Annotated in this window: 56 protein-coding genes, 2 pseudogenes, 1 riboswitch and 3 other annotated features (2 of these 62 running past the window's edge); of the genes and pseudogenes, 15 read left to right on the top strand and 43 right to left on the bottom strand. The window is 35.0% G+C overall.

Annotated elements, in window-relative coordinates; genetic code table 11:
* Together LCF45_RS09345 and LCF45_RS09340 are read left to right on the top strand one after the other, a co-directional pair.
* A protein-coding gene (locus tag LCF45_RS09345; RefSeq protein WP_078204143.1) for an alpha/beta fold hydrolase crosses the window boundary here: on the top strand, positions 1 to 9 show its final stretch. It extends 699 nt beyond the left edge of the window; the window shows 9 of its 708 coding nt (coding positions 700-708); the start codon falls outside the window, past its left edge; it ends in the stop codon at positions 7 to 9.
* Between the two features lie 146 nt (positions 10 to 155).
* A complete protein-coding gene (locus tag LCF45_RS09340; protein ID WP_002168639.1) occupies positions 156 to 386 on the top strand; it encodes a DUF896 domain-containing protein in 231 nt (76 codons plus the stop codon).
* 50 nt (positions 387 to 436) lie between these two features.
* Here LCF45_RS09340 and LCF45_RS09335 read toward each other — a convergent pair whose 3' ends face one another.
* From LCF45_RS09335 to deoC, 6 genes are all read right to left on the bottom strand, one after another.
* The gene (locus LCF45_RS09335) at positions 437 to 919 is read right to left on the bottom strand and encodes a CcdC family protein (RefSeq protein WP_002012104.1); all 483 of its coding nucleotides are present in this window, start codon (positions 917 to 919) and stop codon (positions 437 to 439) included.
* A 15-nt stretch (positions 920 to 934) separates the two neighbouring features.
* A complete protein-coding gene (locus LCF45_RS09330; RefSeq protein ID WP_000737878.1) occupies positions 935 to 1330 on the bottom strand; it encodes a DUF2871 domain-containing protein in 396 nt (131 codons plus the stop codon).
* Positions 1331 to 1496: 166 nt separating this feature from the next.
* Complete coding sequence (locus LCF45_RS09325; RefSeq protein ID WP_000358532.1) at positions 1497 to 1892, bottom strand: cytidine deaminase; 396 nt, start codon at positions 1890 to 1892, stop codon at positions 1497 to 1499.
* Positions 1893 to 1925: 33 nt separating this feature from the next.
* Positions 1926 to 3227 carry a pyrimidine-nucleoside phosphorylase gene (locus tag LCF45_RS09320; RefSeq protein WP_002126836.1) on the bottom strand — a complete coding sequence of 434 codons (1302 nt, stop codon included), beginning with the start codon at positions 3225 to 3227 and terminating at the stop codon, positions 1926 to 1928.
* 36 nt (positions 3228 to 3263) lie between these two features.
* Positions 3264 to 4445: a NupC/NupG family nucleoside CNT transporter gene (locus LCF45_RS09315; protein WP_002035026.1), complete on the bottom strand. Its 1182-nt coding sequence runs from the start codon at positions 4443 to 4445 to the stop codon at positions 3264 to 3266.
* A gap of 105 nt (positions 4446 to 4550) precedes the next feature.
* Positions 4551 to 5222: a deoxyribose-phosphate aldolase gene (gene deoC, locus LCF45_RS09310; RefSeq protein ID WP_263894758.1), complete on the bottom strand. Its 672-nt coding sequence runs from the start codon at positions 5220 to 5222 to the stop codon at positions 4551 to 4553.
* Positions 5223 to 5378: 156 nt separating this feature from the next.
* On the opposite strand from deoC, the gene LCF45_RS09305 reads away from it, so the two are divergent.
* Positions 5379 to 5741 (top strand): hypothetical protein, encoded by a 363-nt coding sequence (locus LCF45_RS09305; protein WP_078204140.1) that lies wholly within the window; start codon positions 5379 to 5381, stop codon positions 5739 to 5741.
* 48 nt (positions 5742 to 5789) lie between these two features.
* Here the strand turns inward: LCF45_RS09305 and LCF45_RS09300 are convergent, their stop codons facing one another.
* From LCF45_RS09300 to LCF45_RS09275, 6 genes are all read right to left on the bottom strand, one after another.
* Complete coding sequence (locus LCF45_RS09300) at positions 5790 to 6737, bottom strand: DNA-binding transcriptional repressor DeoR (RefSeq protein WP_000356572.1); 948 nt, start codon at positions 6735 to 6737, stop codon at positions 5790 to 5792.
* A 654-nt stretch (positions 6738 to 7391) separates the two neighbouring features.
* Positions 7392 to 8282, bottom strand: coding sequence for a Vgb family protein (locus LCF45_RS09295; RefSeq protein ID WP_001223216.1), 891 nt, complete (start codon positions 8280 to 8282; stop codon positions 7392 to 7394).
* A 115-nt stretch (positions 8283 to 8397) separates the two neighbouring features.
* The gene (locus LCF45_RS09290) at positions 8398 to 8583 is read right to left on the bottom strand and encodes a DUF3224 domain-containing protein (RefSeq protein ID WP_263894757.1); all 186 of its coding nucleotides are present in this window, start codon (positions 8581 to 8583) and stop codon (positions 8398 to 8400) included.
* 551 nt (positions 8584 to 9134) lie between these two features.
* The gene (locus LCF45_RS09285) at positions 9135 to 9665 is read right to left on the bottom strand and encodes a GNAT family N-acetyltransferase (RefSeq protein ID WP_002126830.1); all 531 of its coding nucleotides are present in this window, start codon (positions 9663 to 9665) and stop codon (positions 9135 to 9137) included.
* Positions 9666 to 9906: 241 nt separating this feature from the next.
* Positions 9907 to 10350 (bottom strand): carboxymuconolactone decarboxylase family protein, encoded by a 444-nt coding sequence (locus LCF45_RS09280; protein ID WP_000083030.1) that lies wholly within the window; start codon positions 10348 to 10350, stop codon positions 9907 to 9909.
* A gap of 686 nt (positions 10351 to 11036) precedes the next feature.
* On the bottom strand, positions 11037 to 11987 hold the full coding sequence (locus tag LCF45_RS09275; RefSeq protein ID WP_002126827.1) for a nucleoside hydrolase: 951 nt from the start codon (positions 11985 to 11987) through the stop codon (positions 11037 to 11039).
* A 342-nt stretch (positions 11988 to 12329) separates the two neighbouring features.
* Here LCF45_RS09275 and LCF45_RS09270 point away from each other — a divergent pair.
* A pseudogene (locus LCF45_RS09270) lies at positions 12330 to 12598 on the top strand (hypothetical protein).
* Between the two features lie 243 nt (positions 12599 to 12841).
* Here LCF45_RS09270 and LCF45_RS09265 read toward each other — a convergent pair.
* From LCF45_RS09265 to LCF45_RS09245, 5 genes are all read right to left on the bottom strand, one after another.
* Positions 12842 to 13468 (bottom strand): LysE family translocator, encoded by a 627-nt coding sequence (locus tag LCF45_RS09265; protein WP_000432973.1) that lies wholly within the window; start codon positions 13466 to 13468, stop codon positions 12842 to 12844.
* 234 nt (positions 13469 to 13702) lie between these two features.
* Positions 13703 to 14782, bottom strand: a complete 1080-nt coding sequence (locus LCF45_RS09260; protein ID WP_033708128.1) for a non-hemolytic enterotoxin subunit C — start codon at positions 14780 to 14782, stop codon at positions 13703 to 13705.
* A 108-nt stretch (positions 14783 to 14890) separates the two neighbouring features.
* Positions 14891 to 16099 (bottom strand): non-hemolytic enterotoxin NHE subunit B, encoded by a 1209-nt coding sequence (gene nheB, locus LCF45_RS09255; RefSeq protein ID WP_002126822.1) that lies wholly within the window; start codon positions 16097 to 16099, stop codon positions 14891 to 14893.
* Between the two features lie 37 nt (positions 16100 to 16136).
* Complete coding sequence (gene nheA, locus LCF45_RS09250) at positions 16137 to 17297, bottom strand: non-hemolytic enterotoxin NHE subunit A (protein ID WP_002126819.1); 1161 nt, start codon at positions 17295 to 17297, stop codon at positions 16137 to 16139.
* A 604-nt stretch (positions 17298 to 17901) separates the two neighbouring features.
* Entirely contained in the window at positions 17902 to 19728 is a 1827-nt protein-coding gene (locus LCF45_RS09245; RefSeq protein ID WP_002126816.1) for an APC family permease, read from the bottom strand.
* Between the two features lie 142 nt (positions 19729 to 19870).
* Positions 19871 to 20017, bottom strand: a riboswitch (cyclic di-AMP (ydaO/yuaA leader).
* 139 nt (positions 20018 to 20156) lie between these two features.
* On the opposite strand from LCF45_RS09245, the gene LCF45_RS09240 reads away from it, so the two are divergent.
* On the top strand, positions 20157 to 20285 hold the full coding sequence (locus tag LCF45_RS09240; RefSeq protein ID WP_002086273.1) for a hypothetical protein: 129 nt from the start codon (positions 20157 to 20159) through the stop codon (positions 20283 to 20285).
* A 62-nt stretch (positions 20286 to 20347) separates the two neighbouring features.
* On the opposite strand, the gene panE is transcribed toward LCF45_RS09240, so the two are convergent.
* Positions 20348 to 21280: a 2-dehydropantoate 2-reductase gene (gene panE / locus LCF45_RS09235; protein ID WP_078203084.1), complete on the bottom strand. Its 933-nt coding sequence runs from the start codon at positions 21278 to 21280 to the stop codon at positions 20348 to 20350.
* A gap of 175 nt (positions 21281 to 21455) precedes the next feature.
* Here panE and LCF45_RS09230 point away from each other — a divergent pair, with 175 nt between their 5' ends.
* A complete protein-coding gene (locus LCF45_RS09230; protein ID WP_078203083.1) occupies positions 21456 to 22931 on the top strand; it encodes a hypothetical protein in 1476 nt (491 codons plus the stop codon).
* A 48-nt stretch (positions 22932 to 22979) separates the two neighbouring features.
* Here LCF45_RS09230 and LCF45_RS09225 read toward each other — a convergent pair whose 3' ends face one another.
* Positions 22980 to 23939, bottom strand: a complete 960-nt coding sequence (locus LCF45_RS09225; RefSeq protein WP_002086277.1) for an oxygen-dependent tRNA uridine(34) hydroxylase TrhO — start codon at positions 23937 to 23939, stop codon at positions 22980 to 22982.
* A 493-nt stretch (positions 23940 to 24432) separates the two neighbouring features.
* Here LCF45_RS09225 and LCF45_RS09220 point away from each other — a divergent pair, with 493 nt between their 5' ends.
* Positions 24433 to 25728 (top strand): Nramp family divalent metal transporter, encoded by a 1296-nt coding sequence (locus LCF45_RS09220; RefSeq protein WP_001030684.1) that lies wholly within the window; start codon positions 24433 to 24435, stop codon positions 25726 to 25728.
* Between the two features lie 59 nt (positions 25729 to 25787).
* Here LCF45_RS09220 and LCF45_RS09215 read toward each other — a convergent pair.
* Positions 25788 to 26060, bottom strand: a pseudogene (locus tag LCF45_RS09215) (M23 family peptidase); the annotation flags it as partial.
* Between the two features lie 53 nt (positions 26061 to 26113).
* Between LCF45_RS09215 and LCF45_RS09210 the strand changes: the two are divergent.
* Positions 26114 to 26644 carry a GNAT family N-acetyltransferase gene (locus LCF45_RS09210; RefSeq protein WP_002126807.1) on the top strand — a complete coding sequence of 177 codons (531 nt, stop codon included), beginning with the start codon at positions 26114 to 26116 and terminating at the stop codon, positions 26642 to 26644.
* A gap of 65 nt (positions 26645 to 26709) precedes the next feature.
* Here the strand turns inward: LCF45_RS09210 and LCF45_RS09205 are convergent, their stop codons facing one another.
* The 5 genes from LCF45_RS09205 to LCF45_RS09185 all read right to left on the bottom strand — a co-directional run bounded on the left by LCF45_RS09205 (position 26710) and on the right by LCF45_RS09185 (position 31940).
* Positions 26710 to 28338 (bottom strand): peptide ABC transporter substrate-binding protein, encoded by a 1629-nt coding sequence (locus tag LCF45_RS09205; protein ID WP_002141280.1) that lies wholly within the window; start codon positions 28336 to 28338, stop codon positions 26710 to 26712.
* A 155-nt stretch (positions 28339 to 28493) separates the two neighbouring features.
* Positions 28494 to 29819 (bottom strand): bifunctional S-methyl-5'-thioadenosine deaminase/S-adenosylhomocysteine deaminase, encoded by a 1326-nt coding sequence (locus tag LCF45_RS09200; protein ID WP_263894756.1) that lies wholly within the window; start codon positions 29817 to 29819, stop codon positions 28494 to 28496.
* Between the two features lie 53 nt (positions 29820 to 29872).
* Entirely contained in the window at positions 29873 to 30232 is a 360-nt protein-coding gene (locus LCF45_RS09195; RefSeq protein WP_002086281.1) for a YunG family protein, read from the bottom strand.
* 122 nt (positions 30233 to 30354) lie between these two features.
* On the bottom strand, positions 30355 to 30960 hold the full coding sequence (locus tag LCF45_RS09190; protein ID WP_002126800.1) for a pentapeptide repeat-containing protein: 606 nt from the start codon (positions 30958 to 30960) through the stop codon (positions 30355 to 30357).
* A 56-nt stretch (positions 30961 to 31016) separates the two neighbouring features.
* Positions 31017 to 31940 carry an alpha/beta fold hydrolase gene (locus tag LCF45_RS09185; RefSeq protein ID WP_016120006.1) on the bottom strand — a complete coding sequence of 308 codons (924 nt, stop codon included), beginning with the start codon at positions 31938 to 31940 and terminating at the stop codon, positions 31017 to 31019.
* Between the two features lie 209 nt (positions 31941 to 32149).
* On the opposite strand from LCF45_RS09185, the gene LCF45_RS09180 reads away from it, so the two are divergent.
* Positions 32150 to 32911, top strand: coding sequence for a DODA-type extradiol aromatic ring-opening family dioxygenase (locus LCF45_RS09180; protein WP_263894755.1), 762 nt, complete (start codon positions 32150 to 32152; stop codon positions 32909 to 32911).
* A gap of 55 nt (positions 32912 to 32966) precedes the next feature.
* On the opposite strand, the gene LCF45_RS09175 is transcribed toward LCF45_RS09180, so the two are convergent.
* The 3 genes from LCF45_RS09175 to LCF45_RS09165 all read right to left on the bottom strand — a co-directional run bounded on the left by LCF45_RS09175 (position 32967) and on the right by LCF45_RS09165 (position 35898).
* The gene (locus tag LCF45_RS09175) at positions 32967 to 34181 is read right to left on the bottom strand and encodes a multidrug efflux MFS transporter (protein WP_002086285.1); all 1215 of its coding nucleotides are present in this window, start codon (positions 34179 to 34181) and stop codon (positions 32967 to 32969) included.
* A 116-nt stretch (positions 34182 to 34297) separates the two neighbouring features.
* Entirely contained in the window at positions 34298 to 35164 is an 867-nt protein-coding gene (locus LCF45_RS09170; RefSeq protein WP_002126793.1) for a GNAT family N-acetyltransferase, read from the bottom strand.
* Between the two features lie 14 nt (positions 35165 to 35178).
* Complete coding sequence (locus LCF45_RS09165) at positions 35179 to 35898, bottom strand: DUF554 domain-containing protein (protein ID WP_000236011.1); 720 nt, start codon at positions 35896 to 35898, stop codon at positions 35179 to 35181.
* Positions 35899 to 36110: 212 nt separating this feature from the next.
* Here LCF45_RS09165 and LCF45_RS09160 point away from each other — a divergent pair, with 212 nt between their 5' ends.
* Positions 36111 to 36968, top strand: coding sequence for a CapA family protein (locus LCF45_RS09160; protein ID WP_263894754.1), 858 nt, complete (start codon positions 36111 to 36113; stop codon positions 36966 to 36968).
* Between the two features lie 52 nt (positions 36969 to 37020).
* A complete protein-coding gene (locus LCF45_RS09155) occupies positions 37021 to 37248 on the top strand; it encodes a hypothetical protein (RefSeq protein WP_012260734.1) in 228 nt (75 codons plus the stop codon).
* 99 nt (positions 37249 to 37347) lie between these two features.
* On the opposite strand, the gene ilvA is transcribed toward LCF45_RS09155, so the two are convergent.
* From ilvA to ilvE, 6 genes are read right to left on the bottom strand one after another with little or no spacing between them, the layout of a single operon-like run.
* Positions 37348 to 38610 (bottom strand): threonine ammonia-lyase IlvA, encoded by a 1263-nt coding sequence (gene ilvA / locus LCF45_RS09150; RefSeq protein ID WP_002012149.1) that lies wholly within the window; start codon positions 38608 to 38610, stop codon positions 37348 to 37350.
* A 32-nt stretch (positions 38611 to 38642) separates the two neighbouring features.
* The gene (gene ilvD, locus LCF45_RS09145) at positions 38643 to 40316 is read right to left on the bottom strand and encodes a dihydroxy-acid dehydratase (protein ID WP_002012150.1); all 1674 of its coding nucleotides are present in this window, start codon (positions 40314 to 40316) and stop codon (positions 38643 to 38645) included.
* 46 nt (positions 40317 to 40362) lie between these two features.
* A complete protein-coding gene (ilvC, locus tag LCF45_RS09140) occupies positions 40363 to 41370 on the bottom strand; it encodes a ketol-acid reductoisomerase (RefSeq protein ID WP_002126790.1) in 1008 nt (335 codons plus the stop codon).
* 14 nt (positions 41371 to 41384) lie between these two features.
* Positions 41385 to 41615 carry an ACT domain-containing protein gene (locus tag LCF45_RS09135; protein WP_002126787.1) on the bottom strand — a complete coding sequence of 77 codons (231 nt, stop codon included), beginning with the start codon at positions 41613 to 41615 and terminating at the stop codon, positions 41385 to 41387.
* Complete coding sequence (gene ilvB / locus LCF45_RS09130) at positions 41612 to 43327, bottom strand: acetolactate synthase large subunit (protein ID WP_002126786.1); 1716 nt, start codon at positions 43325 to 43327, stop codon at positions 41612 to 41614. The genes LCF45_RS09135 and ilvB overlap by 4 nt, the downstream gene beginning before the upstream one ends.
* 22 nt (positions 43328 to 43349) lie before the next feature.
* The gene (ilvE, locus tag LCF45_RS09125; RefSeq protein ID WP_263894753.1) at positions 43350 to 44249 is read right to left on the bottom strand and encodes a branched-chain-amino-acid transaminase; all 900 of its coding nucleotides are present in this window, start codon (positions 44247 to 44249) and stop codon (positions 43350 to 43352) included.
* 151 nt (positions 44250 to 44400) lie between these two features.
* Positions 44401 to 44639, bottom strand: a binding site (T-box leader).
* A gap of 67 nt (positions 44640 to 44706) precedes the next feature.
* Positions 44707 to 44952 (bottom strand) — a binding site (T-box leader).
* 258 nt (positions 44953 to 45210) lie between these two features.
* Between ilvE and LCF45_RS09120 the strand changes: the two genes are divergently transcribed.
* Together LCF45_RS09120 and msrA are read left to right on the top strand one after the other, a co-directional pair.
* Positions 45211 to 45969, top strand: coding sequence for an SDR family oxidoreductase (locus tag LCF45_RS09120; RefSeq protein ID WP_002126779.1), 759 nt, complete (start codon positions 45211 to 45213; stop codon positions 45967 to 45969).
* A 90-nt stretch (positions 45970 to 46059) separates the two neighbouring features.
* Entirely contained in the window at positions 46060 to 46596 is a 537-nt protein-coding gene (gene msrA, locus LCF45_RS09115) for a peptide-methionine (S)-S-oxide reductase MsrA (protein WP_002126778.1), read from the top strand.
* A 224-nt stretch (positions 46597 to 46820) separates the two neighbouring features.
* Here msrA and LCF45_RS09110 read toward each other — a convergent pair whose 3' ends face one another.
* The 4 genes from LCF45_RS09110 to LCF45_RS09095 all read right to left on the bottom strand — a co-directional run bounded on the left by LCF45_RS09110 (position 46821) and on the right by LCF45_RS09095 (position 49737).
* Positions 46821 to 47717, bottom strand: coding sequence for an RCC1 domain-containing protein (locus LCF45_RS09110; RefSeq protein ID WP_263894752.1), 897 nt, complete (start codon positions 47715 to 47717; stop codon positions 46821 to 46823).
* A gap of 162 nt (positions 47718 to 47879) precedes the next feature.
* Entirely contained in the window at positions 47880 to 48521 is a 642-nt protein-coding gene (locus LCF45_RS09105; RefSeq protein ID WP_002126776.1) for a FusB/FusC family EF-G-binding protein, read from the bottom strand.
* 110 nt (positions 48522 to 48631) lie between these two features.
* Positions 48632 to 49318 (bottom strand): DUF421 domain-containing protein, encoded by a 687-nt coding sequence (locus tag LCF45_RS09100; protein WP_002126773.1) that lies wholly within the window; start codon positions 49316 to 49318, stop codon positions 48632 to 48634.
* A gap of 155 nt (positions 49319 to 49473) precedes the next feature.
* The gene (locus LCF45_RS09095; protein WP_002012161.1) at positions 49474 to 49737 is read right to left on the bottom strand and encodes a CD3324 family protein; all 264 of its coding nucleotides are present in this window, start codon (positions 49735 to 49737) and stop codon (positions 49474 to 49476) included.
* A gap of 327 nt (positions 49738 to 50064) precedes the next feature.
* On the opposite strand from LCF45_RS09095, the gene LCF45_RS09090 reads away from it, so the two are divergent.
* Positions 50065 to 50769 (top strand): polysaccharide deacetylase family protein, encoded by a 705-nt coding sequence (locus LCF45_RS09090; RefSeq protein WP_002126769.1) that lies wholly within the window; start codon positions 50065 to 50067, stop codon positions 50767 to 50769.
* 38 nt (positions 50770 to 50807) lie between these two features.
* On the opposite strand, the gene LCF45_RS09085 is transcribed toward LCF45_RS09090, so the two are convergent.
* Positions 50808 to 52151 (bottom strand): sodium-dependent transporter, encoded by a 1344-nt coding sequence (locus LCF45_RS09085; RefSeq protein ID WP_002126767.1) that lies wholly within the window; start codon positions 52149 to 52151, stop codon positions 50808 to 50810.
* A gap of 298 nt (positions 52152 to 52449) precedes the next feature.
* Positions 52450 to 52672 (bottom strand) — a binding site (T-box leader).
* 220 nt (positions 52673 to 52892) lie between these two features.
* Here LCF45_RS09085 and LCF45_RS09080 point away from each other — a divergent pair.
* Entirely contained in the window at positions 52893 to 54527 is a 1635-nt protein-coding gene (locus LCF45_RS09080; protein WP_002168662.1) for a putative polysaccharide biosynthesis protein, read from the top strand.
* A gap of 41 nt (positions 54528 to 54568) precedes the next feature.
* On the opposite strand, the gene LCF45_RS09075 is transcribed toward LCF45_RS09080, so the two are convergent.
* The 4 genes from LCF45_RS09075 to LCF45_RS09060 all read right to left on the bottom strand — a co-directional run.
* Entirely contained in the window at positions 54569 to 55393 is an 825-nt protein-coding gene (locus LCF45_RS09075; protein ID WP_263894751.1) for a DUF4037 domain-containing protein, read from the bottom strand.
* Positions 55394 to 55486: 93 nt separating this feature from the next.
* Complete coding sequence (locus LCF45_RS09070; RefSeq protein ID WP_050000209.1) at positions 55487 to 55999, bottom strand: GNAT family N-acetyltransferase; 513 nt, start codon at positions 55997 to 55999, stop codon at positions 55487 to 55489.
* A gap of 93 nt (positions 56000 to 56092) precedes the next feature.
* Positions 56093 to 57010: a cysteine synthase A gene (gene cysK / locus LCF45_RS09065; RefSeq protein ID WP_002126763.1), complete on the bottom strand. Its 918-nt coding sequence runs from the start codon at positions 57008 to 57010 to the stop codon at positions 56093 to 56095.
* A 10-nt stretch (positions 57011 to 57020) separates the two neighbouring features.
* On the bottom strand, positions 57021 to 57671 hold the 3' portion of the coding sequence (locus LCF45_RS09060; protein WP_033730393.1) for an MFS transporter. 561 nt of this gene lie beyond the right edge of the window; only the last 651 of its 1212 coding nucleotides appear in the window; the start codon falls outside the window, past its right edge; it ends in the stop codon at positions 57021 to 57023.

The following is a 57671-nucleotide window of genomic DNA, read 5'->3' as shown; positions in this document are numbered from 1 at the left end:
TTAAGCTAAACTTTATATTTTCCTTGTAGACACCCACTTACTGTAATACGGGTGTCTACTTTTCTTTTACCCTTCTTGACATATTCATATGAAAAAGTTAAAATAACTATAAATTAGTAAGTAACTAATTTAATTTAAAGTAAGAGGTGAACAAAATGCAAAACATTTTATTCCGTATTAACGAATTATCAAAAAAAGAAAGAACATCTGGATTAACAGTTGATGAAAAACAAGAACAACAAATGTTGCGTCAAAACTATACAAAAACATTTCGCGGGAGCTTAGATTCCATTTTATTAAACACAAAAATCGTTGATCAAAATGGTCTTAACGTTACACCAGTTGCATTACAAGATGCTCAAATACGTTTAAAATTAAGCAAATGAAATCAAAGCAAAAAAAACAATCTTATAAAACATAAAAAGAGCTGAAATTCCTATATAGAAATTCCAGCTCTTTTTATTGTCTTTTCTAATTTAGTAAACGAGCGATACATCGCAATTCTCCACGATACAATCATCGCAAAAGCGAGTAAGAAAAACATTCCACTTAATTGGGTTAAATCAATCGACTGACTTAAATATGATTTTAATGCTACCCGGACAGCTAATAAACCAACTAAAATAAATATGAACGCTTTTGATGGTTTCATATATATGTCTTCGCCTCTTATTTCGAACTTAGATGTTTTAATAAGAAATATAGAGAAAATAAGTCCTACGCTAATTGCCTCTACTATTTCTAAAGACGTTAATCGAAACTCTGGTAAGAAGTACATCATTGCACCAGTGCTCATAAAAATTGGCGGTAATATAATTTTCTTTTTCGTTACCGGTTTTTTCGCTGACTTAAAGCGAAGAAACATAACTCCAACGGCCATACAAACCGCTACTATACTTGATAAAAGTGCTAAACTCATACTCTCCACTCCTATCTATTTAAAAGATTTTTTGAGCAAAATCATAAACCAAACGAGCCCAACACTTATAATGACATGACCTAATCCAGCCATATGGCTTAAACCATTAAAGTCAGTTCCATTTACTTGTAGAATACCTCTAAATACCATTGTAGCAATAGTAAAAATTAATCCTACATTATAAACAACAAACCACGCACGAAAACTTTTTGTTTCACGGACATTAAATACTTTAAATAGAGCTAAAGCGACCAAAAAGAATACAAAGCCGAGCACTAATACGTGTGTATGCACTAATTGCAACATAGTGGATCCTTTAATGCCTTGCGCTTTCGTATACTCTCTTGCAAATACACCTGATAATAAACCAATAATTAAGTAAATGAATGCTGCATTATATAATTTCTTCATCATATTCCTCCTGCTGTAGAACGACAATTTATATCGTCACTTTCCATATTCACTGCAATCATTTTACGCAAAGTTTATGAACGGAATATGAACAGATTATTACATTCTATTATTGAAAATAAAAAAGGCCATTCCACAACTATTAATTGTGGAATGGCCTTTTAACTTATTTTAAATCTTCAATTGAAAAGGCACCAGGCAGTAACTGCTCTACAGTCACTTCTTTTTCATCGCCTTTTACATTTGTTAGTAAAACTGGCATTTTCGGATCACAAAATTCAGCAATAACTTGTCTACAAGCACCACATGGTGAAATAGGTCCGTCAGTTTCTCCTGTAATGACTAAGTAACTAAAGTCGCGCTCACCTTCTGATACTGCTTTAAATATTGCTGTTCTTTCTGCACAGTTACATAAACCGTAAGAAGCGTTTTCTATATTACAACCAGTATAGATTTTACCTTCTTTTGTAACTAGCGCTGCACCAACAGGAAATTTAGAATACGGAATATACGCTTTCGATAACATCTTATTTGCTTCTTCGATATATTTTTTCTTATCCATATTATTTCCTCCTCAAAGTAAATGTAATTATGATTAGTCAGTAATAACTGTATGAACTAATTTAGGAGCCACTGCTGTTTCAGCGATAGAAATGTTCTCATAGATTTTTGCTTTTACATCTTCTACATTTTCGCGATTTGCATAAATCGTTACGAACGGCTCGCCTTCTTTTACTGCATCGCCAACTTTTTTACGTAACATTAATCCTACCGCTAAATCGATTTCATCTTCTTTTGTCGCACGACCTGCACCTAATAACATAGCTGCGATACCGATTTCATCTGCAACAATGTTTGAAATCACACCTGAAGTTTTTGCAGGTACATCAATTACATACTTCGCCTGTGGCATTTTTTCTGGATTATCTACAATTGAACTGTCTCCGCCTTGGTTGCTTAAGAACTCTTTAAACTTCTCAGTTGCTTTTCCATTTTTCATCACTTCAATTAGCATTTCACGAGCTTCTTCTAATGTATTTGCTTTTTTCGCAAGTACGACCATTTGGCTTCCTAATACAAGTACTAATTCTGTTAAATCTTCTGGACCTTCGCCTTTTAAAGTATCAATTGCTTCCTTCACTTCTAGAGCGTTACCAATAGCAAAACCAAGAGGTTGTGACATATCTGAAATTACTGCCATCGTTTGACGTCCAACATTATTTCCGATACGTACCATTGCATGAGCTAATTCTTTTGCATCTTCTTCGGTTTTCATAAATGCACCCGCACCTGTTTTTACATCAAGTACGATTGCATCAGCACCGGCTGCAATTTTTTTACTCATAATTGAACTTGCAATTAGAGGAATTGAATTTACTGTTCCTGTTACATCACGTAATGCATAAATCTTTTTATCAGCAGGTGTTAAGTTTCCTGTTTGTCCGATAACAGCCACTTTGTCACGGTTTACAATATCAATGAACTGTTCTTTCGTAATTTCAACGTGGAATCCTTCTACCGCTTCTAATTTATCAATTGTCCCGCCCGTATGTCCTAAACCACGACCAGACATTTTTGCTACTGGTACATCTAAAGCAGCAACTAATGGTCCTAATACTAATGTTGTTGTATCACCAACACCGCCAGTTGAATGCTTATCTACTTTAATGCCTTCAATTGCTGATAAGTCGATTGTTTCTCCAGACTCAACCATTGCCATCGTTAAATCTGCACGTTCACGATCCGTCATATCTTTAAAGAAAATTGCCATTGCAAGTGCACTCGCTTGATAATCAGGAATACTTCCATCTGTATATCCATTAATAAAGAATTTGATTTCTTCAGTCATTAATTCTTTTCCATCACGTTTTTTCGCAATAATATCTACCATTCTCATTGTAATCACCATTCCTTTTTATATTATATGAATCTGTTAAAATAATAAGCCAACGATTGTTGCTGATAAGAAACTTACTAACGTTGCACCGAAAAGTAATTTCAAACCAAATCTTGCGACTACATTCCCTTGTTTTTCATTTAAGCTCTTAACTGCCCCAGCAATAATTCCAATTGAAGAGAAGTTTGCAAATGAAACTAAGAATACAGATATAATCGCTGTCGTTCTATCTGAGAAATTAAAGTTTCCTTGTGCTAAATCTGTCATCGCAACAAATTCATTTGATACAAGTTTTGTCGCCATAATATTCCCTGCGTTAACTGCTTCATGCCATGGAACACCCATAATAAATGCAAATGGTGCAAATACATAACCAAGAATTTCTTGGAATGAGATACCGATTACACCTTTAAATACTGCATTAATGAATGCGATAAGGGCAACGAAACCAATTAACATAGCTGCTACTGTAATCGCAACTTTAAATCCATCTATAATGTATTCCCCTAATACTTCAAAGAATGTCTTTTTCTCTTCTTCTTGTACTTCTAACATATCTTCTTCTTCAGTAACTTCATACGGGTTAATGATAGAAGCAATAATGAAGCCACCGAATAAGTTAAGCACTAAAGCGGTTACAACATATTGCGGTTTTAATAACACCATATATGATCCAACGATAGACATAGATACTGTAGACATTGCAGATGCACATAATGTATACATTCTTTTCTCTGGCAATAATCCTAGTTGTTTCTTAACTGAAATAAACACTTCAGATTGTCCTAAAATCGCAGAAGCTACCGCGTTATATGATTCGAGTTTCCCCATCCCATTTACTTTACTTAATACTAGACCGATAGATTTCACAATAATAGGTAATACTTTAATGTGTTGCAAAATACCTATTAAAGCTGATATAAATACGATTGGCATTAATACACTTAAAAAGAATGAAAACTCTTTTTGATTTACTAATCCACCAAATACGAAATTCACGCCATCAGCGGCATATTTTAATAATTCTCCAAAACCATCTGCTATTCCGCTAATTAATATATTCCCTACGCTTGTATTTAATAATAAAAACCCCAAAATGAATTGTAATATAACCATCGTTATGATTGGGCGATATTTGACTTTCTTTCTATCATTACTAGCAAGCCAAGCGATACCTAAAATCAATACGAGGCCTAAAACACCGATTAAGTATTTCATAAGCCGTCTCCTCCCATTCGTATCCGCTTACATTCTTTTCAATTGTTAAAGCAATAGATACACTTTACTTTAAACGTGTATCTATTGCTTTTCACACTTTATTAATTAGTAATTATCTGTAGCACCTTTTGCATCATTTAATACGATTGCAACACTAGCACTTGCTCCAACGCGAGAAGCTCCAGCCTCTACCATTTTGTCTGCATCTTCACGTGTACGAACGCCGCCAGATGCTTTCACGCCAACGTTTGGTCCAACTGTTTTACGCATTAATGCGATATCTTCTGCAGTTGCTCCGCCAGTTGAGAATCCAGTTGAAGTTTTTACGAAATCAGCGCCAGCTTTTACTGATAATTCACAAGCACGAACTTTTTCTTCATCTGTTAGAAGGCAAGTTTCAATGATTACTTTTACAAGAGCTTTTCCTTTTGCTGCTTGTACTACTTCATAAATGTCTTTTTCAACGAACTCATTGTCGCCATCTTTTAAAGCACCTACGTTGATTACCATATCAACTTCAGTTGCACCTTTTGCGATAGCATCTTTTGTTTCGAATGCTTTTGTTTCAGTAGTGCTTGCTCCTAATGGGAAACCGATTACAGTACAAACGTCTACATCATGTCCAGCTAATTCTTCAGCAGCTAGCTTTACCCATGTAGGATTAATACAAACTGAAGCAAATTTGTATTGCTTTGCCTCTTCGATTACTTGCATAACATCTTCTTTTGTAGAATTTGGTTTTAAAATTGTATGGTCAATTAACTTTGCAATGTTCATTATCTTCACTCCTCATATCTTTTAACAACTTCATTCTAACTCTTAGTTGAACAAATGTAAATACACTTTTGAACTTTTGTTCATTCTTTTTTAGAAGGGAATTTCTAGTAATACATTGAAAGTAGTATAAGCTTGTAAATAAAGGATGTGAACCACTTGTTTAAGTCAAAATTCTTTATATTCACATTGCTAGTATGCACCTTACTATCCATATTTATTTTTTATAAAAGGGATGTTATTTTCCAAGAAGGAAACCCAGTTCCATTTGCTTTAGCTATGTCTAAGATGGTTATTCAAGATAAAGAAATGGTGGAAGTAGAACCGATAGATAATCAATACCCCTACTTAGTAAAGCGCGGAAAAATGGAACCTTTTATCGATATGATGGAGCAAGATGGCTGGAGTTTTGTAGATAGAGATATTATGGCTAACTCACTAATTTTTGAAAAAGGAGATCAATCAAAGAGCGTTCCTTACAAATACTTTACAAGGTACTACACATTGATTTATTCATACTAAAAATAAAAGGCTTTCTCAAAATTAATATTTTGAGAAAGCCTTTTATTTCTAACCTTTTTGATAATGTAACAATTCTTTCGCTGTATGCTGATCTATAATTAGTACATTTGCATACCCGCCACGTAACGCACCGTCAATTGCTTTTATTTTTCTATTACCACCTGCAACTAAAATAGAACGTTTCTTTAATTTAAGTTCCTCTAACTCAATTCCAATTGTACGCTTATTAATTTCTTCGCTACTAATATTTCCGTCTCCATCAAAGAAACGTGAACAAATGTCACCGACAGCTTGTTCTTTCAAAATGTTCGTTTCATCCTTATCTAAATATCCTAATCGGAATAATAACGCTTCATCACGCACTGTTCCAACAGTGAAAATTGCAATATTTGCTTGTTTCCCCATTTCAATAATGTGATGAATATGTCTATCTTGCTCCACTAATTCTTTTGTCACCGCATTATCAAATATAACTGGAAGAGGTAGATTTCTTGGCGTCGTTTGAAAAGCATCTGCAAATAACGCGATCGTTTCATTCGCATATGTATTTACACTTGAGTGACTAATGCCACCTTTTAACTGGACAACCTCTACACCTTTCACATGTTGCGGTACGATTTTTCTAGCGATTTCATACATCGTCATTCCCCAGCTTACACCAACGATATCACCAGTTTTCACTGTCTTTTCCATATACTCAGCTGCATATTTACTAATATACTCCGTAATCGTTGCATATTCTGGTACTGGAGAAAATACGACATGCGCTTCTAACAGGTTATACTTTTCTTTAAGTAAATTCCCAACGTTATCTAAGTCAGCAAATGGATCAGCTATACTAATTTGAACAAATCCTTTTTCTTTCGCATACTTCAATAATCTAGAAATCGTCGGTCTTGAAATATTTAATTTATTAGCAATTTCTTGCTGACTATAATCTGATTGATAATATAATCTTGCAACTTCAACGCTTAATTGTTGTTTATCCTTATCCATAGTAACTCATTACATATCCTTTCCTGTATTTCCTTTTCGTTACAAGCATTATACAGCTTTATGCAAAAAAATTCGACTCCCTTATTTATCAACCTAAACTTCTACTCCACTTAGGATTTACAATGAAACTTTTATTTTTTAGCTTCATACACTCGATACAAATGATCTTGAATCAGATAAAGTGAAACTTTAATCAGTGGGGGTTTTGTTCATCCCCCACTGATTATTAGCCCTCACCAATCGGGCTTTTACGGGCAGTCCGACTCCCACCTAACTCCCTCGTATTCGCCGAATTTTGAGGTGGGAGTCTTACTGCCCGCAAATAGCGGGATAAATCGATTCATATTTAATTCATTCTTTTTGTTCTTTCTGTAGTAACAATAACAAACATTAAATATCGTTTATGGAACTTCCTTAACGTACGGTAAAGCCAAGTTTTTTAATATAGAAATTCCTTAGCGTGCGAAATTCACGTTTTGATGGCGAGACCCCATCGCCATCAAGCTAAAATTTTATAGTACCCCCAGAACGAAATTTTGTGCTACTTGTAACAAAAAAGCACATTTTTTCGTTTTGGGGAGCAACCAAATTCTTAACTTGATGGTGATGGGATATTTACTTTTCTGAGCTTGATAGCGATGGACGATATCCCTATTACGTAATGATTGTTAGACGTCCAATTTGATTACACTCTTCAGCGAACCAAAGATCGCCATCCGGACAAAACGTGATACCATGTGGCTCTGCATTATTTGTAGGTATCGTATATTCCGTAATAACTCCTTCAACTGTAATACGGCTGATTTGGTTACCTCCCCATTCTGTGAACCAAAGATCTCTGTTCTTCCCAGGTATTATGGCATGAGGACGAGCGTTCGGCGTCGGTATAACAAATTCTTTGATCTCACCTTCGAACGTAATTCTACCAATTTTATTGCCTATGATTTGCACAAACCATATTGCTCCATCTGGGCCGCTCGCAATTCCAACTGGCCCGGAGTTGGGTGTTGGGATTGGATATTCTTTGACCTCACCTTTAGTGGTTATTCTCCCAATCCTATTGTTCTGATTCTGTGTAAACCATAATGCACCGTCTGATCCCAGAGTAATAAAAGAGGGAAATGATTTGGAGTTAGGCAATTCAAACTCGGTGATTTCCCCTGACTTTGTTATTCTTCCGATCCTACCATTATTCATTTCTGTAAACCATATTGCTCCATCTGGGCCTTCCGTTATACCAAAAGGTGCAGCGTTCGTTGTAGGGAGTACATATTCTTCAAAAAGACCGTTCATCGACATTTTACCGATCTTGCTTGAGTTATATTCCGTAAACCATAAGTCACCGGTCTGGTCCGAGATAATTGACATAGCTCCTGCATTTGCTGTCGGAATGGGAAAAGAATTTATTTCACCAGTAGCATTTATTCTACCAATTCGATTCCCTTTCTGTTCCGTAAACCACAATGCTCCGTCTTTTCCTACGGTTATTCCATATGGTCCTGAATCTATTTCATTGACCACATATTCTTGTATCGTGATCCTCATATCATTTCCTCCCATTGAAAATTTTGAGTCTTGTTTTTCGGTATAATTTAGTTTAAAAAAGGACATTCCTGGTATTACAGTGGATGCCCTTTTTGCTAAATTATAAGATATTTTGTTAGAATTCAAAGTCTAGAATCATTTTACTGGTTTGACCTGTAAACTTATAATTATAGGACCCTTTCAGGCTTTCTAATTCACCGTCAATATCATATTCGACATGGGCAATATTAATAGGGAAATCTTTTCTAGTTTCATTGACTGGCTTTTCATCCCATTTACTTACTGTAAATGTTACTTCCATACGCATAAACCTCCCTTCATCATTAGATGAGTAATCTACCTCCAGTATATCACCTAAAAAGTACCATCAATAATTATATCTCATAGGAGTGTTTCTAAAGTAACGGATGCTGCTGGTAAGACCCTGTTAAGAGCAAAAGACGACTTATTTTTTGTTCTTCTTGTATGACATTGAAAGTAAATTTTTATTTAACAGTTTACTTTCATTTTTATTAAAAAAGAACACGTAGAAATTACTACATGTTCTTTATGAGACGGTTCATTTTTAAATATTACGTATCTTCTAGATTTTTCTTATTATATAGTTGTGTCCTTCTATTTCTTTTCCCTCATTTCAACAGCAAAGTTCATGATCTCTTCCTCTGTTAATTTTTCTTCAGTGGTTAAGATCGGACGGATTACTCTATACGTTTCTTAATTATTTCAATTGTACTAGAAATTGTGAATTAAAAAAGAGAGCCGTAGCCCTCACTTTCAATTAATAGCAATTAAGGATGCTTCGAGGGTATTTAATAGCCTACATTTTAAGGAATGTAGGCTAAGTAATATACGTTAATCTGTTATTAATTTTGAATAAATACTTAGATCAATAAACTTTTCATTAGATTTTTCACACTTTCTCATTGTCCCTTCGAATGTAAAGTTTAACTTTTGTAAGACTTTTATTGAATTGATGTTTTCAGATTCAACTTTTGCTTCTATTCTATTGAATTCTAAAGTACTAAACGCATAATCCATTAAAGAGAGAATGGCTTCTGGCGCATACCCCTTACCCCAAAAAGCTTTACTAATATCGTAACCAATTTCTGCTTTGGCGTTTTTGAAATCAAATGAATTATAACCACAAGAACCGATAATTTCATTTGATTCTAATTCAATTATTGAATAACGAATAGCTCTGTTTTCCCGAGATAACTTATCAAGCATTTCAATCATATCTACCGCTTGGCTTTCATCAGTAAAACTATTGATATTCATAAATTTTGTAACTTCTGGATCCGCCCAAATTGTAAACATGCTAGCTGAGTCTGATACTTTCATTTTTCTTAAAACTAATCTTTCGGTTTGTAGTTCTGTAATCAATATTTTTACCTCCATTATGTTTTTATTTTGGGGTCAAGATATTGATATCTGCGCATAGTTCAGTCCCTTCGTGTTTCAAGATAATATTATTATAAAAGCTATAAAGGATGAACCAATAAATTTCAAAAATTTGGTTATGTCACAGTTTATGATAACTGCGTAATAAAGAAAAATGAAACAATTGTATTGTGATTTTTAAACATCTTTAATTTTATTCTTATTTACCGTTCGTTGAGAGCAATTATTTTTTAGTTGCTGTATTTCCCATTGCAATAGAAATTCTATTCCAACTGTTGATTTGATTAATTACCAGAACAAGGTCAACATATTGTTTCTCGTCATAGTGTTCACGTACTCGCTTATATAGGTCTTCAGGAACTCTTTTAGTGGGAATTAGAGTAATATGCTCAGATAGTTCAAGAGCAACTTTCTCTTCAGGTGTATAAAAATCACATTCATTCCAAGCATTCAAGCAATAAATTCGTTGTTCGGTTTCACCTATCTTACGGGCATCTGATGTATGCATATCCATGCAGAAAGCACAACCGTTAATTTGAGAGACTCTAATCTTTATAAGTTCTCTAGTAATTCGATTAATTGTAGATTTCTTAGTGTACTTCTCCATATCCATCATAATTTTCATGCCATCAGGTGCAACATCATAGTAGGAAATTCTTTGACTCATAAGGCAAGACCTCCTTTGATTTTAAGATACTTATAATTATACCTTCATACGAACATTCGTGCTATTTTTTTGTTTGTAAAGCATTCGAAATCAAAGAGAATTTCAGTTATAGACAGTGTAATTAGTTGTTTCATGGTACGTAAATATCGCAAATGAGTAACCGTATTTTCCAAACAAATATTTTCACTTTTTAATTACTTTATTATTACCGTCAGAATAAATTGAATAACTCTATTAATTTTTAAATGATTTTATTATAAATGAAACAATTTTATTATCACCAAACAACTACATAATTTTGATCAAACTTTATTCGAAAGCTACAGTGTTTTTATCTTCCTATAGTTATTTATGGGGATTTTGTTAATTTTTTCGTTTTGGAGAACAACTAATTTCTTAGCTTGATAAGCTATGTGACGAGACCCCCTGCCCGTCAAGCTAAAGTTTTAATGTACCCCCAAAATAAAAATTTTCTTTCACTACAGTTAATTACTTTGAGAAGTCAGCGGATTTTTTCATTTTAGGGGGATTTTGTTTTGTTAGCTTGATAGTGATGGGATACAGCCAACATTTTGGAAGTTTTATATGCTAAGCGAATTTTAACCTAAAAAAGTCGAATTCCTGTACGTTAAGTGAAGTGGCATTTCATTCACATAATCCCTATTATCTGAAGTTAATAAAGTCTGTTACACTCTCTTCTTTAAAAACGTTTCCATAATATCCTTCTTGAATCTTTTATAATCAAGCTGAAAAGCTACATTATGCGTTTTATAGCCTGGATTAGTAGCAAAACGAAAGTCTGCAATACTTTGACCAAATCCTTCTCCTTGATCAGGAATTACTTTAATGGGTACTCTTGAAAGGCCAACAGCCTCTTGATTCAGCAAATACCACACTGTTACAAAATCATGCATAGGGCTTCCACTTATACCAGGATTAGACTTAGAGTAGAATTTATAATAATAGTCTAACATAGGTTTGATGATGAGTCCTGCAAGATCCTGTGTATTCCGATGAAATGCATCGATTTGCTGGACCATTTCGGGTGTAACAATCGCATGTTGAGTCACATTTAAAGGAATAATTGTCAAGTTCTTTGCATGCTGCAGAATTAAGTTTGCTGCATAAGGGTCTGAGTAAAAGTTAGCTTCAGCCACAGCAGTTACGTTACCTGGATAGAAAAAAGCTCCCCCCATGCAAATACATTCTCTTACGTTTCGCATTGTTTCTAAATTCAACACAAAAGTCGTAGCTAGCGAAGAAAGTCTTCCTAAATTGATAATTGTAAGATCTTCTAAATTTGATTCTATAATTTGATAAATATCATTTAAAGGATAAACTGGATATGAAATTTCAGGGGGAATGATAGGTCCTAATCCGACTTTTCCATGTACCTCAGGGAAATACTGAATCAATATACCTGTCAACGGTACAGAAGCACCAAGGAATACGGGTATCTCTTCTCTTCCCGCAATGTACTTCAAATAGTTAATATTTCTTATTGCATTTTCTCTGGATACATTTCCATAATCGGCTACAATTCCTACAAGTTGAATGTCTTTACGAAAAAAAGTGTACAGTATAGCAAACGCATCATCAATCCCCAAATCTGTAAACAGGAGAACCTTTTTTTTCATATCTCTTCCTCCAAAATCTATAGAATCCTACTTTCACTAATGATGTAGTGATTAGACTAAGCTTGTATGTATATATTTTATGTATTCTTAAAGAGTGGATTCTATTCACTTGAAATAGCTTTGCTCATCTAAATTTGATATTATGTTCAAGCGTAAGTTTCTGTTCTTAAGTTCATAGGCATGGTGTGCTATCCCATGCCCATCAACTTAAGAATTTTTTAACACCCCAAAACGAAAAAACAAGTTAAATTCTCATAGATAACTATCTTATAATTAATTATATAATTTATTTTTTAAATATAATAATATAAAGATATCACTCTTAAAAGGGGGGGATTCAAATTGGTTAAAAACTTACCTTTATACTAATAGTTATTTTAATACTAGATGTAAGTTCTTCTACATTAAGTACGGACGGATACTTTTCTCCAGTTATAGAATGGTCTTTAATGATTATAAGTATTATTTTAAACATTACTGCAGTTATAGGCTTATCACTACACGTCTTTGTATATCAACCTATGAAAAGATTTGAAAAAATTAAAATGAAATCTTCAAATAAAATAATTATATTTGAAGTAACACCACCTCGCCATCGAGTGTTGATTTAGAAAAAAGTTTAATTATAAATATTTTATGATATTCAATAAATTTAACTTATAAAAATATTTTTATTCTTATTCAACTATCCTGCCCCGTTAGTTTAAGTACATTTCTTCACAATTTTTACAGTGATAGTAACATAAATACCCAACAAAAAATCATCTCACCTCTAGAAATCTATAATGGTAGTTTTAGAATAAGTGAATAAGAGAAATAACCACCATTGATTATTTCTCTTTTCATATACATATTTATTTTTGGAAAAATAACCTAACTCCAAATACTAATAATACTGTGCCAGTAATACCCTCTATTGTACGGTTCACTTTTTCTTTTCTTAAAAAAGTTCTTAATTGACGTATTAGTGAGATATAAAGTAAATACCATATTGCTGTCAAAGTCGTAAATGTGAGTCCTAACAAAAGAAATTGGAAGAGATGACTTTGATTGCTCACAATAAATTGGGGTAGAAAACTTAGGAAAAACACAGCAGTTTTTGGGTTTAAGATTGCCGTGGTAAATCCTTGTCTAAAACTTTTAATCGTTCCAATATCCTTAGAGTTCATTTCCACTGAACCTGACATATCTTCTTTTTTAGACAAGGCACTTTTAATTGACTTTACAGCTAAGTAAATTAAGTAAAAAGCCCCAGCATATTTTATAAATGTAAATAACATAGAGAATTTCATTAGGATGGCAGAAAGTCCTAGTGTAGCCATTATTGTATGAATCATCATTCCAGATACCGTTCCTAAGACGGTCTTTATCCCACCATTTTTACCATGCGAGATAGTGTTTTTTGTAACTAAGGCAAAACCGGGACCAGGCATTATTATGATTAGGATTGCTGTGAGGATAAATAACAAATAATTTTCCATGTTCTAGTATTTCCTTTCCAATTTTTAGTTTTGCCTATAGTATAGCTTTTTTACTTAAAATATTAAATATAAAAAGCGTGATCAGGAGTTTATCGAGGTTATTAGTATCAATTTGACCAAACATTATCCTAAAGTTACATTGATAAAACACACGGCAAACTTATGGGTAAAATTACAAGCTCGGCTCTCACAAAAAACGGGATAAAAAAATAAACAGCGGAACTAGTCCACTGTTTATTTCGTCACACCCTCATGTAATTTTTCTGTATAATCTTTTACATCCTTCCAGCTATCTTTCGCTGTATTTAAATCTTCTTTTATAAAGGTAAATTCTTCAGGGCTGATTCCTTTTACGTTTTGTAGTAAATTATTATATTTCGCACCTACCGTATACCACTGATTTGATATGTTTTGCAGTGCTGTAATTGCTGCATCAATTGTTTCTGTCATATTAGTTGTTTTATTTTTTGCATCTGTCAAAATTGCCACTTCTGCTTGCGATCCAGAAATTCTATTCTTTAAACTGGCTATTTCTCGTTCTGCATTTGCAATATCTTTTTTCGCAATCGCAATCATCGGTCCCCCCGCAAGACAAGTTATTAACGCTACGCAAAGTACACCACCAGCAATCACCATATCGTTACTCTTTTTGATCGAATCGTTATATGTATTTATTTGTTGCTCTAGAGCTGGAATACCAGCATTCGTACTCGCCAAAATCGAGGTTAATTGATTCGTATCCTCTTTAAAACTATTTGTGTCTTTCGCCATTCTATCGCGAAAAGCTTTCAAATTCCCTAATAGTACATCTACCTCATTTTGATTCTTTAAAATATCCGCATACAACTTTTCTAAATCCGCTTTTAATTTACCGCTATCCTTTTGATCAATCGCTGCTAACATGTCATTATAATACGCTTGAAAAGTATTATTGTAATTAATAATATTTTGATCCGTTTTCATAATTTGAGGCTTCATATTATTTAACCAATACGCCGCATTAATTTTTGCATCTCTTTGATGCTGAATCATATTTCCTTTAAACTCACTATTAATTGAACTTATTTTACTCAAATCAGTCTCTTGCTGATTTTGAATTAATTTTGCATATGAATCCATTGCGAATATGCTCGATGTCGTTTGCGCCATTACATCTTGGAATCCTGCTGGACCGAGAGAATAATTTTTTGCATTTTCTTGTAATGTTTTTACGTTTTGTTCCGCTGCAAAAGGATGTAAAGGAAGTGCATTACTCGTTGCCACCCCAGCAATCATGATCGTTAAAAGACATTTTTTATAAAATCTTTTCTGCATACTTTTCACCCATTCTCTTTATAAGGATATAAAAAAGCTCCTGCTCACAACTGAACAGGAGCTTCAACTCATTCATCAATACTTAACGCTCTAACGATTCGTATTCGATTATGCTTTTTTCGTATCTACTACTTTAATATCTTCAGCATAGATTTTTTCTGCATAGTCTTTAATGTTCTTCCAGCTATCTTTCGCAATGTTTAAATCTTCTTTAATGAAAACAAGGTCATTTGGACTAATTGAATCTACATTTTGAAGTAAAGAATTGTATTTTGATCCCATTGTGTACCATTGATTTGAAATGTTTTGCAACGCTGTAATTGCTGTATCAATTGTGTTTGTTAAATATTCAGTTTGTGTTTTAATGTTCGTTAGTCCTGCCACTTCTAATTGCGCAGTTGTAACTTGTCCTGTTATCTTTTGAATTTCTGCCTGTGCATTATCAAGCTCTTTCTTCGCTAAGACGATTCCTGCAGTACCACCACCTACTGCTGCTGTTCCACCTGCAATTAATGCGATTCCTAGCGGAGTTCCTGCTCCCGTAGCAATTACAACCGCACCACCGATAATTGCAATTGGGCCTAAAGCTGTCGCAACAGATGAACCGATAATAATTGCATTATATTTACTAATTGCTTCATTATACGTTGTAATTTGATTTTGCAGAAGCGGAATTCCAGCATCTTGACTAGCCAAGATAGATGTAATTTGATTTGCATCTCCCTTGAAATTTTGAGTATCCGACGTCATTTTATTTCGGAATTTCTTTAAGTCTTCTACTAACTTATCTACTTGCGCTTTATTTTCAGTAATACTACTTGATAATCTAGTTAGACCTTTCGTAAGAGTTGCTTTATCCTTTGCATCAACCGCAGCAACTAAAGTATCATAATAGTTTTGGAATTTCGTATTGTAATTAATGATATTTTGATTTGTTGAAATAAGCTGTGGCTTCAATACATCTAGCCATTGTTGTGCATTCCCTCTAGCTGTATCTTGATGCTGAATCACTTTACCTTTTAAAGATGTATCAACTGACGTTACGTTCCCAAAGTTAACATTACCTTGTTTAATAATTGTTAAAGCGTACAGATCCATTACTAAAGCGTTAGAACCTGTTCTTTCCATCGCATCTTTAAGGCCTTCTGGTCCTAATGAATATTCGTCATAATCATTATATGCTTTTGCTACAGCATGAACTGGAGCTTGTTTCACTGTACTTTCAGCAGCATACGTATGGGCTGGCATAATATTCCCTGCTGCAAATACTGCCATAAGTGCTGATAGAGCCATTACTTTATACGGTTTTTTTGTCATTTTTCTTCTCTCCCTATATCGCTAATTATTTTTCTGTTTAATGTACTTCAACGTTTGTAACGTAATCTTCAAATTGATTTGTTTGCTTATTCATTTCATCACTTACTTTTTTAAGTTGATTGAAATGTTTTTGAAGTAAACTACTGTCTGTATACGTGCCTTCTTCAATATTTGCTTGAATTTGGATCATATTATTGTTTAAAACTTTCCAATCCGTTAATAACGTTTCTAAAGTTGCGATTTGGCGATCAATCAGTTCCGTAAAGCTACTTACTTGATCTTCAACGAATGTGATTTGAGTCGCCTCTGATTCAGTTTGTGATAACTTTTGAATAAGTGGTAGTAGCTCTTTTTGTTTTTGCTGAATACGAAGAGCTGCTTCCCTCGTTTGACTATCTGCTGCATTTACAATTTCATTACTTAACGTACCGATAGAAACAAAATCGATTGTTTTCGTTTGTGCAGTTTGATTTGTGATTGTAAATACTTGTTTACCGATATTAATAGAACCTTTAATAATTTCTTGTGGTCTATTCAAAATAGTAGTTAGTTCAGCTTGAATTTCCCCTTGAATTCTTTTTATGTCTTCTCTTAATTTCACAATATCTCCACTTGATCCTTGCAGTGTTTTTATTGCTTCATCAGCTTTAATTGATAAGTTATTACTATCTTTGTCTAATACCGTTTTAAATCGATTTAACTCTAATAAATCTTGCTCCATACTCTCTTGAATGCTTTGGACCTGCAATTGTAATTTTCCATATGCGTTTGTAAAATCTGCTTTTGCCTGTTCATCTTCATTTACTTTTCCTGCTAGTTCATAGAGCTTACTATAATAGCTATTAAATCTAGTGCTGTATCTCATCATCTCTTGATTTAAGTCGATTAGCTTCGGATTATATTCATCAATCCACTCTCGTACATTCGCCTTTGCAAATTTTTGATGATTCGTCAAACTACTCATCGCATTTACCTTAATGTCTGGCTGTTGCAAAATAACTAATCCGTATGCTTGGATAAGTGGTGACTGTGACCCTAACATTCTAATTGAATTTGATAATGTATTTGGAGCAATTACATTTTGCACGTTTAATACTTTCACCTTTGGTTGCCCCTCTTCAGCGTAAGCGCTTACAGGAATGAAGCAACTCGTAGATACTGCTGTAACCAATAACCCTGTAATTAAAGTTTTTTTCACTTTAACCCCTCCTATGTATTAGCAACTATTACTATCGCATTTTATTATTCTATTTTCTTGCACATTATTTGAGATGGTTAAAAATAGAGAACGTTCTCACCGTGAGTCATGTACGAAACACCTCTCTCAAACTTTATTTCTACAGTACTTACTTATTGTTATAAAACATTTCATAACTTTTCACATGTGCTTAGTATGAATAACATTGTATAAAATTTCTGTTTCATCGCAATTTCCATATTCACACAGTGAATATATTACATGAAAATATTATTCATTTTAAGATAAATAACGCACGTGAATATGAAATTAAGTTTTGTTTTTATTAAAGTTTTGTACTGTAAGGTCATTTAAACACAGCTATTCATCTATCGTAAAGAAGTATTTTAATTCCCTTTATTTTCAAGACCTCATGTCCTTATTCCAAAATAAAATCCACTTAACTTCCTCCATTAAAATATCCATATATCACAACAAAAAACACTGTTTACTCATAAGAGATTATATTATAGTAATATAATTTTAAGACCTATATGCAATTATGCATAGCATATACACAAAAAGGATAGCTTCACTTTCGTGAAGCTATCCTTAAAAAATCTTATTACTTTTTCAAATGATATGGAACTGTCGTAATAACAACATTTCTTTTATAGAGTAAATACGCACGAATGAGTAAACTAGACTGATTATGAAGAATGTTATGCCAACCTTTTTTCGGAATAAACTGTGGTATAACGACCGTAACTCGGTAATTTGATTCACTCGCTTTATATTGCACTGTGTCAATAAATTTTGTAAGCGGCTGAATAATGCTTCTATAATGAGAATGTAATGTAACAAGCCTTACTTCAGGTTGCCACTTCTCCCATTTCTCTTCAAATTTCTTTTCCTCTTCTCTGTCAAAAGCAACATATACAGCGATAACTTGATCTGCAGAAAGAGCCTTAGCATAGTTCAATGAATTTTCTACTACATGAGTCATACCAGCTACAGGAACGACAATTACATTCCCTTCAATCGGAACAAGTGGTTCACAAGTTTTTAAACTTAATTGATCGCCCACTGCATCATAATGCTTCTTAATTCGATGGAACAAGAAGATAATAAAAGGTAAGAAAATAAGGATTGACCAAACTTGTGCGAACTTAGTTAAAAAGAACATGCTCATAACGATAAAACTAATGACTGCACCAATTAAATTAACCGTTAATCTTAAAGCCCATCCTTCAGGCTTTTCACGAAGCCATTTTAGTACCATTCCAGTTTGAGAAAGTGTAAACGGAATAAATACCCCTACTGCATATAGCGGAATCAAGTGTTCTGTTTTCCCCTGAAAAGCTACAATTAAAATAATCGAAGAAATCCCAAGTATAATAATACCGTTTGAATAACCTAGGCGGTCTCCTCTAATCGTAAACATTCTCGGTATGAACTTATCTTTTGCAAGATTAACCGCTAATAGTGGAAATGCAGAATAACCTGTGTTAGCCGCAAGAATTAATATTAAAGCTGTTGTACCTTGTATGAAATAGTACATGAAATTACGTCCAAAAGTTTGTTCAGCAATTTGTGAAACGACTGTTACTTCCTTACTTGGATTAATTCCGTAATAATAAGCTAAAAAGACAATTCCAGAAAATAAAACTGCAAGTAATGCACCCATTGCAAGCAATGTTTTCGCTGCATTGTTAGGTGCAGGATCTTTAAAGTTTGGAATTGCGTTAGATATCGCCTCAACACCCGTTAAAGCAGAGCTTCCTGAAGCAAATGCTCGTAACAGTAAGAACAAACTAATTCCCGCAACTGGTGTTCCAATTGGCGAATGCAGCGTGGGTGAAACGTGACCAGTCAAAATATTATATATTCCTACACCAATTAATATAAATAATGCTACAACGAATAAATAAACCGGATATGCTAAAACGGAAGCTGATTCCGTTACGCCTCTTAAATTTAAGATGGTAATCAATATGACAAATATAATCGCAATGATTACATTATGTGCATGTAAACTAGGAAAAGCTGATGTGAGCGCATCTGTACCTGCGGACACACTTACTGCAACAGTTAAAATGTAATCGACTAATAAAGATCCTCCAGCTATTAATCCCGGATTCATCCCTAAATTTTCTTTTGATACAACATATGCTCCGCCGCCATGAGGGTAAGCAAAAATAATTTGTCGATAAGATAAAATAAGAGCTGTCAATAATACTAATACCCCAACAGCTATCGGAATGGAATACCAATAAGCTATTGCTCCAAGACCTGCTAGTGCAATTAATATTTGCTCTGGTCCGTATGCGACCGATGACAATGCGTCAGAAGATAAAATGGCTAGCGCCTTCGTTTTATTAAGTTTTTGCTCTCCTAACTCAGTTGATTTTAACGGTCTTCCAATTAAAAATCTTTTAATAGATGAAACCAATGCTGTCCACTCTCCAATAATTTTGTACGAACGATTTTGCTAGTTACAGCGATAAACTATTTCTTCAGAAAACAAAAATGTCTACAAGCCATAACGAAATAGACTTGTAGACATTATTTTTTTTGTCGCACAAGCTCCACCTTCCTTCTCAATATAACGCTTACGAGGTTAGCTGTCGGATTCGGGCCTATGAGTAGCCCTACCTTTTTCAAGGATTCACCCCATTGGATTATGTACTAATCCATAAGAACGGGTCCCCCGCACCATGCGGCTTCAGCGATTTAGAAAATTGAAACTGTGGATTATAATACTCCTTTATTTTCAAAAAGTAAACAAAAATTTTAAAAAAGAAAAAAATTAAAACGATTGCGCATAATCCACCGAAAAATATACATAATGAATACTAAAAATCCACAAAGGAGACCCGTATGTCTAAAGAAAAGAAGCCACTTTTTTCCGATTCCTATTTAGATGCAGTAGCAAATGAAATTAATCAGCTATATGGTAAACGTGAAAGAGAACGAAATACGACAGATAAACCGAAAAGAAACGAATAAATTGTCAAAAAGAAACAAAAAAAGGATAGCAACATTTATATTTTGCTATCCTTTACTCTTTTTCATACCATTTCTTTAGTAAAAATCATTTTTTCATATACCTTTAAATTTTGATACACAACACTTAATAAAGGCACATCTATAGACATTTCCTCTGCTAATTTCAATAAGTATCCTTGTAAATGCTTCCCTTCAATGAGCGAACCTTTTTCCATATCCCGTTGCATCGATGACTTCATATCATACGAAATTTTATCAATCGTTTTCATATGTTCCTGGGCGATATTCTCCTTAACTGGAGCCCCCATAGATTTCATGATTTGCACTGATTCTTCAAATAAGTTCCTAATAAATTCTCGGCCTCCATCACTCTCACGAATCGGTCCTATCGGCGCACGCATTAATGTTGTCACACCTGACATTGCGGTGATAAATAAATATTTATGCCACATATCTTGCACAATATTTTCACTTAAAACAAAACTAGCTTTTGTATCTGCAAATGTTTTAGAAATAAGCTTTATTCTCTCTGAATCTTGAGGCTTAATTTCCCCAAATACAAGTCTGTTGGCAGCACTCGTTTGTACAATTTCTCCCTGATCGTTTAATGTCGTCTCGATAAAGCATAGACCGCCAATTACTTTCTCTTCACCGAATTCCTTTTGTAATAGTGATAAATGAGCGATACCATTTAACAATGGGATTATTACAGTATTTTTACCTACAAACGGCTTTAAATCTATGGTCGCCTCGTGTAAATGATACGCTTTTGTTGAAAATAAAATCACATCAAATGGAGTCGTTCTATCTTCTTTCGTTACCAATTTCGGTTGAAATGAAAAATCTCCATTAACACTACGAATAACAAGGCCTTTTTCTTCTAATTGCTGTTTTCTTTTGCTGCGAACGAGAAATGTAACATCTTCTCCCTTTTCTACTAATCGGCCACCGAAAAATCCGCCAACGCCCCCAGCTCCTAATACTAAAATACGCATACAACATCCCCCTTTTTCTAACACAATTATACTAATTTTAGTATACATAACATTATACATGTCCCTTGTTAAATAAGCTGAATTTTCATTCTTAATCTAATGAACAAGAGAGGTTATTTTCAAGAAAAATTGGGCATGTTGTTTCTATAGCTTATACGGAAAGGAAACAATGTAAATGGAGGCAATACAAACAATCGAGGAAAAAGATGTAACAACAGCTATATTTCAATTTATATTCCCGTTTTCGTTTAAAACTGGATATGAACAAAATATGTTCCCTTTCTTACAAAAAAATGATTTTCGACCTTTTCGACTCGATCATCTTGAAGATGAAAATACATATTACGGGAAATTTCAAGTTTCACATCAAAATATGGAAGCATACTATCTTTCCTTTACAAATAAAATTCTCTTTCCTCATTCAGAACATCAAAAAGGATTACAGCGCTATTCTAAAGACCTTAATTTAAATGGACATTTAACAACTAACCTTATTTCCGTTCCATTCAAGATACATTCTATTGATGTAACACTTTGTCCTTATGAGCTTGGGTTCTTAACAATTCGGACAGAAATAAAAACCGCTCCTAACATGACATTATCAGAAGCGATTGAATTCGCGGTTCGCTTCCGTGTACTTGAAACTAATAGTGATACGACTGAGACTATTTGTATTGAATGTGATGGAAAAAAATATTCACAAGTAGAAAAACTTATATTCGGTGATTTATTTCATGGTTTAACAGACTTCTTTGAGAACAAGAGATTGCGGAGTTCTTACTTTCAAACATTCCCTTTCTTTGAAGACCAGCGAATGTATGTACAAACTCTATTATCCATAAACAAAGAGTCAGACCTTCATATAATCGATATATATCGAGCTTCCAGTCTTTCCGGATTATCAGATGATGGTAAGCCATATATTAGTGCAAATAATGTTCCTTATATTCACGATTATTTAACAAAACATTCTTATCAAAGATGGGCTCCTAACCGTTACTTTATTATGGAAGAACATATTTTCACATGTATTACAAATGAAGGTGAACAAGCAGTCACTAAACTTGCTAGTCAAATGTACGGGGAGTTTTATTACGCTTTATTATTAAATTTATTTCATAAAGTTGTTTTATTAAAGATGGCAAACGCTTATGCCGAGTTAAATATTGAACAAGATACAAATGAAATAGAGAAATTAATTTATTCAATAAATTCGTTTACAGCTAATTATTTTTCTTTAGAATTAGTATCCCAATCACAAAGTGAAGATATTTTCTTTCGTCTAAGAAAACTTTTTAACATTGAAGTACTGTACACGAACGCGAAACAAAATCTCGATAGTTTATTTAAATATCAAGAAAATGTTGCTTCAAAAAAAGATAGCCTCTTATTATTAATTTTAACGCTCTACTCTGTTGTAGGCCAAATGTTAGGGTTTACTATGATTGATCTTTTAAGAAACACCGATTCAAACAAAATATCATCGCCTTTTGAATTTTTTGCTCTATTAATAGCGATTAGTGGCATAGTCATTTCACTTATTTTAGGTATACAAAGTTTATACCAATGGAGTGTACAACATAAACGAAGAAAAGCATGGGTAAAACAAACTGTACTTTCTGCTGTGAAAGAGAAGGATAGTACAAAGTAACTAAAAAACAGATGGCAGCACGATGCTACCATCTGTTTTCTATTATGCTTACTTACCTGCTTCGATTTTTTCTAATGTAGCAGCTACTTGCTCTTCTGTTAATTCGTGTTGCACGATATAACGATTACGTGGGTGTACACGACATTCATGAGAACATGCACGTAAATGTTTTGCTTCACTTTCTTCAGAACATAAAATTTTCTTGTTACATTCAGGGTTTGCACAGTTTACATAGCGCTCACAAGGTTCACCTGTAAAGTGATCTTTACCAACGATAACATGTTCTTTTTGGTTTACTGGTACAGCGATACGCTCATCAAATACGTAACATTGACCATCCCAAAGTTCACCTTGTACTTCTGGATCTTTTCCGTACGTTACAATTCCGCCATGAAGCTGGCTTACATCTTCATAACCTTCACGAACTAACCAACCTGAGAATTTCTCACAACGAATTCCACCTGTACAGTACGTTAAAATCTTTTTACCCTCAAGTGTTTCTTTATTTTCTCTAATCCAATCTGGTAATTCACGGAATGATTCAATATCTGGTTTAATCGCACCTTTGAAGTGTCCTAAATCAAATTCATAATCATTTCGTGCATCAATGATAACTGTATCTTCTTGTTTCATTGCCTCATAAAAATCTTTTGGTTCTAAATACTTCCCAGTAATTTCTTTCGGGTTAATGTCGTCTTCTAGACGAAGTGTAACTAACTCTGAACGAGGACGTACGTGCATTTTCTTGAATGCATGTTCATCTGCCTCATCAATTTTAAATACGATTCCAGCAAAACGTGGATCATTATTCATCGCTTCCACGTATTTTTCTGTTTGCTCAACAGTTCCAGAACAAGTTCCGTTAATTCCTTCTGTCGCTACAAGAATTCTTCCTTTTAACTCAAGTGATTTACAAAATTCTAAATGCTGTTCAGCAAATTCTTCTGGGTTTTCAATTGTTGTGTACATGTAATACAGTAATACTCTATATGGTTTTGTAGTTGCCAATGTATTTCTACCACCTATCTAAATTTTAAAATCATGTATAAGTTAACGTTCATATCAAAACATATATAATAAGAAAATACATACTAAATTGTACTTAGCCTATTTTCTTCTATTTACAATTTTTTCTATAAGTTAACAAAAATAAAAACAAGATTACAGAACAAAACACTACGGTTAGGTTGTAATCCCAATATATTATATATCATACAATTTCATTTCCATCAATTAATATGCTGTAATATAGGCTGTATGTTCACATAAATTTCAAAAACAACCCTATAATTTATTATCTTCTCCCTTATTCAACAACCATAAACTCCCAAAATATTTTTGCATCGTCACACCATTCATTGCACACAGTCATATAATTTGCATTAAGGAAACTTTTATGTTCAAATGAAATTGCCACATCATATATCTAAATGTATTGAAATAATGAGTAAAAATAAAGTGAAACTTTAATCAAGTTAAGATTTCAAAGGGGAATACTACTATGAATAAAGATATAACAAAAGATGAACAAGTCCCTTCTCAAAGTACAACAGTTCAATCAGCCCATTTAGCGTTAAGTGGACAAACAAAAGGCTTTAAAAGACTGTTACCATTCTTAGGACCTGCTTTTATCGCATCAGTTGCTTATATTGATCCTGGGAACTTCGCTACAAATATCGCAGCTGGATCACAATATGGGTATTTATTGCTTTGGGTAATACTCGCTTCTAATTTAATGGCTGTATTAATTCAAACTTTATCAGCTAAATTAGGAATCGCTACTGGGAGAAATCTTCCTGAAGTAGCTCGCGAAAACTTCCCCAAACCAGTTTCCATCGGTTTATGGATACAAGGGGAACTCGTTATTATGGCTACAGATTTAGCTGAATTTATTGGGGCAGCACTTGGCTTATACTTACTATTTGGAATTCCGATGTTACCAGCTGCTTTAATTACAGCAGTTGGATCATTTATTATTCTTGAATTTCAACGCAGAGGCTTTCGTCCATTAGAAGCTATCATAACAGGTATGATTTTTATCGTTGTTATCGCTTTTGGTATCCAAGTCTTTTACGCAAAACCGGAATTAAGCCCTCTACTCTCAGGACTTTTCACTCCAAAATTCCAAGGTGTAGATAGCATCCTTTTAGCAGCTGGAATTTTAGGTGCGACAGTAATGCCGCACGCGATATATTTACATTCGGCCTTAACGCAGCGCCGTGTAGTCGGAACAAATGATGAACAAAAGAAAAAGATTTTCCGCTTCGAATTCATCGATATTATTATTGCAATGGTTATCGCTGGAGCAATTAATGCAAGTATGTTAATTGTAGCAGCTGCACTATTCTTTAAAAACGGCTTGCACGTTGAAGACCTTGATGTTGCTTTTAACCAGTTCAGTAATTTAGTCGGTCCTGTATCGGCTGCATTATTTGGGATTGGACTTTTATCAGCAGGTTTATCTAGTTCTTCTGTTGGTACGATGTCTGGTGATATTATTATGCAAGGATTCATTCGAATGCATATTCCGTTATACTTACGCCGATTTATAACAATGATTCCGCCTCTCGTTATTATCGCTTTAGGTGTAAATCCAACTTACGCTCTCGTTATGAGTCAAGTTGTCTTATCTTTCGGTATTGCCTTTGCATTAGTACCACTTATTATGTTTACAAGTAATAAGAAGATTATGGGTGCACTCGTCAACCATCGCATTACAACATTTATCGCGTGGTTAATCGCTGCACTTATTATCGTTTTAAATATTTTCTTACTGTATCAAACATTTGTAGGTTAATAAAAAAGGGTATTCCAAATTTGATTTGGAATACCCTTTTTGTATGAAATGATTTCCTTCTACTTACCACTTATGTATGTCCCTCTTTCCGGCATTATCGCACCTTTTTCAGTTCGAAAATAAAGTGGTAAGCCTTCAGTGAAAAACATACTCACCTTGGATGGATCCTGCCTTTGATGATGGATATGTAAATGTGGTTCACTTGAACTTCCTGAGTTACCGACTTGTGTAAGAAACAAAAATACCCCCGATTCATCTAGTCGTAAATAAATATGATTAACAGCCATAGATTCAAAATCATCCTTACCCCTTGAATAATCTTTATTTTCAGATTAGATTATATAATAACAACACATTCTAGTTTCAGAAGAAATGGAGTGAAAGCATGTTTCCTATATTAAAAACCAACCGACTCATTTTACGAGAACTTACCGACGAAGATGCACCGAGTATATTACAGTGCTTTTCTAATACCGATGTCCTGCGCCATTATGGCCAAAAACCATTGCAAAATTTGGATCAAGTAAAACAAATCCTTACTAATTTTAAATTGGGGTACAACGCAAGAAGCGGCATTAAATGGGGAATCGAATTAAAAGACAAGAAAGGGCTCATCGGAACAATTGGTTTTCATGATTGGTCTTCCGAACATAAACGAGCAAATATAAGTTATGCCTTTTTGCCTGAACATTGGGGAAATGGATATGCTACTGAGGCAGTTTCTGAAATTATATCTTATGGCTTCCATACGCTTCATTTAAAACGTATCGGGGCAATTGTATTTCTTGAAAACGAAGCTTCAAATAAAGTGCTATTAAAATTAGGATTTGAAAAAGAAGGGATTCTAAAAAACTATATGTATCAAGATGATATCCCATATGATACGAATTTTTATTCTTTATTAAAATCCGTTTAATAGATATAATTCCAAAAAAAGAAACCTCACTTTTAAAAGTAAGGTTTCTTTTTTGATTAATAGTTTTACTTATTATCGATATAAGCATTCTTATAAGTATAAACGCCACCAAATTGATGCTTTTCAATTCCTTTTACATAATCCTTTTGTACATAAGCGGAACCAATATGATAAAGCGGTGCTACCGCAGCGTCCTCTAATATGACCTGCTCAGCTTCTCGCAACGCTTCCCATCTTTTCTTTTGATCTAGTATAAGATCATTTTTAGCTTTTTTTATTAGCTCATCGTAATGAGGATTAGAATAATTCATTTTATTATTTGGATTACTTGTCGTAAATAGCTCTAAATAACTAATTGGATCTTTATAATCTGGTCCCCAATTTACCATAGATATATCGTAATCACCTGTTTGTTCTAATTGTAATTTTTGCTTAAATGGCTGTTGTTTAATTTGTATCGTTAATCCATGCAAATTCTTCTCTAAGTCACCTTTTATATATTCCGCCATACGTTTTGCGTTATCTTGTTCAAACGTTAAAAACTCGAGTTTTATTTGTTCTACTCCAACTTCTTTTTTCGCTTCTTCCCAAATCTTTTTCGCATTTTGCAAATCATATGGAGAAAGATCTCCGTTTTCTTTTCTAAAATCTTTACCAGTCTCTTCATTTACATGACCAACTGGTACAAGTCCACTTGCAGGTTTTGCCCCGTTATTAATAAAGTGAGCAACAAAATCCTTCTTATTTAACGCTAATGAAATAGATTGACGTACTTTCTTATTTGCTAACGCATTATTTTTTTCATTAAAACGTAGCATAGCAATTCCAGGATCGCTCGACATATGCAATTGCTTATTCCCTTTATACTTGTCTACAAATTGAGAATTAATTGGTACTCGATCCAAATCGCCAGCTTCATATAAATTTACTGCTGTCACTGTATCCTTCACAATTTGAAAGTTTATTTCTTCTAATTTCACTTTCTTTTTATCCCAATATATATCATTTTTCTTTAATTGAAATTCTTGTTCATGCTTCCACTTCTCTAATACAAATGGACCGTTATATATGAGATTACTAGGTTCCAATGCATAATTCTCTCCTTGTTCTTTTAAAAATGATTCGTGCTGTGGTAAGTATATAGGTAACGCTAACAACTGTAAAAAATACGGAATTGGCTGTTCTAGTTCCACTTCTAACTTATAATCATTTATAACTTTAACCCCAAGTTCATCAAGAGGCATTGTTCCCTTATTTATCTCTTTCGCATTTTTCACGTAAAAGAGCATATACGCATATTGAGACGCTGTTTCATGACTTACCGCCCGTCTCCACGCAAACATAAAATCATTGGCTGTTACACTGTCTCCATTTGACCATTTTGCATCTTTACGCAAATCAAATGTATATTTTTTACCATCTTCACTTCTTTCAAACGATTTTGCTACTGCTGGAATAGGCTGATCTTGATCATCTAATACATATAACCCTTCAAATATGTTTTGCATAACGTGCGCTGATGTACCATCCATCGTTTTTGTAGTATCAAGAGAAGGAATTTCTTCTGATACCGTTACATTTAATACTTGTTTTTTTGCCTCTGTGTCACTTTTATTCGCTTTATTATTACAAGCTGCTAATAATAAAGTTGTAACAAGTGCCATTACTATTAAATGGCTCTTTTTTCGCTTCATGAGTTGTTCTCCTTAAGTATAAAATATTATAAAGCGTTATATATTATAGCAGAAATACTAACAGAAAGATGCGACATTCTTTTGAATATTTATTCGTTCAAGAAAAAAGCTATCCTTTTAAAAAAGGATAGCTTTCTCAACTGATATATAATTACCTATCTTTGTAAACCTCGTTTATAACGACTTGCTTCAAATATAATACGCTCTTCATCTAATGTTTTACATTCACCATTCCAAACGACACGTTTACCATTAATAATTACATCGCTTATATCTTTTCCACTAGCTGCATACACAAGATGTGATAACACTTCATCTGCCGGTTGTAAATGCGGCTTATTAGATGGGTCAATCGTAATAAAATCAGCACACTTTCCAACCTCAAGTGAGCCCGTTTGTTTCATCCCGATTGCTTCAGCAGCTCCTTTAGTCGCAAGTGTAAGAGCTGTTTCAACTGGTAACGCTGTTGCATCTTGATGAATACCTTTTTGTAATAATGTTGCAATGCGCATTTCTTCAAACATATCTAAATTGTTGTTAGACGCCACACTATCTGTTGCAATTCCTACTTTTATTCCTGCTTCTAGCATCGCTTTTACATTCGCTATACCAGAACCTAGTTTTAAATTACTATTTGGGTTATGAGCTACTCGAACATCATGTTCTGCTAAAAATGCACGCTCATTTTCATTTAATACTACACCGTGTGCAATAACTGTTGGGCGTTTAAACAATCCGCAACTTGCTGCATATTCTACTGGACGCTTCCCATACTGTGCTTCAATATCACGTACTTCACGCTCTGTTTCAGAAAGATGAATATGAACCATCGTTTGATTTTCTACTGCAATACGAGCACACTCTTCTAACAGTTCTGTGGAACATGTATATGGACTATGTGGTGCAACCATCGTAGTTAACATACCACTTTCGTTATAGTAACGCTTCACATATTTCTCAGCTTCTTCAATTGCTTTCTTTTCATCGTCTTTCGTTCCGAAGCTAAATAAAGTTCTTGAAACAGCAGCACGCATTCCACTCCTTGATACCGTTTCCATAATTGCATCTTGGTCTACTCCAATAGGATTAAACATATCAGAGAATGATGTTGTACCACTTTTCACCATTTCAAGTAATCCTAATTCCGTGCTAGCGACCGCAAGCTCTGGCGTAAACTGACTTTCAAGTGGCCAAATTCTCGTCTCAAGCCATGGCTGCAATAACATATCATCTCCGATACCTCTCAAAAGGCTCATAACAACATGTGTATGTGTATTGACAAGCCCTGGTAAAACCCACTTTCCTTTCATGTCAATTACTTCATCTACTTCAAAATCGTTAGCGAATTCTCCGCTATTTATATCTATAATTTGATCATTTTCTACAATGATATATCCATTTTCTATCACTTCATTTTGTTCATTCATCGTTGCAATTGTAGCGTTTACATAAGTTGTTTTCAAAAGTATTTCCCCTTTCAACTCTATGAAGTTCCCTTTAATTAGTTACCACCATTATAGTAACTTATTGAAGATTAAGAGTCAAAAGATAATTTTAATTCTTTCGTTGTCTTTTCCTTCAAAATGCTATATTGTTTTTCATTTGTATCTGCAAATGCTTCTTCACGGCTCGACTTCATGTCCATATAGTTTAATGTTTCATGAAATTGGGTCCTAGTAAAATCATACCTTTTCCCATCTACTTTATTGTAGAAATGCCATACTTCACCTATCTTCGTCTTTATTATCTCTCCCCCGCACAATTCTTGGACAATAAGGGCCGTTACACCACATTGTCCCTTTGCTGGGCTTTCGCTCGTCCACTTAGAACTCGTTTCTATTGACCAAGATTTTCTTAATGCTTCATATAGTTGTTTAATCTTTATGCTATCCATATTCAGCATCTCCTGACATTAGCAATTTCACACATCATATTATAAAAGCGGTAAAAGGCAATTTTTAAAAATCATTACTATTTGTAACACCGTTCAATATATTGAACGGTGTTACAAATGATTTAATTCACCTTTGCTCCATAACATCTCGCAACTGCAACCGCCTGCGCTATATCTAATTTCACGTTTTTTAAATCAAAAGCTTTAAAATCAACTCTATCAACTACAGCTCCTCTTAAATCCGCCCCACTAAGTTTCACCTTACCTAATTGTGCGCCCGTTAAATCCGCTTCACGCAAATCTGCTTTTTCTAAATTACATTCATATAGGTCAGCTTCAATTAAACGAATACCCTTTAACATTTGTTTACTTAAGTTCGCAAACCTTAAATTCGTATATGACCAATCGCCTGATATAATTGTTATTCCGTCTAAATTCGCCTCTTCGAAATCCGAACCAGTCATTTTACATTCTTCAAACTTAGATACAAATAAATTCGCACCAAAAAACCTACAATTAGCAAACGTAGTTCCTTGATGGATAGAAGCATTAAAAAGAGTACCAGTAAAATCACATTCTATGAAATTACAATTTTTAGTAAAAACTTCTGATGCATCTATCCCTCTAAAACGGCATTTTATGAAGGTACAATTTTTCAATTCCTCGTCTTTTATCCAGATATCTTGAAAATCTATTTCTACATATTCTTTATTTACAAATTCACTCATAATCAATCCTCCAATTTTTCAAAAAACCTCACTTCAGCATGAAGTGAGGTTTCTTCTTATACAATATGCTCATCTAACCATGAAATCAAATCTTGAAATACATCTTCTCTATTCACTTCATGGAACATTTCATGTCTACCATTTTCATATAAACGAAGTGTTACATCTTTCACACCACATTTTTTATAGTTTTCGTATACTTCTTTTACACCTTTCCCCATATCCCCAACAGGATCACGATCACCAGAGAATATATGTATTGGAAGATTTTTTGGTGTCTTCTTGTATTCTTCTATTTTATTTACTTCTAGAACTCCATGAAACAATTCTCGGTAAAAACTAGTCGTGCAAATGAATCCACATAACGGATCCGCAATATACTTATCAACTTGATGAATATCTGAAGATAACCAATCAAATTTCGTACGATTTGGCTTAAAGTGTGAGTTGAAGTTTCCGAAAGATAAGAAGTTCAGCATCGGACTTTTCGTTTTCTTTCCGCGAAGTTTCATCTCAATTGTCGCTACTTTATGACCGATACTTCCTAAAAGCCCTGGATTTCCACCAGTTCCTGAAATAAGGAATCCATCATATAATTCACCTTTAAGTTGTACAGCACGTCTTGATAAAAAAGAACCCATACTATGTCCAAGTAAAAATAACGGGCATGTCTGCTCTTCTTTTATCATTTCCGAAACAAAGATAACATCAGACACAGCCTGATTCCAACCTACATTTGGTTCAAAATGACCATAGTCTTCTTCCCTTTTCACTGTTTTTCCATGCCCTTTATGATCATGAGCATAAACACCATATCCTGCTTCTAATAAAGTATCAATAAATTCTGTATAAACACCTGCATGTTCTGTCATACCATGTGCAATTTGAACAATTCCCCGCGGATTTCCTTCTGGTAACCATTTACGCAAGTAAATTTCCGATTTATCCAATGCCGTAACGAAATTTTCCTGTATGCTCATTCCGACAGCCTCCAAATCTATTATGTATATCTTTTTTTATTATGAATAAACATTCATTATTCTTATTATGTATTATATGCAATTGCTTTCATTATGACAAATGATCTATTTTTCCGATTACATATTAAACTATTATCTTGACGAATTTAAAATAAAATTATATAGTTACTTACATAAAGTAATTAATATTTTTTTAGGAGGTTTTAATCATGATGCCCTCACTATTTTTAGCACATGGATCACCTATGCTTGCTATTCAAGATACAGACTATACACGCTTTTTAAAGACACTTGGAGAAACATATAAACCGAAAGCTATTGTTATTTTTACCGCTCACTGGGAAAGTGAAGTATTAACGATCTCCTCTTCAGATGAAGTATATGAAACAATTTATGACTTTGGCGGTTTTCCTCCTGAGTTATACGAAATCAAATATCATGCGAAAGGCTCTTCTAGCATTGCGTCTATGCTAGAAACAAAATTTAAAAACAAAGGCATTCCAGTCCATCATAATATGACGAGAGGTTTAGATCATGGCTCATGGACACTCCTGCATCGTATGTACCCAGAAGCCAATATTCCTGTCGTACAAATATCAGTAAATCCATTCCTTCCTGCAAAAGAACAATTTGAAATTGGAGAAGCACTAAAAGGACTTGGACAAGAAGATATTTTAGTACTCGGCAGCGGAGTTACTGTTCATAATTTACGAGCATTAAAATGGAATGAAACAACTCCGGAACAATGGGCGATTGAATTTGATGATTGGATTATAAATCATATGCATACTGGCGATAAAGATGCATTGTTTAACTGGGAAAGAAATGCTCCTCATGCACAATTAGCTGTACCAAGAGCGGAACATTTTGTTCCTCTATTTATCGCGATGGGTAGTGGTGAGAACGACGGTACGGTCATTCACCGTAGCTACGAGCTTGGTACATTAAGTTATCTTTGCCTTCAATTTTAATGAAAAAGGATGAAGCAATATTGCTTCATCCTTTTTCTGTTTTTCATTCACATAGTTAACTAACTTCCAAATGTCGTTTCTCTGATACCTCTTCGTTCTTACTATGAAAATAAACCCAAATGCACGCAATAAATAATAGTGATGATGTAGAGAAGAAAACATATTGGAAGCCTGCATGAGCTGCAATTTGTCCACCAAGTACTGGCCCAATCATATTTCCTAAAAACTGAAACGATTGATTATATCCAAATATTCGTCCCGTTACATGGGTTGGCGTATGTTGTTTTAGTAGAGTTTGTACGGAAGGTAATAGTCCTGCTTGTGCAATACCTAATAAAAAGCGAAGAATTAATAGTTGCCAAGCTGAGGTTACAAATGCTTGCGGAATAAAAATAATTCCTGCAGCAAACAACGCTACAACTAACGTTTTTTGAGGTCCAATATGATCTGATAATCTTCCTAGCTTAGGAGCTGCTAAAATAACTGCTAATCCTGTCGCAGACATGACTGCACCTGCAAGCATTTCAATATGATCTGTTCCTGGTCCTGCCAAATGCTTTACGTACAACGTAATAATAGGTTGAATCGACATATTTGCAAGCTGAATAATAAACGTTGCTACAAATAAACTTATTATTAAATGTTTTGCAGGGACCATCGTCCATACTTTTTTCGGCTGTGCCTTTTTTTCTTTAGCAGAATGTTTCTCCTCATGTAAGAAGAAAAAGACGATAAGAAAGGACAGGAATAAGAAAGCTCCTGTAACTAGAAAAACATGGCGCATTCCGATTAACTCTGACAAATAACCTCCGAGTATCGGCCCAAGTAATGAACCGCTCACGCCTCCAGTTGAGATTGTAGAAATTGCCCAACCTGAATGTTCTTGCGGAGTTTCTGCAGCAATAAGTGTCATCGCTGTAGAAAGGAAACCTGATACCGATCCCATTAAAAACCGAAGTGCGACTAATTGATACACATCTGTCACAAACCCCATAAGCGTCATAATTATCGCCATACCAAGGCTCGCACGTATAAGCATCAATTTCCGACCATGTATATCACCAAGCTTGCCCCATATTGGTGATACGATCGCACCCATTAAAAATGTCACACCAAATGCAAGTCCCGACCACTGTGCAATACTAGAAGTACCGGTCACCCCTAATTCCTCAATATAAAAAGATAAAAAAGGAATTACTAAACTCATACCGGCTGCAGTGGTAAAACAACCTAGCCAACAAATCATTAAATTTCGTTTCCAGCTGGCCATTTTCACACCTTCTTTCATTCGATACCCATTCTACACCGTTTTCTAGAAAAAGTTTAGTAATTTGCTTTATACATAATAAAACTCTATCCCTTTGCATTCTTTGCAAAGGGATAGAGTTAATTATCTCCTATGGGTATTAAACGTGCATTACAGCATCGCTCGTAAAACTCAATCGGACCTGCTTGTCCTATAATTGCATACTCATATCCGCTTTTCTTCATGTTATATAAACAATGATTCAATAACGTCTTCCCAACACCGTTCACACGATTATGTTTCGCTGTACCCATCGGGCCAAACAACCCTTTCTTTCCTCTCACAACATCGTAACAAGCGAAACCAATGATTTCTCCTCCTTGTTCAGCAATAAAAATAGGTAACTCTTCTTTATATGTCCGAAATCCATAATCTAAAGATTTTAACCAACGCTCACCAAATTCATCCTTAACAAAACGTGCCAACTTTTCAAAATCAGAAGAGATCGCTTTTCTAATATTACAGCTTAAACTATTACAAATAGGATCAAATATTGTTAATGCAACCGTCAAGTCTCTTGGTTCAGATGTAATTTGCAATAGATCTTTTTTCATCTTTTCACTTATAACCTTATCAATAACTGTATCCCCTTGAAAAATTGCATATAAAACATGCCCTTCATTTATTACTATTTGCTGAAAACGTTCCATCCGTTTCTTCGCTACTTTTAAAACTTCTATCGTCTTATTTGAAACTTTAAACTCCCCAACATTTATGTATTCTATTTCATTTGCATAATATTGTTGGAGTAACGATATCTTTGCTAAAAAATCCATACCCACCGTGTGAAATAAATACATATGTAACTCCGCGCAAACTCCAGTACCTTCCTTACAAGCTCCTATAAATAGATGAACTGGATGGATAATACCTTTACTACACTCAGCCTCTTCTGCTGCAATCTCCAATATTTTATATGCACGTTTTGTAAATTGGAATTCCATCATCTATATCCCTTCCCCTAATGACTTATTATCAAACCATAACCGTATATAATAGAAACAATTACTCCAACCATTAATATGCCTGGAAGTAAATTTGCCACTTTAATTTTAATAAATCCAAGTAAGTTTAATCCGATTGCGAATATCATAATACCGCCAGTAGCCGTCATTTCCACTATAAATTGATTCATTAATTCTTTTGGAACAAAACTATTAATTTGTGTTGCAAAAACTGCAATACCTCCCTCATATAAAATCACTGGAATCGCTGAAAATACTACGCCAATTCCTAGAGTTGTCGTTAATATAATAGAAATGAATCCATCGATAATCGCCTTTGTAAATAAAATATCATGATTTCCGCGAATCCCACTGTCCAATGCACCAAGTATCCCCATCGCTCCGATTGCAAAAATAAGCGTGGCTGTTACAAAGCCTTCTGATATGCTCCCTTTCCCTTTCGATCCAACTTTATTTTCTAGCCAATCCCCTAACAGTTTTAACCTTTCTTCTAATTGTAGCCATTCTCCGATTACCGTACCAATAACTAAACTTAGTATGACAACAAGAAAATTTTCACTTTTTAATGCCATTTGAAGTCCAAGTACAGTAACCGCTAAACCAATTGCATGCATAATTGTTCCCTTCATACTTTCTGGAATCGCACTAAATAATTTACCAAGTAAAGTACCGAATATAATACAAATCCCATTTACAACTGCTCCTAATATAACCATTTCTCATTCTTCACCCTTCGAATTCTTTATTTCTATATTTTGGTTTATACATTGATTTACAGGTTACCTATATGTTAACGTAATATTGTGAATATTAACAAACGTTTTTCACTACATAACCCGCTATTTTTTGTAACTATACAAAGACCGATTGCCTTTAGTAGATTCATTGTTAATCTAATTGCGGGATAAACTCAAAAGGGAAGGTATTTATGAAAACTTTACTAAAACGATTTCTGTTAATAGCCTTTTTCATTACACCAATTGTTTTATTAATCAACTACTCTTTTATTTCAAAAGCGAAAGACAAACCTGATATGCAAAACAAATCTAGTAAAACAGCTTCAAAAAGCGAAAAAAAAACCGAAGACCCTGAAATCACACTCACCTTCTCTGGTGATACAATGTTCGATTGGCAATTACGTCCCGTAATCGAAAAAAATGGGGCTGATTATCCATTCCAACACGTAAAAGAAGAAATAACGAAAGCTGATATTTCTTTTGTTAATTTAGAGTCAGCATTTACAACGAGAGAAAAAAAAGTACCTGGGCAACAATTTTGGATTAAAAGTGATCCATCCACACTACAAGCCATTAAAAACACCGGATATGACCTAGATCTTGTAACAAAAACGATTCAAGCGCAAAAGAAAGATGCTGATTATGTAATCGTCTATATGCATTGGGGCGTCGAAAAATCTAATCGCCCAATAGAATACCAGAAACAATATGTTCCGAAAATGGTAGAGGCGGGTGCTGATGCAATCGTTGGAAGTCACCCGCATTGGTTACAAGGATTTGAGTATTACAATAAAGTTCCTATCGCATACTCGTTAGGAAACTTTTTATTCCCGAATTATGTAAATGGAAAGAGTGCCGAAACAGGCGTATTAACTTTAACCTTTAAAGGTAAGGATGTCCAAATGTCATTCAATCCTTACATCATTCGCAACAACCAAGTTTCTCCTGTAAATGAAGAAGAAAAGAAAAAAGCACTGCAATATTTACAAACGGTTTCAACTGATGTAGAAATTGATGACACTGGGAAAATAATAAACAAACGCAACTAAACAGCACGAGATTCATTTCTCTGTAACATACATTACGGGATAGGTGATGAATATGCTGAAAAACTTATTAGAAAATATAAGTCTGTTAGAAAACGTGTATAAAATATCTATAGCGATCCTGCTTTTATGTTCATTTTTTTCTGTTAGACTTCTAAGAAAAATAAAGCGAGAGAGAAAACTTACTCCCTTTGAATTTACAATGTATGTAATCATTCGTATTGCAATACTTTTTTGGTTAACTAGCTTTATCCTTCTTGAATATGGAGCGTATTTCGTTTAACTTTCAAAGAATAAAAAAGATAGAACAAGCAGGATTTCCCTCCGCTTGTATCTACCTTTTTTATTTCAAGTAGAATTGTATGTTAACTCTTTTCTTTTATTAAATAAGTAAATCAAACAGCACAGGATTTTTATTAAGCTCCACGAATTGAATGTTATTTTCTTGAAAACGAGTAATTAAAGCTTCATAGTCTTCCTTATGCTTTAATTCTACCCCCACTAAAGCTGGACCATTTTCTTTATTATGTTTCTTAATATACTCAAAGCGAGTAATATCATCTTCCGGTCCTAATCCTTTATCAAGAAACTCTCGTAGTGCTCCTGAACGTTGCGGAAATTCAATGATGAAATAGTGCTTTAATCCTTCATGAATAAGGGATCGTTCTTTCATTTCTTGCATTCTATCAATATCATTATTTCCACCACTTAACGTGCATACAACTGTTTTTCCCTTTATTTCATCTCTGTATAGATCAAGTGCCGCAATAGAAAGCGCACCAGCTGGCTCTGCTACAATCGCATTTTTCTTATACAGTTCTAAAATCGTTGTACAAACCTTTCCCTCCGGTACTAAAACAATATCATCAATTACATCTTTACATGTTTCAAAAGTTAACTTTCCTACCTTCTTAACAGCTGCTCCATCAACAAAACTATCAATCTTTTCTAATGCAACATTTTCATTTTGAAGAAAAGCTTCTTTCATAGATGCAGCTCCCATCGGTTCTACACCGATTACCTTTGTAGTAGGACTAACCCCCTTTACATATGTACCAATACCAGATGCTAATCCACCACCGCCAATTGCTGTAAATATATAATCAACTGGTTTCTCCATATCATGCATAATTTCAACAGCGACTGTTCCTTGACCAGCAACGACATACGGATCATCAAACGGATGTACAAATGTCATCCTATTTTCTACACAATAGCGCTGCGCCTCTTGGAAAGAACTATCAAATGTATCACCAACTAATACAATGTCTGCGAAATCACCACCGAAAAATTCAACTTGTGATACTTTTTGCTTAGGTGTCGTTGTCGGCATGAAAATTTTTGACGGAATCTTCAATAAATTACACGTATAAGCAACTCCTTGTGCATGATTACCAGCACTTGCACAAACAACACCATTTTGTAACTTTTCTTTCGGTAAACTTTGAATTAAATTATACGCACCACGAATTTTGAAAGAACGAATAACTTGTAAATCTTCTCGCTTAACATATACGTCACATTCATATTTCTCAGATAAAACTGAATCTCGTTGTAACGGTGTTTTAATAACGATATCTTTCATGCAATTATGAGCCATTAAGATATCTTCAATTTTCACTCTCTCCTTTACATTTTGCACCATTTTATATCATCCTTATCTCTTTTTATATTGGCTCAATCAAAATTCGGGATTTTCAGAACTGCACCTGTATTCGCCGATGTTACCATTTGTGCATAACGTCCAAGCCACCCAGTTTTCACTTTTGGTTCTGGTCGTTTCCACCCTTTTTTACGCTTCTCTAATTCCTCATCACTAACTCTCACTTCTAACAAGCGTTCCTCAACATCAATACATACAATATCTCCTTGTTCAAGAAGTGCAATCGTTCCGCCAGCTGCTGCTTCTGGTGAAATATGCCCTACCGAAATACCACGTGAAGCACCAGAGAAGCGACCATCAGTTAAAAGTGCAACATCTGCTCCTAATCCCATACCAGCAATTGCTGATGTTGGTGCTAACATTTCCGGCATACCAGGTCCGCCTCTTGGTCCTTCATAGCGAATAACAACTACATCTCCTTTCTTAACTTTCCCAAGCATAATGCCGGCAAGCGCCTCATCTTGTGAATTAAAAATAACGCAAGGTCCTTCAAATCGTTTTACTTCTGTTGCTCCGCTTTTAATAACCGCTCCGTCTTTCGCAAGGTTTCCTTTTAATATACGTAATCCTCCTTCTTCACTATGAGGATTTTCTAGAGAATGAATAACTTCCTTATCTTGAATCTCTGCATGAGCAATGTTTTCTCTTAATGTTTGCCCAGTAGCAGTTATACGATCAAGGTGAAGTACCCCTTCTTTTCGGCTCATCTCTTTCAAAATTGCACTAATCCCGCCTGCGCGATCGATATCTTCCATATGCCAATTAGAAGCTGGACTTACTTTACATAAATGCGGTACACGTCTTGAAACTGCATCAATGCGGTTCATATCGTAATCTAACCCCGCCTCTTGTGCGAGTGCTAACGTGTGTAATACTGTATTCGTTGATCCCCCCATCGCCATATCAAGTGCAAACGCATCATCAATTGCTTCTTCTGTTACAATGTCGCGTGGTTTAATATCTCTTTCAATTAAAATTTTTAATTTTTCTGCTGCTTGTTTAATTAACTCCTCACGTCTTGGATCAATCGCTAAAATACTCCCGTTACCAGGAAGAGCTAAACCTAACACTTCACATAAACAGTTCATAGAGTTCGCTGTAAACATACCGGAACAAGAACCACAAGATGGACAGCCATGATCTTCAATATCCTTTAATTCTTCTTCTGAAATTTTCCCAGATTGATAGGCTCCTACCCCTTCAAAAACAGAACTTAAATCGACAACTTCCCCTTTAGATGTTTTCCCCGCTGCCATCGGACCACCTGAAACGAAAACAGTTGGAATGTTTATTCGAAGTGCAGCCATCATCATACCTGGTGTAATTTTGTCACAGTTTGGAATACAAATCATTCCGTCAAACCAGTGTGCATTTACAACCGTTTCTACTGAATCTGCAATGATTTCACGACTCGGAAGCGAATAACGCATACCGATATGACCCATCGCAATACCGTCATCTACTCCAATTGTATTAAATTCAAATGGAACCATGCCTGCTGCACGTACTGCTTCTTTAACAAGTTTCCCAAACTCATTTAAGTGCTTATGACCTGGAATAATTTCAATAAAAGAATTACAAATTGCTATGAATGGTTTATCAAAATCTTCATCTTTTAAACCAGTTGCTTTTAATAAACTACGATGCGGAGCTTTATCAAAACCTTTTTTAATCATGTCACTTCTCATCTTGTCAAATCCCCTCTTACATATTTTTCACTTATACTCTATTAATCTATTTCTTTACTAATTCTTTCGGTGCATGAATCCAGCTCATCATTTCACGAAGCTCTGCTCCTACTTTTTCTAGCTGATGATTTTGTTCTGCTTTTTTCATCGCACTATACGTTGGACGCCCTGCTTGATTTTCTAAAATCCATTTCTTCGCAAATTCACCTTGCTGAATTTCTGTAAGAACACGTTTCATTTCCTTCTTCGTTTCATCTGTAACAATTCTCGATCCTGTTACATAATCTCCAAACTCTGCCGTATCTGAAATAGAATGACGCATACTCGTTAATCCGCCTTCGTACATTAAATCAACAATTAACTTTAATTCATGCAAACATTCAAAGTATGCAATTTCAGGACGATATCCACCTTCCGTTAACGTTTCAAAACCAGCTTTCACAAGTGCTGTTACTCCTCCGCAAAGTACTGCTTGCTCACCGAATAAGTCTGTCTCTGTTTCTTCTTGGAATGTCGTTTCAATTACACCTGCACGTGTACAACCTACACCTTTTGCATACGCTAGTGCTACACTTAATGCTGTTCCCGTTGCATCTTGATGCACTGCGACTAATGCTGGGACACCATTTCCTTCTTGGAATACACGGCGAACGAGATGACCTGGACTTTTCGGCGCGACCATCGCTACATCTACGTAACTTGGCGGATTAATTTGTCCGAAGTGAATATTAAAACCATGTGAGAAAAGTAACATTTGTCCTTCACGAAGATTCTCTTCTACTTCTGTTTTATATACATACGCTTGTTGTTCATCCGGCAATAACATTTGTACAACTTGTGCGGTTCGAACCGCTTCTGAAACAGACATTACTTCAAATCCATCAGCTTTTGCTACTTCATATGACTTACCAGGGCGAACACCAACTACAACTTCCACACCAGAATCTCGTAAATTTTGTGCTTGTGCATGACCTTGAGATCCATATCCGACTACCGCAACTGTTTTCCCTTTTAATAGCTCTAAATTTGCATCTTTCTCATAATAAGTTTTCATATTCCATACACTCCTTATAATTTATTTACTTGCAGTACATTGATTAATTTTTTCAACTGACTGACAAGTAACGTTGCTTCATTTTCAGTACAAACTGCTGTTAGTTTCACTTCAGAAACACCACTTGTATCTCTTTCGTTTAAGCTTAAAGAAGAAATATAATAACCACGCCGAGCAAAAATTCCGCTTATACGTAATAAGACGCTCGGATCGTTATGAATAACTAATGAAAAAGTATGACTCATTCTTCCCACCTCTTCATAATCATTTCGTTATTCCCTTTGTTTGGCGGAACCATCGGAAAAACGTTCTCACCTTCTTCTACACAAAAGTCAACTACGACAGGACCTTCATGAGAAAATGCTTCTAGCATTACCTTTTTCGCCTCAAACGAATTTGTTGCTCTTAGCCCTTTTACACCATAAGCTTCTGCTACTTTCACAAAATCTGGTGACCCAATTCTCGATTCCGACAAACGGTTTTCATAAAACATTTCTTGCCATTGCCTTACCATTCCTAAAAATTTGTTGTTTATGATGAATACTTTGACAGGAATATTATTTTCAGCAATTGTTTGCAGCTCTTGAATGTTCATTTGGAAAGAAGCATCACCAGCAATACAGATGACAAGTTCTTCTTCTTTTGCAAGCTGAGCACCAATTGCTGCTGGAAAACCAAATCCCATCGTCCCTAATCCCCCTGATGTTAGGAAAGTCCGTGGTTTTCTCGCTTTATAAAAGTGAGCAGCCCACATTTGATGCTGTCCTACCTCTGTCGTGACAATCGCTTCACCATTCGTTAATTCACTTACTAAGTTGATAACATGCTGTGGTTTTAACTCAAATTCTTTTTGCTTATATGAAAGTGGATATTCTTCTTGCCATTTCTTCACTTTCTGAAGCCATTCATCTGTTTGTGAATAAATAGACATATGTAATAGCATATGTAGCGCCTTTTTCACATCACCAACAATCGGATGCTCTACAGTTACATTTTTATGGAACTCAGAAGGATCAATATCAATATGTACTTTTTTCGAATGCGGAGAAAAAAGTTCTAATTTTCCTGTTACACGATCATCGAAACGAACACCTAACGCCAGTAATAAGTCACATTCTGTTACTGCCATATTTGCAGTGTACGTTCCATGCATACCGAGCATTCCTAAAAACAACGGATCTCCCGGCGGATATGCACCCAGTCCCATTAAAGTTGAAACGACTGGAATACGATTCTCCCTCGCAAACTTGATGAGTTCTTCAGATCCGCCTGAATGAATGACGCCTCCCCCGATATAAAGGAGTGGGCGTTTTGCTTTTGAAATTGATTTTGCTACCTCCCTCAGTTTCAAACTGTCTGACAAAGGTTCTGGTTTATATCCTGGAATCTCCACTTCTTCATTAAAGAAACATATTACATTTGCATTTTGAACATCTTTTGGAATATCGATTAATACCGGTCCCGGTCGCCCGCTTTCGGCGATGTAAAAAGCTTCTTGCACAGTTCGTGATAAATGATTTACATCACGAACTTGGTAATTATGCTTCGTAACAGGTACTGTAATTCCGACAACATCCGCTTCTTGAAATCCGTCTTTACCAATTAAAGGCGTTGCAACTTGCCCTGTAATGACAACTAAAGGAATCGAATCCATATAAGCATCTGCTAAACCCGTAACTAAATTCGTCGCCCCTGGGCCAGAGGTAGCAAAGACTACCCCAACCTTTCCAGAAGCTCTCGCATATCCTTCCGCTGCATGAATTGCAGCTTGTTCATGACGAGTTAACACGTGCTTTAAACCACTTTCGTATAACGCATCGTATATTGGTAAAATCGCTCCGCCTGGATAACCGAAAACGGTCGTTACACCTAATTTCTTCAAACATTGAATAACGTGTCCAGCACCTGTAGCTTCTTCACTCTGCAGTTCATCACATGCTGTATACTGTTCCTCCATTTTAATTAACTCCTCTCCCTATTTACGCTAAACTTGCCGCCAATCCTGGAACACGTACTCCTCTTTCTCTCGTTAATTTTTTAAATTCTTCGGTTAATCTTTTTGTTATATCTCCTGGTTTTCCATCTCCAATTTCTCTTGAATCTACTTTCACTACAGGAATTAGTTCCGCTGCAGTTCCTGTTAAAAACACTTCATCTGCTACATATACGTCATGGCGAGTAAATGGCCTTTCCTCACATGGAATACTTAGACGCTCACATAACTCAATCACACTATTTCTCGTAATACCTTCTAGCGCCCCTAAGTACGAAGGAGGTGTTAACACTTTTCCATCTTTCACAATGAAAACATTATCTCCAGACCCTTCACAAACATATCCTTGTTGATTTAACATAAGAGCCTCTAGCACTCCCGCTTGTGCCGCTTCAATTTTTACAAGCACGTTATTTAAATAGTTCATTGACTTAATGCGTGGGTCTAATGCGTCTGGCGTATTACGTCTTGATGCAACAGACACAACGCTTAGTCCATTATCATAAAATTCCTGAGGGAATAACTTTAATTGTTCTGCAATGATAATTACGCTCGGTTTCACACAGCTTCTCGGATCGAGCCCTAAGTCACCTTTTCCTCTTGAAACAATTAATCGAATGTAGGCATCCGTGTATTCATTTTTTTGCAATGTTTGTACAACTGCTTCTTCCATTTCATCTACCGTCATTGGAATTGTAAGTAAAATAGATTTCGCCGATTCATATAATCGTTTCACATGTTCTTTTAAACAAAATACATTTCCTCCGTAACTACGAATCCCTTCAAATACACCGTCTCCGTATAAAAAACCGTGATCATATACTGAAACAACTGCCTTTTCTTTCTCTACAAATTCCCCATTCATATAGATGGACTGGTTTCCCATCTCACATCGCTCCTCTGTTTTATCTCTGTTTTTGCAATCTATTTCTATATCGATTGCTGAGATGAGTATTTTTAACAGAATATTCAGTATACTAACCTTAAAAATATACTCGTCTCAACAATCGATTACTTACACACTTGTAGCAATCCATTGCTGAGACGAGAGACTCGTGGTACCACTCAGCTTCCTTACACTTCTCACGAAATATAAGCTCTGCAAGTCCAATTAGACTTTTGTTTTTCTATCGGAAACAACTCCGCTACTTTTTACTAACTTCAAAAGCAGTGCTCCGAGGTGATTTTCAATGATTCAATTGTTACCACCCTCACAGCCTTTGGGCGGCTCTCTGAAACAATCTTTATCATTTACTCTCCTCTTCCTCGCATTCTTTTATTCTATTTTTTAAAATAAAAACTCTCGCCTCAGCAATCAACTACTACAAATTAGTAGCTTTGATTGCTGAGGCGAGAGTTTCGCGTTACCACTCAGCTTCCTTATACTTCTCACGAAATATAAGCTTCATAGGTCCAATCAGACCTCCGTCCTTTTACCGGAGACGATGCCGCCGCCCTCTACTCAGTTTCCCTTTCGCAAGCGATGCTCCGAGGTGATCTTCAATGATTCGATTGCTACTACTCTCTCAGCCTAGGAGTAGCTCTCTGAAACGACCATAATCATCTACTTTCCTCTTCTTTGCATATACAACATATAAAGTTAGAAAATTCTTAATTCACTTTTATTTGTTACACGTATTATAGGACGCGGTTCTTTTCATTGTCAACATGTTTTTAGAAAAAAATTAAAATTCATTCTATTCACTAGAAATCTATTTATTTTTTCTCAAAACAAAATCGGAATGAACTTCTTACACATACTCATATATTACTTAAGTATGTTCGCATTACTACATAAAAAAAAACAACTTAAAAACATATAAAATTTATGAGGAGATGAGAAAACTATGTTAAAAGGAAAAATAGCATTAGTTACAGGAGCAAGCCGAGGAATTGGGCGTGCTATCGCAAAACGGTTAGCAAACGACGGTGCATTAGTTGCTGTTCATTATGGAAATCGAAAAGAAGATGCTGAAGAAACTGTTCATGAAATTCAATCAAATGGCGGATTAGCTTTTTCTATCGGTGCAAATCTTGAATCTTTACACGGTGTAGACAACCTGTATATTTCTTTAGATAACGAATTACAAAAAAGAACTGGTGGAACACAATTTGATATTTTAATAAACAACGCTGGAATCGGTCCTGGTGCTTTTATTGAAGAAACGACTGAACAATTTTTTGATAGAATGGTTTCAGTAAATGCAAAAGCACCATTCTTTATCATTCAACAAGCACTACCACGTTTACGTGATAATAGCCGAATTATTAATATTTCATCAGCTGCCACCCGCATTTCTTTGCCTGATTTCGTTGCATATAGTATGACGAAAGGTGCAATTAACACGATGACTTTCACGCTTGCAAAACAACTCGGAGCACGAGGAATAACAGTAAATGCAATACTTCCAGGCTTTATTAAAACAGATATGAACGCAGAACTATTGAGCGACCCAATGATGAAACAGTACGCTACTACTATTTCCGCCTTCAATCGCTTAGGTGAAGTAGAAGATATTGCCGATACTGCTGCTTTTCTTGCTTCTCCAGACAGCCGCTGGGTTACTGGACAATTAATTGATGTTAGCGGAGGATCTTGTTTATAAAAAACATATATTTTCAAATCTTTTTTATTGCGCAATAAAACAATTTATATAATACTATATAAAACATATACATTTAGGAGGATTACAGCAATGTCTGAAAAAACATACGAACTCGCAACCTTCGCAGGCGGTTGTTTTTGGTGCATGGTAAAACCATTTGATGAGCTTCCCGGTATTCAAAAAGTACTTTCCGGCTATGCAGGTGGTCATGTAGAAAACCCAACATACGAACAAGTAAAGACTGGAACATCTGGACATTTAGAAGTTGTACAAATTACATTCGATCCTTCTATTTTTCCTTATCAAAAATTACTAGATTTATATTGGCCGCAAATCGATCCAACTGATGATGGCGGACAATTCTTTGACCGTGGTCCCTCTTACCGCACAGCAATTTTTTATCATAATGAAACACAAAAAGAGCTTGCAGAAAAATCGAAGCAAACTCTAGCAGAAAGCGGTATGTTTAAAGATCCTATTGTGACTGAAATTCTTCCTGCTGCACCTTTTTATGAAGCAGAAGAGTACCACCAACATTTCTATAAAAAGAATCCAGAGAAATATGCTAACGAGCAAAAAGAATCTGGCCGTGAAGACTTTATAAAAGAAAATTGGCAAAAAAAATAATAAAAACGCATCGTGCTTTCTTTTTAAAGTGCGATGCGTTTTTATCTTTGAAAAAGGATTCTTATTCAGCAAATTCACGTTTGATCATTTCCTACATATCTTACGCCATAATTACTCCTAGAATAGAATAATAGTACTAACGATTTATTGAGATTTTAATATTTTTATTCCTCATCAACAAATATTAAAACTAATAAAATGGTTGAATCATCCAGTCGTTAAAACTAATTAACCGGCAGTCGAATACCGTTCCAGTTACCTACATCACATTGGCCAAATTCATTATTACCTACCGCGACCACCGTGCCGTCTGATTTAAGTCCGACCGTATGCGCACAACCAGCCGCTATCGCTACAATATCGCGCCAATCACTTACATTACATTGACCATACTCATTCCAGCCCACTGCCACCACGGTACCGTCTAATTTAAGTCCGATTGTATGATTACTCCCTGCCGCTATTGCCACAATATTGCGCCACTCTCTTACATCACATTGACCCTGTTTATTATTACCCACAGCCGTCACCATACCGTCAGATGTAATACCAACTGTATGAAGATATCCCGCCGCTATCGCCACAATATCATGCCAGCTACTTACATTGCATTGGTCATACCGATTATTACCCACAGTCGTCACCGTTCCGCCCAATTTAAGACCGACTGTATGCCAGTCACCCACCGCTATCGCCACAATATCACGCCAGCTACTTATATTGCATTCTCCTTCTTTATTTCGTCCCACCGCTATCACCTTGCCATCCGGTTTCAGGCCAAAGGTACGACGCCAGCCCGCCGCAACCGATACAATATTATGCCAGTCGTTTACATCACATTGATCATGCTTATTCCACCCCACTGCAACCGCAGTATTATCACATTTAAGAGCGATTGTATGAGCATTACCCGTGTTCGTCGCCATATGAACATTGCCCGCTGCGACTGCTTCAATATTACACCAGCCGCTTAGATGGCATTCACCTTCTTTATTTCGTCCCATTGCTACCACCGTGCCATCTGATTTAAGAGCAACGGTATGACCACGACCCGCCGCTATCGTATCTTTAGGCCACCGTTTCACTTTTAACACCTCTTCTTTCGGTGAAATGTAATTCATGTTTTACCTCCTTGCATATAAGCAACTGTATCCAAATAGATATTTTCATCAAATTTCATTATAAATGAACTAACTTTTTTATAAATCTACATCTCCAAAGGAACCTATTACTTCTTCTTCAAAAATAAAAACCTCCAGTTTAAATACTAGAGGTCTTCTATTTTATTTCTTTAGTCTCTCAATAAAATCCTGTAACTTATCAAGCGATTTCATATTATGATTACAAGCTACACCATCTTTGCAAATATAGTTTCCCTTTCTAACGAAAGTTCCTGGTACATCACCTTTAATTTCAACTAAAAACATTCCTACTTCTTCATGCCCATGACATAATGAACAAATGCTTTTTTTATTTAAACTTTGAAATGTTCCTTGCAGACCAACAAACTTATTTTTATCATTTTTCGCTATAATAAATTTCCTGCTTGACCCTTTATCAATCCAGCTTAAATAAGATAATTCTTTCATGTCCAGTTCTTCCATATCAGGAAGTTTTAATTTTTTCGCTTTAGGAAATAATTTTTTTAATGTTTGTGCTGTAACTTCCTGAAACGGAATGACATACGGATTTATTTTCATTAAAAACGATTCTGCATCTTCTCTATTTTGAACTGTTAATACCGTATCAATTAACTCTTTCTGTTCATCCGTTAAATTCTCAAATACATGTATTATCTTTTCAATCGCAAGTGATTTTAACGCTTGAATTACACCTCTATCATTTGCCGTTGCATGCCCATTTGCTAAAATATAAGCTTGTGACTTTATAAAATTGTATTGATCACTTCTAATAAAAGCTTCCATCTTTATCACTCCATACAAATTGTTGATCTAGTCTTATTGTATACAATGATTCAGCTTTTTGATATGTAAAAGATAACTTAGAAATGAACATTACATACTCTGACTATGTTCTACCGAGGCATTTCCTGACAAAAGAAACCATCATCTGTTTTCCATTCTGCATATAATACATCTTCAAATTTAGTAATCCCTTTTTGCTTTATTTGTTTATAAAGCCATCCTTCATCAAAACCTGCTTCCCTCAAATTATCTTTCACTACTTTTCCATCACTAATTAATGAAATCGGTAAGTATACAGGTTTATGTTTTAAACTTAAATCATTTATAGTAGGAGATTCATATTTGCTTTTCTTCAGAACACTTATGTTTCCATTAGGTTCCAAAATCATATATTCAACTTCTCGGATTGAAAATATATCTTTTTGTTGTCTTAGCATTTGTTGTAGTTGATTAATGTCCAAATGATTTGAACTTAGTTGTTCCCGGTCAATATATCCATTACGGATAATGATTGACGGAGAGCCTTCAAAAAAACTTCTCGTCCCTCTAAATTTTTGCGTTATCACTTCTATTGTATAAATTAACACTACCCATACAAGTACTGCATATAAAATAGACCATACTTTTATTTCCGGATCATATATAGTATTTCCTACTAATTCTCCGAGAACTATGGCAGAAATAAAATCAAATGGCGTTAACTGAGATATTTGTGTCTTCCCTAATATTTTAGTAGCAATCAATAGCACAAAAAAACCAAAAAATAGTTCTATCGTTATTTGTCCTAGATGATTCATATATGCTCACCTTTCTGCTTTTCACTCAAATGCTCTATATTCTATTTAGTAAAAAGCCGGCACATTTTTTCTATTATCTTGCCCATTCATATCCAATAGATACAAAACAAAAAGAGTCTAGTTCAATTTAATAATTGAACTAGACTCTTTTATTTTCATTTAGAATACACAATCTTTTTAATCGTTTCTCCGGAAAGAAAATGCTCCTCCGCAAGTTGATGAATGGAAATTCCACTTTTAAACGCTTCTTTAATAGCTTTGTTTCTTTCATCTAGTTGTTTTCTTCCTCCAGATTGTGTACCCCATTTATAATGTTTTGTTTCTTGTTTTGGAATGTAAATTGTTTCACCTTGTATATACTTTTGAATTTCAGCAATTAAACTTTCTGGTAAAACCGTCGCAGCTTTAACATATTTCATTTCTGCTCGCCCCTTATTTTTTTATGGTTCATTTCAATAAGGTGCAAAGCCAAATATAAAAAATGATACGAGCTCATTTAGGCGATTGTATATTACTTGTCTACCCCACGCAAAGTATCGCCATTTCCATACTTGGCTTTGCATGAGACGCTGCAGTGTCTGGCAATTGAATTGTAATCGCCATATCAATACCTCCTAATATACCTTTTGCATTTTATTATATGATAAATTTCTTCCCCTTGCATCCACATCCTTTTTAAAGCACGAAGTTACTTAGTTTGATATAATACTTTTTAGTCCAATCCAAAAGTATAGTGAGGTTGCGTTATGAAAAAGAATATAATCATTACAATCGTTACATTATTCATTATTACTGTAGCATTATTCGGAACATACAAATTGATGAACGCAAGAAGTTTTCAATTGTTTGGAGGTTTAACAAACCGAGTAGAAACAAATGAAAAAGTGATTGCTTTAACTTTTGATGATGGTCCTACTAACAATGTTAAACAAATATTACCGCTACTAGATCGATACAATGCAAAAGCTACTTTCTTTTTAATCGGAAATGAATTAGAGAAAAACCTATCGTTAGGAGAAGCTATCGTACACTCTGGACACCAACTTGGAAATCATACATATTCTCATAACAGAATGGTTTTTAAAACACCTTCTTTTATTAAAGAAGAAATAGAAAAAACGAATTCATTAATCCGCCAAACAGGATTTACAGGCGAAATTGATTTTAGACCACCTAACGGTAAAAAGCTAATTGGTCTGCCCTATTATTTAAATAAAAATAATATCGAAACAATCACATGGGACCTTGAACCTGATACTTTTTATACATCTACAGCTGATAAAATTGAATATGTTAGTAAAAATGTAAAACCAGGTTCTATCATTTTATTGCACCCTATGTACGATGAATCTAATGAAAATCTGCAAACTATTGAAGGTATTTTAGACTCTTTATCTAAAAAGGGCTATCAATTCGTGACAGTAAACGAATTGCAAAAAAAAGCAAAATAAAAAGGTAGCGTATCATATCTCGATACGCTACCTTTCTTTTATATAATTCCAAGCACATTTAGGAATACGATAATAATCGCAATTGGTGCAATATAGCGAAGTAAGAATAACCATAATACGAATAGTTTATAGCCTTTATTTTTACTTACACCAAGCTCTTTCATTAATACATCTTTCTTCATTTTTAAAGGGACAAAGATGGAAACTAATAAAACACCAAGTGGCATTAGTATGTTACTAACCGCATAGTCTGCTAAATCAAAAATTGTTTTCCCAAATGGTTTCACATCACTTAACAAACCAAACGATAAGGCTGATGGAACCCCTACAACAAAGATTAACAAGCCAACAATTAATGCCATTTTTTCACGTTTCCCTTTACTTTTACCTTTAGTTGTTAAAGACGCAACACTAATTTCTAACATCGAAATTGCTGATGTAATAGTAGCAAAGAAGAATAGTAATAAGAAAACAATGAAGAATAATTTTCCGAACGCCATTTTACTGAAAATAGCTGGTAATACGATAAATAATAGTCCCGGTCCTTGAGATGGTTCCATTCCAAATGCGAATACAACTGGGAAAATTGCTAGTCCTGCAAGTAATGTAATCACAAGCGTTAAAGCTACGATAGAAAATGCTGAACGCGGTAAACTTTCTTCTTTCGGTAAGTACGAGCTATACGTTACCATAACGGCTACACCAACAGATAGTGAGAAGAACGATTGCCCCATTGCATATAAAATGATTTCTGACGTTACGTTTGAGAAATCAGGTTGTAAGAAGAATCGAACTCCTTCTCCAGCACCGTCTAAAGTAAGTGCACGAACAATTAGTACAAAGAATAATACGAATAATGCTGGCATGAAATATTTATTTACTTTTTCAACACCATTTTGTACACCTTTACTTACGATAAAAATAGTAATAAGGATGAATAATAGCTGTGATCCAACTGCTAAATATGGATTGGAAATGATTTCACCAAACGTAGCTTCGTATGCCCCATTTCCTTCCCATAGTCTACCTGTAATTGCATTCCATAAATATAGTAAAATCCATCCCCCTACAACACTGTAGAAAGAAAGTAGTATGAAACAAGTTACAATCCCTAATTTACCTAACCAAGGCCATAGTGTTTTTGGTGCGATTTCGCTATACGCATCAACAGCCTCTTTTTGTGTACTTCTTCCGATAACGAATTCAGCTAATAATAGCGGTAAACCAATTAATAATGTGAAACCGATGAAAATAAGGAAGAACGCGCCGCCCCCTCCAATTCCGGCCATATACGGGAACTTCCAAATCGCCCCTAGACCAATTGCTGAACCTGCTGCAGCTAATACGAAACCTAATTTCGATGTCCATTGCTGTGAATTCATTTGTTAATCTCCTCTCTTTATCTTTTTCTGTTTTACAATCCGGTATTTATATTGTCCTATCCATACTCTTTTCTAATACGTTCACTTCCTCCCTAATAAAAAACGTCCCTACGTAAATACGTAGGGACGACAAAAATATCGCGGTACCACCCTAGTTGTGAAGATACACCAAAGTTAGGACCTAAATAAAAAACGTCCCTACGCAAATACGTAGGGACGATAAAATATCGCGGTACCACCCTAGTTATGAAGCCACACCAAAATTAGGACCTAAATAAAAAACGTCCCTACGTAAATACGTAGGGACGATAAATATCGCGGTACCACCCTAGTTGTGAAACAATCTTCACCACTTTATTTGATAACGGTATAAACTACCGTCTTTCATTTCCTCATAATGTGAGATTTATGAAAGATGCTCCAGGACGAACTTCATGAATAATCTATATACTGATTCACACCAACCATCAGCTCTCTGAAATAGGGAGATATTCACTACTATACCCTTTCATTGCCCAAATATTATTTTCCGAATTGATTACTATCATTTTTATCATATATTAAAAATAGTGTCAACTTATATTTTGAATTTTTATGCATTACATTCTATTTAAAGATTCAAAATATGACTTTTGTATGAATAGTATTAGAACATTTATGGTTTATACTGTATTAACTTCTCTAGCAGGTTTATAGTAGTATACGATAAATGCAAGACAGCACGAGTAGGAGGAAAGAATTTTGTCTACTTCAAAAGTTTTAAAAGGTACCGCTTTATTAAGTGGTGCAACAATGATTTCACGAATTTTAGGTTTTATATACTTTTTCCCCTTTCAATTATTAGTTGGAACGCAAGGGGTCGCTTTATATGGATACGCATACTCTTGGTACGGTATTTTATTAAGCTTTTCAACAGCTGGTATTCCTATTGCCGTCTCAAAATTTGTTGCAAAACATAATGCACTTGGTGATTATAGTACAAGTAAAAAATTGTATAACTCGAGCGTAAAATTAATGATGTTTATGGGCTTTTTAGGATTTTTAACTTTATTTATTGGAGCACCGTACATATCACAATTTATTATTCGCTCGAAAACACCAGATCCACAATTTATCGCAGACGTAACACTTACAATGCGAGCATTAAGCTTCGCGCTTATTATCGTACCAGCTATGAGTGTTACACGTGGTTATTTCCAAGGTTTTCAACATATGAAACCAAGTGCTGTTTCTCAAGTCGTAGAACAAATCGCACGTGTCGTTTTCATTTTAGTTGGTAGTTTTATCGTCTCAAAACTATTAGGAGGTTCAGTAGCTTCTTCTGTTGCAGTTGCTACATTTGGTGCTGTTATCGGGGCACTTGCAAGCGTCTCTATTTTAATGATGTACTGGAAAAAATATAATGGATTAAAACCTCCTGAAGGTGAGCTGAAAACGAGATCATCAAACATTCCGTTAAGAAGTATTTATATGGAATTACTACGTTATGCAATTCCAATTGTATTTGTAGGCATTGCAATCCCGCTCTATACGTTAGTAGATCAATATACCGTAGCTGATGTCCTTAGAGCAATGGGAGAACCTTTAGAAACCGCGAATGCAGTTTTCGCTTATATAACGAACTATGCCCAAAAGTTAATTATGATTCCGGCTTCACTTGCAACTGGATTCTCATTAACAATTATTCCGGCTATAACGAAATCATTTACAAGCGGGAAGCTAGATGAATTACAAGGACAAATTTCAAAGATATTTCAAGTATTATTATTCTTCACTATCCCAGCCGCATTCGGTCTTGCTAGTATCGCTTACGATGCATTCCGCATGGTTTATGTAAATCCTGAAATTGCACTTGGTGGATCACAATATTTAATTTCATTTGCACCTTCTGCTGTATTAAGTGCAATTTTCACAGTTTCAGCTGCTATATTACAAGGAATTGATTATCAAAGAAAAACAATGATTGCATTCTCAGCCGGTATTCTCGTTAAAATTGTGGTGAACACACCGCTCTTACATTTATTCGGTGGACATGGTGCTGTACTTGGAACAATTCTCGGATATCTCGTTTCAAATATTATTATGTTGTACTGCATCGTTAAGTTTGCGAAATTTAAAATTGGCGAAACAGCAAAAACAGTATTTCTTATTACGATTTACTCCGCAGCAATGTCTGCTGTTGTGATCGTATTAAGAGCATTTATAAGCTGGATTATTCCTGGCCAATCTTATGTAGAATCACTGATTATTGTATTTATATGCGCATCAGCAGGAGGACTTGTTTATCTTTTATTCGTATTAACGAGTGGACTTGCTTCGCATATTCTCGGTGATAGGATTCGACGATTACCTGTATTAGGAAAGTTAGTAAAATAAAAAAACAAGAGATGTAACGCGTTGTTACATCTCTTGTTTTTTTACTTCGCATATTGAATGCGCTTTTGTTGTTCAGCAATATTTAATTCTGGAGCATATTGTTCTACTAAATGTAATACCTCTTCGATCAACACTTCTAACTCCTGTACACTATACTCTGGTTCCCCTATCAGCGTATCCGCCATACGCTCATATAGATTTTCAGGTTTAATATTCATACGCTCTACATTATAAGCCATCCATTTAAATGCAGGATGGTGCACGTACATTCTATTCAAACCGAATAAAACACCGAATAAATCCCTTTGTACTTCACAAATAACATCATAAAGCATAAGCCAGTCTTTTCGTTTTAAAAGCGCCTCTCGATTATGCCAACGATTGCTTAACCAAAGGTTTTCTGAAATCATCCTTTTCGCCAGTTCTTCTGGAAATGCTTCAACTCTTTCTTTTAGAGCATGTACTTTTACTTCTCCATACAAACTCACACCATCATGAACCGATGATACAATACATTGTTTCTCATAATTTATATCATACTGCTCTATAACTTCTGAAATATTTTTTTCTACTGTCAATGTTAAAAAGTTACTAATCTCTAGTTTAATTCCTTCTTTCGTCAAATACGTTTCCGACCATTCTTCGTCCTCGTAAGGATGATATGACAAAATCGTTCCACCAATATTATTAATTGGACCTAGACGCTCTTCATCCTCTGGTGGTTCTGACCATAAAATATGTAATTCAATATCTGAATGTTCATCTTCTAACTTTCTCGCTACAGATCCTGCTAAAATAATAGCTTCGACTTTCTGGTTTTGCCTATAAATCTCCGACACCTCTATCGCTTTCTCTTTTAATCCCATTGCATTTCCCCCTAAAACTGCAGTACTCCCCTTACTTTTCATTTATCTATTTCGATATTAAACATTATATTACCTTTTCAAATTTCCACTAAATCATATTTCTACCCAATAACGCTGAACAATTTCGCCAGAATTAGAAGAAACTACTTCATTTTCTAGCACACCGCCAACCTTTTGAATCGTTTTAGCCGAACCAACATTAGCTTTATCACAAGTTATTAGCACTTTCTTCAACCCGAATTTTTGCGCCTCAGCCAATGAAAGTTGCAGTTGCTCAGTTGCATAACCTTGGCGACGTTTATTCGGATGAACACTATAACCGATATGACCGCTTTCCCACAATAACTCTGGATTTAACCGGTGTCGAATATTCACAAAACCTATTATTTTTCCATTCTCAACACTAACAAACTGACTAGATGGCACTCGATTAGATGGTAAATTTTTTCCTTCTTCTTGTGTACATACTTTTTCAAACCATTCACCAATAGAATCGAAATTTTGTAAAGAACAACTACCGTGCGGTTCTTCTCCTGAATGTAAAAATGCCTGCCTATACTCCATAATTTGTTCGCTATATTCGTATGTTGGTTTCAATAGCTTCATTGTCATTCTCCCCACTCACCCATTATCTATTTTTCTAAAAGAAACACCTTAATAGGGGATTTTCATCCTTACTATTAAGGGCTTCTATCACTTTTATTCAAATAGCCCCATACTTAAATAGCGCTCCCCTGTATCAGGTGCAATACATAAAACCTTTTTACCAGCACCTAAGCGTTTTGCAATCATAATTGCTGCGTACACAGAAGCTCCTGAAGATGGTCCTACTAATAAGCCTTCTTGTCTTGCTAAGTTTCTCATTGTAGTTAATGCTTCTTCATCCGCAATTTGAATAATTTCGTTATACACTTCTGTATTTAAGTTTTTTGGAATAAACCCTGGGCTTGTTCCGACTAGTTTATGAGGGCCTGGAACACCACCAGATAACACTGGTGATCCTTTCGGTTCTACTACGGCAATATATAAGTTTGGTAGTTTCTCTTTTAACGTTTCACCGGTCCCTGTAATTGTTCCACCTGTTCCTGCGGTTGCTACAAATGCATCAAGTTCTCCATCCATTTGTTCATAAATTTCAAGTGCAGTCGTATAACGATGAATATTCGGATTTGCTGGGTTTTCAAATTGCTGCGGAATAAAACTATTTGGAATTTCTTTTTGTAACGCTACCGCCTTCGCAATTGCTCCTGGCATTCTTTGTTCTGCTGGTGTTAAAACTACTTCTGCGCCGTATGCTTTCAATAAATTAATACGCTCTTTGGACATATTATCTGGCATAATTAAAATAGCTTTATACCCTTTAGCAGCTGCATTCATCGCTAAGCCAATTCCTGTATTTCCACTTGTCGGTTCAATAATTGTATCACCTGGCTTAATGAGACCATGTTCCTCAGCAATATGAATTAAGTTATAGGCAGCGCGATCTTTCACACTGCGTGACGGATTAAACATTTCCAGTTTTACATACACATCCGCTGCGTCCTCTGGAATAAATTTAGATAATCGGACAACAGGTGTATCTCCTATTAATTCTGTAACGTTTTCACATAATTTCATAGCGCATCCCCTATTCTATCGTTTTCTTATCATTTGGCAGTAACAATGAAGTAAGTCCAATTAATGGTAAACCACTACATAATAGCATAATAAATTGAAGACTATACATATCAGCTAATTTCCCAAGGACTACAGCACCTAATGCTCCAAGACCAAACGCAAGACCGACAATTAATCCTGACACCATTCCAACTTTCCCTGGAACAAGTTCTTGTGCATATACAACGATTACACTAAAACTACTAGAGCTAATAAATCCAATGCATAAAAATAACGGTACAACCCACATAAGAGAAACGTGAGGTAACAATAGTGCAAGCGGCGCTGAACCGAGCATCGAAAAGACAATAATCTTTTTCTTACCGAATTTATCTGCTAACGGACCACCAAAGAACGTACCTAATACACCAGCAATCATAAATGCGAATACAAAATATTGCGCATTTTTTATAGATAAACCGTAATGCTCAATTAAGTAAAATTGATAGAAATTCCCGATACCAGCACCGTACCAAGAACGTACAAAAGTAAGAAAAACAAGAAGTATAATAACGAATTTAATGTGCGTACTTACAATTGCATTTTCCGCCTCAAGCGCAGCCCTCTTTTTCCTTCTTACAGCACCAGTTGCTAATTCATTTTTATACCAATTAGACACAGA

The organism is Bacillus sp. 41-22 (assembly GCF_025809295.1).
Taxonomy (GTDB): Bacteria; Bacillota; Bacilli; order Bacillales; family Bacillaceae_G; genus Bacillus_A; species Bacillus_A mycoides.
Note: the sequence above shows the minus strand (reverse complement) of the source record. Positions and strands in the feature narration are given on the sequence as shown.

Bases quoted from the DNA above. Each gene is read 5' to 3' on its own strand.
- LCF45_RS09135 (WP_002126787.1), bottom strand. From the start codon at position 41,615: ATGAGTCATACTTTTTCATTAGTTATTCATAACGATCCGAGCGTCTTA.
- ilvB (WP_002126786.1), bottom strand. From the start codon at position 43,327: ATGGAGGAACAGTATACAGCATGTGATGAACTGCAGAGTGAAGAAGCT.
- LCF45_RS09160 (WP_263894754.1), top strand. From the start codon at position 36,111: ATGAAAACTTTACTAAAACGATTTCTGTTAATAGCCTTTTTCATTACA.
- LCF45_RS09205 (WP_002141280.1), bottom strand. From the start codon at position 28,338: ATGAAGCGAAAAAAGAGCCATTTAATAGTAATGGCACTTGTTACAACT.
- ilvD (WP_002012150.1), bottom strand. From the start codon at position 40,316: ATGAGAAGTGACATGATTAAAAAAGGTTTTGATAAAGCTCCGCATCGT.
- ilvA (WP_002012149.1), bottom strand. From the start codon at position 38,610: ATGGTGCAAAATGTAAAGGAGAGAGTGAAAATTGAAGATATCTTAATG.
- LCF45_RS09265 (WP_000432973.1), bottom strand. From the start codon at position 13,468: ATGGAAAATTATTTGTTATTTATCCTCACAGCAATCCTAATCATAATA.
- LCF45_RS09260 (WP_033708128.1), bottom strand. From the start codon at position 14,782: ATGCAGAAAAGATTTTATAAAAAATGTCTTTTAACGATCATGATTGCT.
- LCF45_RS09180 (WP_263894755.1), top strand. From the start codon at position 32,150: ATGATGCCCTCACTATTTTTAGCACATGGATCACCTATGCTTGCTATT.
- panE (WP_078203084.1), bottom strand. From the start codon at position 21,280: ATGCGTATTTTAGTATTAGGAGCTGGGGGCGTTGGCGGATTTTTCGGT.
- LCF45_RS09240 (WP_002086273.1), top strand. From the start codon at position 20,157: ATGTCTAAAGAAAAGAAGCCACTTTTTTCCGATTCCTATTTAGATGCA.
- LCF45_RS09155 (WP_012260734.1), top strand. From the start codon at position 37,021: ATGCTGAAAAACTTATTAGAAAATATAAGTCTGTTAGAAAACGTGTAT.
- msrA (WP_002126778.1), top strand. From the start codon at position 46,060: ATGTCTGAAAAAACATACGAACTCGCAACCTTCGCAGGCGGTTGTTTT.
- LCF45_RS09110 (WP_263894752.1), bottom strand. From the start codon at position 47,717: ATGAATTACATTTCACCGAAAGAAGAGGTGTTAAAAGTGAAACGGTGG.
- LCF45_RS09075 (WP_263894751.1), bottom strand. From the start codon at position 55,393: ATGGGATTAAAAGAGAAAGCGATAGAGGTGTCGGAGATTTATAGGCAA.
- LCF45_RS09295 (WP_001223216.1), bottom strand. From the start codon at position 8,282: ATGAGGATCACGATACAAGAATATGTGGTCAATGAAATAGATTCAGGA.
- LCF45_RS09165 (WP_000236011.1), bottom strand. From the start codon at position 35,898: ATGGTTATATTAGGAGCAGTTGTAAATGGGATTTGTATTATATTCGGT.
- LCF45_RS09195 (WP_002086281.1), bottom strand. From the start codon at position 30,232: ATGGATAGCATAAAGATTAAACAACTATATGAAGCATTAAGAAAATCT.
- LCF45_RS09070 (WP_050000209.1), bottom strand. From the start codon at position 55,999: ATGAAGCTATTGAAACCAACATACGAATATAGCGAACAAATTATGGAG.
- LCF45_RS09210 (WP_002126807.1), top strand. From the start codon at position 26,114: ATGTTTCCTATATTAAAAACCAACCGACTCATTTTACGAGAACTTACC.
- LCF45_RS09105 (WP_002126776.1), bottom strand. From the start codon at position 48,521: ATGGAAGCTTTTATTAGAAGTGATCAATACAATTTTATAAAGTCACAA.
- LCF45_RS09190 (WP_002126800.1), bottom strand. From the start codon at position 30,960: ATGAGTGAATTTGTAAATAAAGAATATGTAGAAATAGATTTTCAAGAT.
- LCF45_RS09325 (WP_000358532.1), bottom strand. From the start codon at position 1,892: ATGGATAAGAAAAAATATATCGAAGAAGCAAATAAGATGTTATCGAAA.
- LCF45_RS09100 (WP_002126773.1), bottom strand. From the start codon at position 49,318: ATGAATCATCTAGGACAAATAACGATAGAACTATTTTTTGGTTTTTTT.
- ilvE (WP_263894753.1), bottom strand. From the start codon at position 44,249: ATGGGAAACCAGTCCATCTATATGAATGGGGAATTTGTAGAGAAAGAA.
- LCF45_RS09095 (WP_002012161.1), bottom strand. From the start codon at position 49,737: ATGAAATATGTTAAAGCTGCGACGGTTTTACCAGAAAGTTTAATTGCT.
- LCF45_RS09120 (WP_002126779.1), top strand. From the start codon at position 45,211: ATGTTAAAAGGAAAAATAGCATTAGTTACAGGAGCAAGCCGAGGAATT.
- cysK (WP_002126763.1), bottom strand. From the start codon at position 57,010: ATGAAATTATGTGAAAACGTTACAGAATTAATAGGAGATACACCTGTT.
- LCF45_RS09315 (WP_002035026.1), bottom strand. From the start codon at position 4,445: ATGAAATACTTAATCGGTGTTTTAGGCCTCGTATTGATTTTAGGTATC.
- LCF45_RS09335 (WP_002012104.1), bottom strand. From the start codon at position 919: ATGAGTTTAGCACTTTTATCAAGTATAGTAGCGGTTTGTATGGCCGTT.
- LCF45_RS09275 (WP_002126827.1), bottom strand. From the start codon at position 11,987: ATGAAAAAAAAGGTTCTCCTGTTTACAGATTTGGGGATTGATGATGCG.
- LCF45_RS09175 (WP_002086285.1), bottom strand. From the start codon at position 34,181: ATGGCCAGCTGGAAACGAAATTTAATGATTTGTTGGCTAGGTTGTTTT.
- LCF45_RS09230 (WP_078203083.1), top strand. From the start codon at position 21,456: ATGGAGGCAATACAAACAATCGAGGAAAAAGATGTAACAACAGCTATA.
- ilvC (WP_002126790.1), bottom strand. From the start codon at position 41,370: ATGAAAACTTATTATGAGAAAGATGCAAATTTAGAGCTATTAAAAGGG.
- LCF45_RS09280 (WP_000083030.1), bottom strand. From the start codon at position 10,350: ATGAGTCAAAGAATTTCCTACTATGATGTTGCACCTGATGGCATGAAA.
- deoC (WP_263894758.1), bottom strand. From the start codon at position 5,222: ATGAACATTGCAAAGTTAATTGACCATACAATTTTAAAACCAAATTCT.
- LCF45_RS09340 (WP_002168639.1), top strand. From the start codon at position 156: ATGCAAAACATTTTATTCCGTATTAACGAATTATCAAAAAAAGAAAGA.
- LCF45_RS09300 (WP_000356572.1), bottom strand. From the start codon at position 6,737: ATGGATAAGGATAAACAACAATTAAGCGTTGAAGTTGCAAGATTATAT.
- LCF45_RS09330 (WP_000737878.1), bottom strand. From the start codon at position 1,330: ATGAAGAAATTATATAATGCAGCATTCATTTACTTAATTATTGGTTTA.
- nheB (WP_002126822.1), bottom strand. From the start codon at position 16,099: ATGACAAAAAAACCGTATAAAGTAATGGCTCTATCAGCACTTATGGCA.
- LCF45_RS09185 (WP_016120006.1), bottom strand. From the start codon at position 31,940: ATGAGCATACAGGAAAATTTCGTTACGGCATTGGATAAATCGGAAATT.
- LCF45_RS09090 (WP_002126769.1), top strand. From the start codon at position 50,065: ATGAAAAAGAATATAATCATTACAATCGTTACATTATTCATTATTACT.
- LCF45_RS09085 (WP_002126767.1), bottom strand. From the start codon at position 52,151: ATGAATTCACAGCAATGGACATCGAAATTAGGTTTCGTATTAGCTGCA.
- LCF45_RS09170 (WP_002126793.1), bottom strand. From the start codon at position 35,164: ATGATGGAATTCCAATTTACAAAACGTGCATATAAAATATTGGAGATT.
- LCF45_RS09320 (WP_002126836.1), bottom strand. From the start codon at position 3,227: ATGAGAATGGTAGATATTATTGCGAAAAAACGTGATGGAAAAGAATTA.
- LCF45_RS09220 (WP_001030684.1), top strand. From the start codon at position 24,433: ATGAATAAAGATATAACAAAAGATGAACAAGTCCCTTCTCAAAGTACA.
- LCF45_RS09290 (WP_263894757.1), bottom strand. From the start codon at position 8,583: ATGGAAGTAACATTTACAGTAAGTAAATGGGATGAAAAGCCAGTCAAT.